Below are 50,203 nucleotides of genomic sequence, written 5' to 3'. Positions count from 1 at the left end.
AATTTCCAGCTATCATCTGTTAACATTAGTCTTGGCATTTGGGGTAATTGTTTTGATTTTTGGCGAAACCATTATAACAGCCCCATTTGCTGCTTGCTTTTTATACCAAAAAGATCAACACGCTCTAGTTTACTCGCAAATTTACAGGATAAATGATGGAAATGTTAAGCGAGATCGTGCATGCACTCTGGCATCATGATTTTAACCAACTTGCCAACCCCGATATTATTTGGGTGATTTATGGTGTCCTCTTTGTCACACTGGTACTGGAAAACGGGTTGTTACCCGCCGCCTTTTTACCTGGTGATACTCTGCTGGTTCTTTCTGGTGCCTTGATAGCTAAAGGCGTCATGAGCTTTATTCCCACACTTGTCCTACTCACCATCGCTGCCAGTCTGGGTTCTTGGTTGGGATATTTGCAGGGTCGCTGGCTCGGGCATACTCATCTTGTCAAGAACTGGCTGGCTCAACTTCCGCTACAATATCGCCAACGAGCCAATCAACTCTTCGCCAAACACGGCCTGTCCGCTTTGCTCATAGGACGTTTTTTAGCTTTTATTCGCACTCTCCTGCCAACCTTTGCCGGTATTTCTGGTCTAAATAATAAACGCTTTCAATTTTTTAACTGGTTAAGTGGTTTTTTATGGGTCATTATTGTTGTCGGCTTTGGCTATATCTTGAATCAGATTCCTTTCGTCAAAGCACATCAAGATCTGGTCATGAATATTTTGATGATTTTACCTGTTATTCTGCTGCTCAGTGGGCTGTCCGCTTCCTTATTGATGTACTGGCATCACAAGAAAACATCATCAAAAAAAGGTCAGTAAATATACTTGCCGTGTTAACTTTCTTATAAGAAGCATACTTCTATTTATTAACCAAAAATAATCAATATTAACCAAAAAGATCAAACAATCCGGATCCATTCCAACAAGCACTATTGCAGTCAATAGTTTGAATAATGACAAAATTTATATACTGTGTAACTTTTGCCGGCGGAATGGACTACTCCAAAAATGAAGCATTATAAATAAAATAATGGTATATTTACTATTATAGTCAAAGAGTTACATGATTACTGTTAGTGAGGGCGTTATCATTATGCAAAACTTTACACTACACCCACCCACCGAATGATGTTTTAGAGACCGGGGTTGCGCAGGGTTCTGAAGAAGAACGAATTAACAAAACTATCCATGCCACTCGTCAGTTTTTTGAAAGTATGGGTGTTAAAACCCACCTTTCTGATTATCAACTTGATGGCAATTCTATTCCAGCCATGATCAAAAAATTAGAACAGTAAGGTTTGGTTTCTCTCGGTGGATACCAAAACATTACGATTGATGTCAGTCAGCGTATTTATGAGGTGCCCATCTGAAATTCCAAATCTGAAGGAGGTTAGAATGGGTCAGCAAACAATTATTAAACTCGTTGATGATAACCATATGCCACAATTGGGGCTTGGGGTTTGGCAAGCGAGTAATGAACAAGTTGTTAAGGCTATCCACACCGCGTTAGAAGTGGGTTATCGTTCCATTGATACAGCGGCAATTTATCATAACGAAACAGGCGTAGGAAAAGCCTTAAAAGAAAGTGATATCCCTCGAGACGAAATTTTTGTTACCACGAAACTTTGGAATAATCGTCATCTGGATGTCAGCACTGCACTACAGGAAAGCCTGGATAAACTCCAACTGGATTACGTTGATCTTTATCTCATTCAATGGCCTGTTCCCGAACAGGATCATTACGTCGATGCTTGGAAACAGCTCATTGAGCTGAAAAAGGAAGGACTGATCCGCAGCATTGGTGTTTGTAATTTCCATATTGAGCATTTGCAAAAAGTGATGTTAGAAACCGGCGTGATTCCTGTTATCAACCAAATTGAATTGCATCCCCTGATGCAGCAACGGCAGCTCCATTCATGGAACGCAACCCATCACATTACAACTGAATCCTGGAGTCCGCTATCTCGTGGTGGAAAAGGCGTCTTTGACTCATCGCTAGTTGAATTGTTAGCAATTAAATATGGTAAAACACCAGCGCAGATTGTGATTCGCTGGCATCTTGAGTGCGGCATGATTGTTATTCCTAAATCTGTTACGCCTTCTCGCATTAAAGAAAATTTTGATGTGTTTGATTTTAGACTGGAGAAAGAAGATCTCACTGCCATGGCTGAATTGGATATAGGTAAGCGAATAGGGCCAAATCCTGATACTTACAATCAATTTTGAAAAATAATTAACCAATTTAAAAAATACTCAACGTAAAATAAGTCTATCTGAAAAACTCAAATTTATATCCACTCACCCCGTTCAAACCATTCCAACTGGCCTGAATCCTGTTTTTCAGCAGGATTCAGGTACATATGTCAAGGCAATAGACGCTGCTAAATCATCATAATTCATTGGTTAAATCTATATTACTAATAGTAACTATATTTATTATTTATGTATATTTAATGATATAAGCTTACTTTACGATGATAAATAAGAGGCCCATTAAATTAATGTCCAGTAATTACAAAGGTTAATTTAAAAAATTGAATCCCCTTTTTTATTGAAACCTCAAACAAACTTAAGGAAATAACAATGATTTATGTAGTTATCTCTTTTCTTATGCTTATTCCTTTTTTCTTCGTATTAAAATGGTTCCTATTATCAAGCTATATCTACCACAACGCATCGGGAATTATGCTTGCAATAACGGCAATTGCTTTTCATATGTATGTCTTTCGCTTTGATAAAATCCCAGTTGTGAATATTGTAATATCACATAACCCTATAGTGCTTTACGGTGCGATTGTGATTGCATTGATACACGCTATGATCTACTCCATTTGCTTCAAGCGGTACTATGGAAAGTTTGACTCATGAGAATTATTAATTTCTCTTCCTCCGATAAAGGGACTATCTTCACCCAACGATAACCCTGTCTTACCGTTGAGAATTTTCGCTTTTCGTTTCTTCTTCATTAGAAGATTTGGTATTAGCGGTCAAAAGATAGGGCGATTGTTGCCAGCGGCTGGGAGTCAATTGCAGTAGGTTATGGGCCAGAATAAAGCCAATTGCCAGAGATAACAAAATCATGATCCTGAGTAAGTTAGTGGTGTTATCAACCTGCTTGGCTTCCGTTGCCAATCTGTGAGTATCTAGTGTCAGGCGAAGAAAACCTTTTGGATGGCTTTCTCCGGGTATCGGTACAACAATCTGTTGGTTAAAGTAACCACTGGATTTTTTACCCTCCAATGATAATCGTTCACGGACCGAAATCGGTTCTCCACTCCGTGCTATCTGCGTTCCATTCTCCAAATAAACACTGGCATCTAAAATACGGCTTTTGCTCGTCAGATAGTCCAAGTTAGCTACAATTTTTTTATTATTAAGATCTTTACTGCCATTCTTCATATAATCAGACAAGCTGAATGCAACCTGTTTTGCCAATGTTTTCGCCAGTTCTTCAAACTGATCCATATGTGCCTGTTGCTGAGAACGGCTAAAATAGGAAACCCCCTGCATCAGCAGTACCAGCAATGCTATGCATATTAAAATAATAGCCGTTTTGTGCAGTCGAAACTTTAGTTTTGCTTTTATCATAGTTATCCCATCCCGTGATCAAAAAGCACATGTTGCCAGATGCAGTATTGATAGGATAGTTTGAAAAGCGCTTTTTGCCTGCCAAAATTACATGGAATTACAGGAGTCAATGTACATGTCTAATAATCTGGCTTATCGCTACTTACCGGATGAGATCCATAAATGGCCTGGGTTACCATTATCTCTCAGTGGCGATGAAGTCATGCCACTGGATTACCGAGCAGGAGATAGCGGTTGGTTGCTGTATGGGCGTGGTTTGGATAAACAACGCATCAGCAATTTTCAGCACCGTCTTGGCGTAGCCATTGTAGTCGTATCTTCATGGCGTATTGATGATTATCAAGTTGTCCGTATTGCCGGCAGTCTCTCTCCTCGCATTAAACGACTGGCAGATGAATGCTACCTAGATGTTGTTCCATTGGGACAAATCCCGCGTCTGCGTTCACCCGGCCTGTTAGTAATGGATATGGATTCAACAGCTATTCAGATCGAGTGTATTGATGAAATTGCTCGTTTGGCAGGAGTTGGCGATAAAGTGGCTGAAATCACCGAGCGTGCGATGCAAGGCGAACTGGATTTTTCAGAAAGCCTGCATGAACGAGTAGCCCAACTTGCAGGCGCTGATGCCTCAATCTTACAGCAAGTAATGGAAACACTCCCTCTTATGCCGGGGCTAACCAGCCTTGTTCGCAAGTTGCAATCGCTGGATTGGCATGTCGCAATTGCATCTGGCGGCTTCACATACTTCGCCGATAATCTTCGCCAGAAGCTACGTCTTTTTGCTGCTGTCGCTAACCAGCTTGAGGTAAAAGATGGCAAACTGACCGGCAAAGTCAAAGGACCTATTGTCGATGCAAAATATAAAGCAACCACGTTGATAAGACTGACAAAAGAATTGGGTATTCCATTGAGCCAAACCGTTGCCATTGGGGATGGTGCCAATGATCTGAAAATGATCCGTAAAGCCGGGTTGGGCATTGCTTATCATGCAAAACCTAAGGTATATGCTCAGGCTAAGGTTTCTATTCGGCATGGTGATTTGATGGGAGTTTTGTGTGTTTTGAGTGGTGGTTTGAAACACGAAGAGCGTTAATGGCATACCCAATAGCTGTTGAATTTCAGTTTGAGCCAAAAAGTAATCATATGAAGGGAGGAGAAAGTGGCAAAAGCAGCAAAACGGGCATTTGTCTGTAACGAATGTGGCGCGGATTATCCCCGCTGGCAAGGGCAATGCACCGCATGCCACGCATGGAATACCATTACGGAAGTACGTTTGGCCGCCGCCTCATCCTCTCGCAATGAACGTTTCAGCGGTTATGCCGGTGATACGGGAATCAGTAAGGTCCAAAAACTTTCAGAGATTAGTCTGGAAGAGTTACCGCGCTTTTCAACCGGGTTTAAAGAATTTGACCGCGTTCTCGGTGGGGGAGTGGTTCCCGGTAGTGCCATTTTGATTGGTGGTAATCCCGGGGCGGGGAAAAGTACCCTACTTTTACAAACCATGTGCCAGTTATCGGCTCAGATGAAAACCCTGTATGTGACGGGTGAAGAATCATTGCAGCAGGTGGCAATGCGGGCACATAGGTTAGGGTTGCCGACCGATAAACTGAACATGTTGTCAGAAACCAGCATTGAACAAATTTGCTTGATTGCAGAGCAAGAGCAACCAAAGCTCATGGTAATTGACTCAATTCAGGTCATGCACATGGCAGATATTCAATCCTCGCCGGGCAGTGTAGCGCAGGTCAGGGAAACAGCAGCATACCTGACCCGATTTGCCAAAACCCGTGGCGTTGCCATTATCATGGTTGGTCATGTGACAAAGGATGGTTCCTTGGCCGGCCCTAAAGTGCTCGAGCATTGTATAGACTGTTCTGTCATGCTGGACGGCGAGGCAGATTCCCGCTTCCGTACTCTCCGCAGCCATAAAAACCGCTTCGGTGCTGTAAATGAGTTGGGTGTTTTCGCCATGACTGAACAGGGATTACGGGAAGTGAATAACCCTTCTGCCATTTTCCTGAGCCGTGGTGATGAAATTACAGCAGGCAGTTCCGTCATGATTGTGTGGGAAGGTACTCGTCCCTTGCTAGTTGAAATTCAGGCACTCGTAGACCATTCCATGATGTCAAACCCACGTCGTGTAGCAGTGGGGCTTGAACAAAATAGGCTGGCTATTCTGCTGGCGGTTTTGCATCGACACGGCGGTTTACAAATGGCTGACCAAGATGTTTTTGTTAATGTCGTAGGTGGTGTGAAGGTAACGGAAACAAGTGCTGATCTCGCGTTATTGCTCTCTTTGGTTTCCAGTTTCCGCAATCGTCCTTTACCCCGTGATTTGGTGGTATTCGGTGAAGTGGGGCTGGCAGGAGAAATTCGTCCCGTCCCCAGCGGTCAGGACCGTATTTCAGAAGCCGCCAAGCACGGTTTTAAACGAGCTATTGTGCCTCACGCTAATATGCCGAAAAAAGCATTACCAGATATGAAAGTATTTGGAGTCAAGAAACTAGCTGATGCTTTATCCATTTTGGATGAGCTGGATGATTAATTTGTTGATTATTACATGAAGACCTAAGTTTTTTTCTTAATTACTGAACATATTATTTGCCTGACCTCATCATACTAAATGAGGCAGGCAATAAAAAATCAGTGAGTTACTCACCATATATTTCGTTTATTCAAACCGACAATGGTTATATTTACTGTTACATAGCGATAGGAAAAAACTTATAAATATGCAGAAGACATATTACAATTAAGCTGCTAATTTAGTATTTGTCTTTCTTATTTTATACATATCCTTGATTATCTGATTTTAAATTTCTACAATCGCCAAAATGACAGTATTTCATCCCAAAACATCAATAAACAACCACTTTTATTTTTACTTTCATGATAAGCATGTTATTTTGTTTAATATATTAAACATCAAGGGGGTTATATGGGACAGTTTAACTACTTGAAAGAAGCCATCAAACAGGCAGGTTACACGTTACAGCAAGTTGCTGATGCCAGTGGCATGACAAAAGGTTACTTAAGTCAGCTTATTAACGATAAAATAAAAAGCCCGAGCGCACAGAAACTTGCTTCACTCCATCAATATCTAGGGTTGGCGTATCCCATGGAAAAGAAAACAGTCGGTGTTTTGTTTGGTAAATTTTACCCGTTGCATACCGGACACATTTATTTGATTCAACGCGCATGCAGTCAAGTTGACGAATTACACGTCGTTCTTTGTTTTGATGAAGTGCGTGATCGTGAGTTATTTATCAATAGTTCGATGTCTCAGCAACCCACTGTAAGTGACCGTTTAAGGTGGTTATTGCAAACGTTCAAGTATCAAAAAAACATTCGTATCCATGCATTTGATGAACACGGGATGGAACCTTACCCAAATGGCTGGAAGACGTGGAGTCAAGGTGTAAAAACATTTATGGCAGGAAAAGGGATCAATCCTAACTACATCTATTCCAGTGAAGAGCAGGATGCTGCCCGCTACAAGGAGTATTTCGGCATTGAAACCGTGCTCATTGACCCACAGCGCTCATTTATGAACATCAGTGGCAGCCAAATTCGTCAGGCTCCTTTCCGCTATTGGGAGTATATTCCAACAGAAGTAAAGCCATTCTTCGTGCGTACTGTTGCCATTCTGGGCGGAGAATCGAGTGGAAAATCAACATTGGTGAATAAGCTGGCCAATATATTTAACACTACCAGCGCATGGGAATATGGGCGTGAATACGTGTTCTCCCATTTAGGGGGAGATGAAATGGCCTTGCAATATTCAGATTATGATAAAATTGCATTAGGTCAGGCTCAATATATTGATTTTTCAGTTAAATATGCCAACAAAGTTACATTTATTGACACTGATTTTGTTACAACACAAGCCTTTTGCAAACGCTATGAAGGAAAAGAACACCCATTTGTTCAGGCAATGATTGATGAATATCGGTTTGATTTAGTTATCCTTTTAGAAAACAACACCCCTTGGGTGGCTGATGGTTTAAGGAGTTTAGGCACTCAACGGGATCGCAAGGAATTTCAACATTTACTTGAGAGCTTGTTGAAGACAAATAACATCGATTATGTTTGTGTCAATTCACCAGACTATGACCAACGTTTTTTACGTTGTGTTGAACTGGTTCAACGCATGTTAATGGAGTAACTAACATTTATCTATAAAATAGATCTGCCTTATATTATTACCACTATTAATTGATAATGATTTATTTTCCATAGTAACTTTTATCATTATGTGTTTATTTCGTTTTAATGGTTAATTAAATGTTCATTGTGGTTATTTTTTACATGCGGTAATAAAATAAATTGTGATAATAATATTTTTTGATGCTAAAAATTTACTGTTTTAACTTGAATTGTAGAGAAATAAGTCATTTAATGAATAGACCTATTGACTTATTTATATAAAATTTATTAGTTATTAATAAACCCATAAATAATATAGGTGTATTTAATCAGTGATGGAGGCAATGTAAAAATAACATTAAAATATTAATGAAATATATAATGACTTTTTTCCTTATTACTAAATTGGAATAAATACATAAGAATTTATACTATTTTTATTTAACGCAGTTTTTGTTGTAGTCATAATTAATTAATATTCTTGATTTTTTATTCTAAGATTAAGAAACATCTCATGTATTATATAGTCATTGTAAATAATAATTGACATAAAATGAGTGTATTTTTAGCTAAGATGTTTCGAATATAAACTATTTTTATTCGCACAATGCTATAAGGATATTAGTGTTAATGTGAATGAATTTAGACAGCATATGTTAAGGAAAAAGCTTTAATCTTTTAACCTAATTGTGTTGAGAATATGAACTTAAATCAATTTAAATCGATTGAAGTTATCAATATTTCATATGGTTTAACTGATACTACAGTTAATCATGAAATGATTTCAGATATCACATTTTCTATTATACCAGGTGAAATTACTTTGATAACAGGGCCGAAGGCATCGACTAACAGCACCGTACTGTCGATTACATCGGGTATGTTACAACCAGATCAAGGAGATGTATTAATTAATAATAACAAGTTGAAACTAATGAATGATGTAGAATTAGGGCAGTTTCACGCCCAAAATAGTGGGTTTATTTTTCAGGGTTTTAATTTATTTAGTGAACTCACACTATTAGATAACTTGTTATTATCAACTTCTTATGGATTATCACTTTCTAGTGAACAAGCAGAAAAGATCGCGCAGAAATCGTTAGATATAGTGAAATTAGGCGATAAAAGCCGCTATTACCCAGGGGAACTGTCTGAGAACGAAAAGCAATTGGCTGCGATAGCAAAAGCCATTGTGAGAAGACCTGAATATTTATTTACAGATGATCCTACGCGTAACCTAGATCATCAGGCATTTCAGACATTCATTAATATCTTTAAATTTATAGCACATGAACAGAAAGGTACGGTTGTCATTGCCTCCCAAGATAACCGCCTGTTGAAGCATGCAAATAGTGTTATCACTTTAGCGAGTGGAAAGGCTGTTAAGACTTATGAATCTTTCCAAGAACGACGCGTTTTGTGTAGTAACTAGCTGTAAATTTGGAAAAACGGCCTGATATCAGGCCGTTTTTTTCTATCTGGATTATTTACTGATCTTTTTATATTTAATACGGTGAGGCTCCAGTGCTTCAGCTCCCATTGTCCGCTTTTTATAATCTTCGTATTCGCTGAAGTTCCCTTCAAAAAAGGATACTTTACCTTCATCTTGATAATCGATGATATGTGTCGCTATACGGTCAAGGAACCAACGGTCATGGGAAATAACCATTGCGCAGCCCGGGAATTCCAGCAGGGCGTTTTCCAATGCGCGCAGAGTTTCAATATCCAAATCGTTGGTTGGTTCATCAAGCAACAGCATGTTGCCGCCCACTTGCAACAGTTTGGATAAATGTAGACGGCCACGCTCACCACCGGACAATTCACCAACGCGCTTACCTTGATCTACGCCTTTGAAGTTAAAACGTCCAACGTAGGCACGGCTTGGGATTTCAAAGTTGCCGATACGCATGATATCTTGACCGCCAGAAACTTCTTCCCAAACGGTTTTGCTGTCATCCATATTGTCGCGGAACTGCTCAACAGAAGCCAGTTTCACGGTTTCACCCAGTGTAATGGAACCAGAATCCGGCTGTTCTTGAGCCGACAACATACGGAACAAAGTCGATTTACCCGCACCGTTCGGTCCGATGATCCCGACAATCGCGCCTTTTGGCAGAGAGAAGCTCAAATCATCGATCAGAACACGATCACCATAAGATTTGGTTAGGTTGGTCACTTCCAGCACCTTATCACCTAAGCGTGGGCCAGGTGGAATAAACAACTCACTGGTTTCGTTGCGCTTCTGGTACTCAACGTTATTAAGTTCCTCAAAGCGGGCCAGACGCGCCTTACCTTTTGCCTGACGTCCTTTCGGATTTTGGCGTACCCACTCAAGTTCTTTCTCAATGGATTTACGGCGAGCAGCTTCTGACGAAGCTTCCTGTGCCAAACGGGCATCTTTTTGTTCCAGCCACGAGGAGTAATTACCTTCCCATGGAATCCCTTCACCACGGTCAAGTTCCAAGATCCAGCCAGCCACGTTATCAAGGAAGTAACGGTCATGGGTAATCGCAACCACAGTGCCTTCGTAATCGTGCAGGAAGCGTTCCAGCCATGCAACAGATTCAGCATCAAGGTGGTTGGTTGGTTCGTCGAGCAGCAGCATGTCTGGTTTTTCCAGCAACAAGCGGCAGATTGCTACACGGCGGCGCTCACCACCAGACAAATGTTCGATTTTGGCATCCCAGGCTGGTAAGCGCAGGGCATCAGCCGCTCGCTCAAGCTGGTTATCCAGATTATGCCCATCATGGGATTGGATAATCGCTTCCAGTTCGCCTTGTTCTTTAGCCAGTTTATCGAAATTTGCATCAGGATCAGCATAAGCTGCATAAACTTCATCAAGACGCGTCAGGGCATTTTTGACTTCGCTGACCGCTTCTTCTACTGCTTCACGAACAGTATTTTCAGGATTGAGTTTTGGCTCCTGTGGCAGATAGCCAATTTTAATGCCTGGTTGTGGGCGAGCTTCTCCCTCAATATCTTTATCAATACCCGCCATGATGCGCAGTAAGGTTGATTTACCTGCACCATTGAGACCAAGAACACCAATTTTTGCTCCGGGGAAAAAACTTAGAGAAATATTTTTCAGAATATGCCTTTTCGGGGGAACTATTTTACCAACCCGATGCATACTATAAACATATTGAGCCAATGTAGTTTACCTTTTAGTTAATCAGGAAATTTTTGAAATTTATTTGCGCTTATGGGGCTTGGATGGCGTATTTTACCCTAAATTTTACGTATCGTGTTGTTACCCGATTAGGATTAAATACAAACCTTCTATGGACGCAAACGGTAAAAAATTATCTGTGCGGAACGTCTATGTATGAATGCTATTGCCGTTCCAAATCGTTGATTGTATTCACTACTGAATGGAATACCAATAGGGTTATCTATGGCTTTATAAAATAAACATTTTCCGAATTTGTATCTTTTATACCCCATAAGTTGTAATAAATCACATCAATAATATGATTATAATTACATAGCATTTTAGCTATGTGGTTGGCATTGTTCATTTGGGCACTGTTCATCTGATCGTTGATAGTCGTCTTCTGAAGGGGTAGTGGCAATGAGTAAGTGGCAGTATTTTGCAATGGCTGTGGGTATGTTTTCTGTTGTTGCGGGAGCGGCATATGCTGATTCTCTGAGCGTTCAACGTCAGCGATATCAAGAGATAAAACAAGCGTGGGATGCAAAGAATATGGTGAAAGTCGCACATCTGATGCCCACGTTGAAAAATTATCCCCTCTATCCCTATCTTGAATATCGTCAATTAACTCAAGATCTGGTGCTTGCCACTCCACAGCAAATTCAACATTTTATTCATACTTACCCTACTCTGCCGCCAGCACGTTCTCTGAACTCCCGATTTATTGATGTACTGGCAAGTAATGGCGATTGGCCCGGTATTCTGGCATTCAGTCCCAATCCCCCAAGTACAGTAGTAGAAAGCTGTAACTATTACTTTGCCCAATGGGCCACAGGCCACCAGCAGGTTGCATGGAAAGGAGCTGAATCGATTTGGCTAAGTGGCAACTCATTGCCAGATAATTGCAATAAACTGTTTGATGTCTGGGAACAAGATGGATATTTATCTGCGCATTTAATTTTGCAGCGTATCGAATTGGCGCTGAAAGAGAATAACGTCACTCTCGTTACCTATCTGGTCAAACGCTTGCCGTTAGATTATCGAGGTTTAGGATCAAGTTTGATCAAGCTGCAACAAAATCCGGCGCTGATTGAGCGATTTGCCACAACTACAGCACCAACGGATTTTACCCGTTCGGTTATCATGACAATCTTTTCTCGTTTTGCCCGTGAAAATGCTGAACTGGCCAGAGTAAGTATTCCCGTATTTGCTCGGGCGCAAAAAATGAATGACACCGAGAGGCAGCAACTAAAAGATATCGTTGCATGGCAATTGATGGGGGATATTACGCCGGAACAGGCAAAATGGCGGGACGAGAGTATTCGTAATTCACAATCTATCAAGTTGCTTGAACGCCGTGCCCGCTTAGCATTGAGGGATGACGATTATGTAGATCTTGGAAAATGGTTAACCTTGTTGCCAAAAACGACTTTACAGCAAGATGAGTGGCGATATTGGAGTGCGGTTCTCTTGTTCAAACAAGGAAAAACAGCTGAAGGCAATGCTATATTACGTAAGCTGACAGAACACCGCGGTTTTTATCCCATGGTAGCAGCCCAAAAACTGCATATACCCTATCCTCTGATCATTAATAAGGCAGAAAAACCTGATTCTTCTATTTCGAATATGCCAGAAATTCGGCGCATCCGTGAGTTACTGCACTGGAATATGCATGATCTGGCTCTCTCAGAATGGGTTAGTTTGGTTTCCTCGCAAGGTCAGCTGAAGCAGGAACAATTGGCACGCTATGCGTTTGAGCAGCACTGGCCTGCGTTCAGTGTTCAAGCGACTATCACGGGAAAAATGTGGGATCATCTTGAAGAACGTTTCCCATTGGCATGGCGCAACGAATTTGCAAACTTTACATCAGACAAAGATATTTCACCAAGTTATGCGATGGCGATCGCCCGTCAGGAAAGTGCATGGAATCCACAGGCTCGTTCCTCTAAAGGTGCCAGTGGGTTAATGCAAATCATGCCAAAAACCGCAGAACATACAGTGAAGAGTAAAAAGATTCAAGGCTATGTCAGCAGTAGCCAATTAATGAACCCGGCCATGAATATTAAGATTGGCACTGCCTATCTGGATTCGGTTTACCAACGTTTTGACAATAACCGCATTCTCGCAAGCGCCGCCTATAACGCAGGCCCTACAAATGTTGTTCGTTGGTTGGCCAATACCTCCGGGCACCTTGATCCGATCGCTTTTATTGAGAGCATTCCTTTCACTGAAACACGCTCTTATGTCAAAAACGTCCTTGCTTATGATATGTTCTACCACAATTTTATGGGGAAAATGTCGAACATACTGACTAAGGCTGAATGGCAGAGACGTTATTAATTTGACAAATAAATATGATATGCTGCCGTACTAGTTCAATAGTATGGCAATTAATATATGACACAAAATCATTTAATTGATCCGGCACTATCGCCGGAAGATAGTGATGACTGGCTCGCTTTTGTTGCGTTGTTACAAACCGCATTTGAACAAAATTTGCAACATTCTATTTTACAGCTATTATTGACTCCCGATGAACGAACCGCCTTGTCTACCCGGGTTCGGATTATTCAGGAATTGATGCGTGGGCAAATGAGTCAGAGAGAGCTGAAAAACGAGCTGAGTGTCGGTATTGCAACCATCACTCGTGGCTCCAATAGCTTAAAATCAGCCCCGACTCATGTGAAAAACTGGCTAGAGGCACAGTTATTAAAATAGCGGTTATGATACCCAGTGGATTTCGGGTTGCGGTCAACAGAACTGTGGCTAGAAAAACTAAAGGGATAAATGATGAGTTATAGTCATTGAAAAATAACAGCTGAATTAACTATTGGGGTCATACAATCGTGACCCCAATTATTCCCAAGCTACGATGTTATTGAGTATGCTGCTAAAATGGGTTATTCAACTCTTTGTAAATTTCATGATGGATAGGTACAAGAGCCAATATCAGAGCTTGATGATAAACGCTGGTGCGGGTCAGAATACCGTTGGTAAAAAAGCCGATTGCACCACCTTGCTGCTTAATATTGTCGATGCCCGCCACGTCAGCCATTTCGTGACCAAGCTCGCGTCCCTCACGAATACCTTCCAATACTTTGTCAGGCAGCATCAGACTGGCAGAACGAGATTCTCCCCGAATTTGTTTATGCTCAATGACCATCCAAGCAAACGTCATGTCATCTTCAATTCCAGCTTCAACGCCAACCCAAAAATCAGCTTCAGGTCTGACTTGGCGGGCAGCCATGACTCGATGACGGGCACCTGTGCGGGTTTCAGTATTACCAATAGGTTGTTGAGGTACGCTGCTGTCTACGTTGACATCTTCTATACGGTAAGTGCCTGGGCCAAATACATCATCGAATGCAAGGCTAATCGCTTTTATTTTCGCAGGGTTAGTTGTTGCTGCAATAACGTGGTACATAATAAATAAATTATCCTTTGAATTATTTCATGATGCAGTATAACGGAAATTAAATATGTTACAGGTCTATCTTGTTCGTCATGGCGAAACCGAATGGAACGTGGCTCGTCGTATTCAGGGGCAATCTGACAGTCCTTTGACTGAAATTGGCCGCAGCCAGGCTCACTTAGTCGCTCAAAGAATAAAATCAGAGAACATTACCCATATTATCACCAGTGACCTCGGTCGAACACGTCAAACAGCAGAAATCATCGCTGAAGCCTGTGGATGTGAGGTAATACTGGAGCCGCGTTTGCGGGAGTTACATATGGGGGTACTGGAGAATCGCGAACTGTATTCCCTCACATCAGAAGAGGAATCCTGGCGTAAAAGTCTGGTCGATGGTACACCGAATGGGCGGATACCAGAAGGTGAATCGATGAGCGAATTGGCAATCCGCATGCGGGCCGCACTGGAAAATTGCCTCAACCTGCCGACAGGCAGCCGCCCGCTGCTAGTCAGTCATGGCATGGCTCTTGTGAGTCTGCTCTGCTCGGTTCTGGGTCTTCCTGCCAATTCAGAACGTCGCCTGAGGCTGAGAAACTGCTCTATTTCACGGGTAGATTACCAGAATAGCCCATGGCTGGCTCCGGGTTGGATCATTGAAACAGCGGGCGATATCACACATCTTGATCTGCCCGCCTTGGACAAATTACAGAATTAATGTTCGATTGGGATGAGATACTCAAATTCCGTAACATGGCTTTGAGTCTCATCCTCCATATTCTTCCAGTCAAGATTGGTGAGATAGTATCGCTCGACATCATATCCCTTCCTGCGAGTGATATTCAATTTAGGCAGACAAACGCTGTAAACTGTAAAAAGGAAATCCTGTACTTGTTCTTTGTCACCGAAATAACTGAATGAAATATAATCCCCGCCCGGCAAAGGAACCGGACGACTATCCCTGGTATTAAAGGTCGCGTATTCTGGCTCTATCGCTGTGGTATAGAGCACGGTGTGTTCATCTTCATTCTCTGCACTGAGCGTAGTATGGTGCAATCCGTAAAGTCTGGGTGGCAATACCTCAGCATCCTGTAGATAGTTAATCCAAAAGTCATGGCGCAAACTCTGACAAGCTGTTGACCATTCTTCCAGCCCAAAGCTGCAAGTATGCTCTGTGCCGATAAGCAGTTTATCTTCTAATGTAACGAATTTGTGCGCAGGCAACGGTTTATTGTCCAACAAAATCGGGGGGCATATCCCCGTTGCGCACCACTCTTCACTCCGGCGATAGGATGCCGGAGTTCGATCAAATTGTTTTTTGAAAGCCCTCGTGAAAGTTTGTTGTGAATCAAAACGATATTGCAGAGCAATGTCTAGAATTGGGCGGCTGGTTAAACGTAATGCAATGGCGGCTCGGGATAATCTTCTTGCGCGGATATAAGAGCCAATTGCCTGACCCGTCACGTCCTTGAACATGCGTTGTAAGTGCCATTTGGAGTAACCAGCTTTTGCTGCAACGTTATCGAGGGATAGTGGACGATCTAAATTATTATCCAACCAATGCAGCAGATCCCGAATAATGTTGGTTTGGTCCATACATCTCCCTAAGTCATCAAGACAGAAAGAAAACAAATATTAATATGAAACAATTTATTAAATTGAAAACAAAAATATTTTTCTAAAAATAGATATGTTGTGTAATTTGATTGATAATCAACACCTATCTTTCTCCAAAGATAAAAAACATGAATTTTAGACCACTGACTCTCGTTTGGCACATAGAGGGTTACTTTCAAATACTGTCTTCACCTCTTACCACGATAACCTTGTTTTCACTGTAGTTAATGATTAATCAATCCTTATTATCACCCTGTATATTATTAACATGCAAATAGTATCTAAAAGGCAGTCCTATGCAAATAGGCTTATTGTTGAATTTATGTTGTAAATCAAACAACAATAACCAAATTAAACAAGTTTAATCTTGGAATAAATTAATAGCAGATTCAACAATATGTCAAGCATTGTCTTGGTTAATTAGATAATTAATTGAATTAAAATAAAATTATCGACGTACGTGATGAATATTGCTCTAGTTCCAGTGACCTTGACAACTTTCTAAAAACGGTGTTTATGCTAATAACAATTGCTTGCGAAAGTAAAATCAGCGGCAGCGATAGATTTCAAGACCACCACTTACTCGTCTTGGACGTCTATTCAGCTATAATGCCGTAATTTTTCATTATAGATATATTTACAGTGGAAATGTTCTAATTAAAACCATTTACTTAGATTATATGTGAATGACAGATATTTTCACTGTATTTATTTAATTAAAGTGGATTAAATATGGTAATAATCAAGAAAATAGTGATAGCAGCTACCTTGCTCTTTTCCCCTGTAATTCTGCATGCTGAAGAGATCGGTTCTGTTGACACCGTATTCAAGCTTTTTGGCCCTGATAACAAAATTGTGATCGAAGCCTTTGATGATCCAGATGTTAAAAATGTCACTTGTTATTTGAGTCGGTCAAAAACGGGGGGCATCAAGGGAGGTTTAGGATTAGCGGAAGATACATCTGATGCTGCCATATCCTGCCAGCAAGTTGGCTCAATAGAATTGGCAGACAAAATCAAGAATTCGTCCAAAAAAGGACAAGTTGTTTTCCAGAAACGCACTTCTTTGGTATTTAAAAAGCTTCAAGTTGTCCGTTTCTACGACTCTAAACGTAACTCACTTATCTATTTAACTTACTCTGATAAAGTGATTGACGGTTCTCCGAAGAATGCGATCAGTGCCGTGCCAATTATGCCGTGGAAAGAGTAAATATTCCGCTGAAAATTGACCGTTAAGCATAAGAAAAGCCCTGATGTTGTAAAACATCCGGGGCTTTTTGACAGAAACGGTATTTACCTGTAACGGTGTGAATTAGTCTTCTAAGTCACCACAGAAACGGTAACCTTCGCCGTGGATGGTCGCAATGATTTCTGGAGTATCGGGTGTCGATTCAAAATGTTTACGGATACGACGAATAGTAACGTCCACAGTACGATCGTGAGGTTTCAGTTCACGGCCTGTCATCTTTTTCAGCAATTCTGCACGAGTCTGGATTTTTCCTGGATTCTCACAGAAGTGCAGCATCGCACGGAACTCACTGCGTGGCAGTTTATACTGATCACCCATAGGGCTAACCAGAGAACGGCTGTTGATATCCAGCCCCCATCCATTGAATTTATAGCTTTCAACCTGACGACGTTCTTCGCCAGAATGACTCAGATTCATTGTCCGTGAAAGCAAATTCCGTGCACGAATGGTTAACTCACGCGGATTAAATGGCTTGGTTATATAGTCATCAGCACCGATTTCTAGACCAAGGATTTTATCCACCTCATTGTCACGGCCAGTCAAGAACATCAGTGCGACATTCGCCTGCTCACGTAATTCACGGGCAAGGAGTAACCCATTTTTACCTGGCAGATTAATATCCATAATCACTAAATTGATATCGTTATCTGACAGAATGTTGTGCATTTCTGAACCGTCAGTGGCTTCATAAACGACATACCCTTCAGCTTCAAAAATGCTTTTAAGGGTATTGCGTGTGACAATTTCGTCTTCAACAATCAAAATGTGCGGGGTTTGCATGGTTGCTACCTAAAATCGCTAAAAAACAGAATCCGTATGACATAAGCTGTTGTTATAAATAGAAAAAATTATGATCTTGTTCTGAATAACAGAAAACCAACCTATGCCCAAGTAAACTTTTGATATGTTTTACGCTAAAAGCCAGCGTCGCTTTTTTTGGAGGGTACATACCCGAAAAAACCCGATTTAAACAAGGCCCTATATTAGTCTATTAACAGCAATATAACAGCTAGTAATGCATTTGCCTTCTAAAAAAAACTAACTTTTGTTGATACATATCAAAATCAATTGTAGCACGTTAACATTGATTGTAATTGTTAATTTTACTTTGGTGCATTTGTTATTAAATTGAATAAAATATGTTAACTAACATAAGGCTATTTGAATGGTTGGGAGGATTAATTCAACACTCAAACGTCCAAACGCGCATGTTTTTATCATAAAGACAAAATAATTACAAAATATGTTTTTTGTAAAATTAAATGCTGGGGAATAACGCATAAAACCAGATAATGAGTTGCCTTTTTTGTCATATTTTGAATCATTACAATACAGGAAATGACGTTTTTTTCTTCTTTCTCCATAAAAAATATTTGACATTGACCACACTTTAATTTAACCAATATAGGGTCAAACGAATACAAAAAGACAGACAGGAAAATTATGCGTCACTACAGCCCGAAAAAAATGGTTACTACAAAAACCATTACTACGATTACCACCGGAACGACAAGTTGCGGTGCGGGCTAACGCGTATACACAAAATAGAAAGCCCGTATCCCACAAGATACGGGCTTTTTTTTGGACAAAAATCAGGCCGGAGAGATAAAGTTAATGCGAGTATTGAAATTTGGGGGCACTTCAGTTGCCAATTACCAGCGTGTACTGAGTGTTGCAGACATCGCCGAAAATGAGCTATCCCTTGGGCAAGTTGCCCTGGTACTCTCTGCACCAGCAAAAATCACCAACCATCTTGTGGCAATGATTGAGAAAACGGTTTCAGGGCAGGATGTTGTTTCCAATATCAGCGATGCTGCCCAAATCTTCAATGATTTGTTGTCAGGGTTGAAAAAGCATCAAGCGGGATTCGATTATGAACGCCTGAAAAGCATGGTGGAACGCGAATTTGCTAATCTGAAACAGACTTTGCATGGCATTTCCCTGTTAAAACAATGTCCAGATAGCATCAATGCAGCACTGATCTGTTGTGGTGAAAAGCTGTCCATCGCTATTATGGAAGCGCTGTTACAGGCCCGTGATTACAAAGTAACTGTCATTGATCCCGTCAAAAGCTTATTGGCGCACGGTTATACTCTCGAATCGACTGTTGATATTCATGAATCTTCCAAGCGCATTGCTGAACTTAATATTCCTTCTGACCATATTATCCTCATGGCCGGTTTTACCGCTGGTAATGAAAATGGAGAATTAGTGGTACTGGGGCGCAACGGTTCTGATTATTCAGCCGCCGTGCTGGCAGCTTGTTTACAGGCAGATTGTTGTGAGATCTGGACTGATGTTGATGGCGTTTATACTTGTGATCCGAGGGTTGTTGCCGATGCACGCTTACTGAAAAGCATGTCGTATCAAGAAGCAATGGAATTATCTTATTTCGGTGCGAAAGTTCTCCATCCACGCACCATTTCCCCCATCGCCCAATTTCAAATTCCTTGCCTCATTAAGAACACTGCCAATCGCTACGCACCGGGTACTTTCATTGGTAATGGCCAACACGATGACAGCATGCCTATCAAGGGCATTACCAACCTGAATCACATGGCGATGATCAATGTCTCCGGCCCCGGAATGAAAGGCATGGTTGGGATGGCCGCACGGGTATTTTCCGTTATGTCCCGCAAAGGCATTTCTGTTGTGTTAATCACACAGTCGTCCTCAGAGTACAGCATCAGTTTCTGCGTACCACAAAACGAGCTGATAAAAGCGCAGAAGGCCCTGACAGAAGAGTTTTATCTGGAACTGAAAGATGGTGTGCTTGATCCCATTGATGTGATGGATAACCTTGCCATAATTTCTGTCGTTGGGGATGGTATGCGTACTCAACGCGGAATTTCTGCCCACTTTTTCTCTGCATTAACACGAGCCAACATTAATATTATTGCCATTGCACAGGGTTCTTCTGAGCGTTCCATTTCTGCCGTAATTGAAAATAATGCGGCAACCACAGCAGTTAGGCTCTGCCACCAGATGTTGTTCAACACCGGGCAAGTTGTTGAAGTCTTTGTTATCGGTGTGGGTGGTGTGGGTAGTGCGTTGATAGAACAGATCCGCCGTCAGCAGGCATGGCTCAAACAAAAACATATTGATTTACGTGTCTGTGGGATCGCCAACTCCCGCGCTCTGTTGACCGATATGCAGGGTATCTGTCTGGATAACTGGCAGCAGGCGCTCTCAGAAGCCACTGAGCCGTTTAGCCTGAGTCGTCTTATCCGCCTCGAAAAAGAGTATCACCTTCTGAATCCAGTTATTGTCGACTGCACTTCTAATCAGGCGATCGCGGAACAATATGTCAGCTTCCTCAATGATGGTTTTAACATTGTCACACCGAATAAAAAAGCCAACACCCTGACTATGGATTATTACCACCAAATCCGTCAGGCAGCAGGGAAATCGAAGCGCAAATTTTTGTATGACACTAACGTAGGAGCCGGTCTGCCTGTTATTGAAAACTTGCAGAACCTCCTCAATGCGGGAGATGAATTAGTGCAATTCAGCGGAATTCTGTCTGGTTCACTCTCTTATATCTTCGGAATGCTGGATGAAGGTATGACACTTTCACAGGCCACTTTGCTGGCAAAAGAGAAAGGTTTCACGGAACCCGATCCACGGGACGATCTCTCTGGCATGGATGTCGCCCGCAAGCTGCTGATTTTGGCACGTGAGGCGGGTTATGAACTGGAATTGGAAGATATCCATGTTGAGCCAGTATTGCCGGCTTCATTCGATGCCAATGGTACTGTTGACAATTTCTTGCAACGTTTGCCTCAACTGGATCAAGCATTCAGTCAACGTGCTGCTGATGCCGCAGAACAAGGGAAAGTTTTGCGCTATGTTGGCCTCATTGAACAAGGCCGTTGTACGGTGAAAATTGTTGCTGTTGATGGTAATGATCCACTTTACAAAGTCAAAAATGGCGAAAATGCGTTGGCTTTCTACACCCGTTATTATCAACCTATCCCACTCGTACTGCGTGGTTATGGTGCGGGGAATGATGTAACGGCAGCCGGCGTTTTTGCTGATATATTACGCACTCTGTCATGGAAATTGGGGGTTTAATGGTAGTCAGGATTTATGCACCTGCCTCTATAGGGAACGTTGGCGTCGGATTTGATGTGCTCGGCGCCGCAGTTTCTCCTGTTGATGGCTCGTTGCTTGGGGATTGTGTTTCCGTCAGTGGATCTGAAAGTTTCAGACTGAATAATAAAGGACGATTTGTCGGTAAATTACCTACCAATCCCGAACACAATATTGTCTACCAATGCTGGCAACTTTTTTGTCAGCGGCTGGGAAAAGAACTGCCTGTTGCTATGACATTGGAAAAAAACATGCCAATTGGTTCTGGGCTGGGTTCCAGTGCCTGTTCTGTGGTTGCGGGTTTGGTGGCATTGAACGAGTACGCTGACCGTCCGTTTAACTGTGACCAATTGCTGGATATGATGGGAGAGTTAGAAGGGCGACTTTCCGGCGGCGTTCACTATGATAACGTTGCCCCCTGCTATTTAGGCGGATTGCAGTTGCTCTTGTCACAGGAAGCGCCATTCTGCCAGCCAATCCCTGCATTTGATGATTGGTTGTGGGTAATGGCTTACCCCGGCATCAAAGTATCAACATCAGAAGCCCGTGCTATCCTGCCACAGCACTATTCCCGTCAGGATATTATTGAGCACGGACGTCATTTTGCAGGATTCATTCATGCCTGCCATACCCAGCAATCAGAACTGGCTGCCGAATTAATGAAAGATGTTGTTGCGGAACCTTATCGTGCGCAGCTCTTACCCGGATTTGCCAGCGCACGTGATACGGTCAAAAAACTGGGGGCGCTGACATGCGGTATTTCCGGTTCAGGCCCAACACTCTTTGCAATTTGTAATGAAATGACGGTAGCCGAAGAAGTCGCACAATGGCTGCAACAGCATTACGTACAGAATGATGAAGGCTTTGTACATATTTGCCGTCTGGATCTCGCAGGCGCACGACAGGTAGGGTAATCATGAAATTATATAACTTAAAAGACAGCAGCGAGCAGGTCAGTTTTTCTCAGGCGGTAAAACAGGGATTAGGCAAACAGCAGGGACTCTTTTTTCCACAAGATTTACCGGAATTCAGTCGTGACAAAATTGATGAATTATTAAAATTAGATTTTGTCAGTCGCAGTCAGCAAATTCTTTCTGCCTTTATTGGTGATGAAATTTCCGCGGAGCAATTAGCCGATAGAGTTAAAAGCGCATTTGCTTTCCCTGCCCCCGTAACAAATGTCGAAAACGATATCGCCTCACTGGAGCTTTATCACGGCCCTACTTTGGCCTTCAAAGATTTCGGTGGTCGTTTCATGGCACAAGTCCTTGCACAAATCGCCGGAAAACAGCCCGTCACTATTTTGACTGCGACATCCGGTGATACTGGTGCCGCTGTTGCCCATGCTTTCTATGGCCTGGATAATGTACAAGTCGTGATTCTGTATCCCGAAGGGAAAATCAGCCCATTGCAGGAAAAACTCTTCTGCACGCTGGGTGGCAATATCCATACTGTTGCTATCAACGGTGATTTCGATGCTTGTCAGGCATTGGTCAAACAAGCGTTTGATGATGAAGAGCTGAAAAGCGCCTTGCATCTCAATTCAGCCAACTCAATTAATATCAGCCGGCTGCTGGCTCAAATCTGTTATTACTTTGAAGCTGTTGCACAAATCCCTGCTGAGAAACGTGAACAATTAGTCATTTCAGTGCCAAGCGGCAACTTTGGTAATCTGACTGCGGGGCTGCTGGCAAAATCAATGGGACTGCCGATGAAACGTTTCATCGCGGCAACCAATGTCAATGACACGGTTCCCCGTTATTTGGCAAAAGGTGAATGGCAGCCAAATAAGACTGTCGCAACGCTGTCCAATGCAATGGATGTCAGCCAGCCCAATAACTGGCCGCGCATTGAAGAGCTGTTCAAACGCAAAGGCTGGGCATTGAGTGATCTGGCAAACGGGGTTGTCGATGATGAAATCACGCAAAGCACCATGCAAGATCTGGCGGCAAAAGGCTATATTTCTGAACCACATGCCGCTATTGCTTATCGTATTTTACGTGATCAATTACAGGAAGGAGAATACGGCTTATTCCTGAGCACTGCTCATCCAGCCAAATTCAAGGACAGCGTTGAAGCGATCCTCGGTCAACCTCTGCCGTTGCCAGCAGAATTGGCAGAACGGGCAGATTTGGCCTTGTTATCTCACTTCTTACCTGCTGATTTCTCAACCTTGCGTGAATTCCTGATGGAAAGGGCACCGGAATAACACTGTATTTATCACTCCATCCACGTGTGGTGGAGTGATGCCTCTATTTGGTTGCTTAATGCTGCTCAGGACGTTTAAATACCAACTCATTTCCTTTGGAAAGAGACTCATCAAAAGCATAACCTTCCAAATTAAACTCCACCAGCCGCACAGGATCAGCCAATTGGTTCTGAATAATGAAACGGCTCATTAGCCCGCGGGCTTTTTTAGCATAAAAACTAATAACTTTATACTTGCCATTTTTTTCATCCAGAAAAACAGGCTTGATAATCTTAGCTGCCAGCTTTTTGCTATTTACTGATTTGAAATACTCATCCGATGCCAGATTCACCAGAACATCATCACCTTGCTGTTTCAATGCTGCATTCAGATTTTCAGTGATGCGATCACCCCAAAACTTATACAGATCTTTGCCACGCGGATTTTCCAGCTTAATGCCCATTTCCAAACGGTAAGGCTGCATCAGATCGAGAGGACGCAAAACACCATACAGGCCGGATAAAATTCTCAAATGCGTCTGGGCAAAATCAAAATCCTCAGCGGAGAAAGTTTCTGCCTGCATACCGGTATAAACATCGCCTTTAAACGCCAAAATCGCCTGACGGGCATTTTCCGGTGAGAAATTTGGCTGCCATTCACCAAAACGGGCAGCATTCAAACCCGCCAATTTATCACTAATACTCATTAAGCTACTGATTTGCGAAGGTGTTAAAGTTTGGCAGACATCAATCAATTGCTGAGATTCCTCCAGCAATTCAGGCTGACTATATTTCTCTGTCGGGAGCGTGCTTTCATAATCGAGTGTTTTTGCAGGTGAAATAGTAATAAGCATTATTTTTTCCTAACCAGATACTTTCGTGAGAGTTTATTATCTGCTTTATCGCAATGGTTTCAACGAATTCGTTTTATTGCCTCGTTGGAATTGGTACAGCCGCGCTTGGGCATGTTATTATCATGAGATGGCGAGGCAACATTACCAAATATTTTACGTATGTATAACGATGAGATATTAAACATGACCGATAAACTGACTTCCCTGCGTAAACTGACAACAGTAGTCGCAGATACCGGGGATATTGCAGCTATGAAACTGTATCAGCCGCAAGATGCGACCACCAACCCTTCTCTGATTTTGAATGCAGCTCAAATCCCAGAATATCGCCAATTGATCGACGAAGCCGTTACATGGGCGCGTGGTCAAAACGATTCTCGTGAGCAACAAATTATTGATGCTGGCGATAAATTGGCAGTCAACATTGGTCTGGAAATTCTGAAACTGATCCCTGGCCGCATTTCCACAGAAGTTGATGCCCGTCTGTCTTATGACACCGAAGCCAGCGTAGCGAAAGCAAAACGCCTGATCAAACTGTACAACGAAGCGGGTATCAGCAATGATCGCATCCTGATCAAACTGGCCTCCACATGGCAGGGAATCCGTGCTGCGGAACAACTGGAAAAAGAAGGCATCAATTGTAACCTGACCCTGCTGTTCTCCTTCGCACAAGCGCGTGCTTGCGCGGAAGCTGGCGTTTACCTGATTTCTCCATTCGTTGGCCGTATTCTTGACTGGTACAAAGCAAATGGTGACAAGAAAGAGTTCGCACCACACGAAGATCCAGGTGTGATTTCTGTTGCTGAAATTTATCAGTACTACAAAGAGCACGGCTACAACACTGTCGTAATGGGCGCAAGTTTCCGTAACTCTGGCGAAATTCTGGAACTGGCTGGTTGTGACCGCCTGACCATTTCTCCTGCTCTGCTGAAAGAATTGTCTGAAGCAGAAGGCGAAGTTGAATGCAAGCTGGGTTATGAAGGCGAAATCAAGGCACGCCCAGAACCAATGACTGAAGCTGAGTTTTATTGGGATCACCACCAAGATGCAATGGCAACTGAAAAACTGGCGGAAGGCATCCGTAAGTTTGCAATAGATCAGGGCAAACTTGAAAACATGATCGCCGATCTGCTGTAATTTCAAGCGATACGCTGTTTTTCTTTGTACAAAGGCGACTTGTTATGTCGCCTTTTGTTTAACTGAGGTTCGTATGAATATATTGCGCATTGGTCTCGTATCTGTTTCTGATCGGGCTTCAACTGGTATCTATCAGGACAAGGGCTTACCTGCACTGGAAACGTGGCTGAGTGAAGCAATTAGCACACCTTTTAGCGTAGAAACCCGTCTCATTCCTGATGAACAACTGCTTATTGAGCAAACCCTGTGTGAATTGGTCGATGAATTGGGATGTCATCTGGTGCTGACCACAGGCGGAACAGGGCCGGCACGCCGCGATGTCACACCAGATGCAACGCTTGCGATTGCCGATCGTGAAATGCCCGGCTTCGGTGAACAGATGCGGCAAATCAGCCTTCAATTTGTACCAACAGCGATTCTGTCCCGTCAGGTAGGCGTAATCCGCAATCAGGCGTTGATTTTGAATCTTCCCGGCCAACCAAAAGCCATCGCAGAGACACTCGAAGGCTTGAAAGACGAGAATGGCAAGGTGCTTGTATCAGGAGTTTTTGCCAGTGTTCCTTACTGCATCCAGCTTCTGGACGGCCCTTACGTGGAAACTGATGAATCCGTTGTGGCTGCATTCAGGCCAAAAAATGCCCGTCGTTAATATCTGTTGATTTTAATTTTTGCCAGCAAAAGGCGATCTCCTGAAAGGTTCTGAACCTGCTCAGAACCTTTGCGGACAAATCAAAATTGGGTATAAACCCGCTTACTCGCTCAAGCTGTGACCATTAGTTTCAATCACCTGTTTATACCAATGGAAGCTTTTCTTGCGGCGACGTTCCAACGAACCTGTTCCCTGCTCATTCTGATCAACGTAGATATAACCGTAGCGTTTGGTTATCTCACCTTTCGAAGCACTCACTAAATCAATCGCCCCCCAGCTGGTATATCCCATCACATCCACACCATCTTCAATGGCTTCCCTGACCTGAATAAGATGATCGTTAAGGTATTGAATACGATAGTCATCCTGAATACTACCGTCTGCTTCTGGCGTATCTTTAGCCCCCAATCCATTCTCAACAATGAATAAGGGCTTCTGGTAACGATCCCACAATAGATTCAATACAGTGCGCAAACCGAGGGGATCTATCTGCCATCCCCACTCTGAGCTGGGCAAATGAGGATTGGTTATCATATGCAGGATATTGCCCTGCTCTTTCAGGTCTTCCGATTCATCCGCTGTTGTACAGCCACTCATGTAATAACTGAACGAAATAAAATCGACTGTATTTTTCAAATCCAGTCGATCTTGCTCAGTAATATTCAACTCAATGCCATTTTCGCGGAAATAACGCAACATATAACCCGGATAGCGCCCTCGACTTTGAACATCACCAAAAAATAACCATTTTTGGTTTTGCTGAAGAGTCTCCAGAACATCCTCCGGTTTACACGTTAATGGATACATTAAACCACCAAGCAACATATTACCAATTTGGGCATCAGGAATGATTCTCCGGCACTGCTTCACCACGCGGGCACTGGCAACTAACTGATGGTGGATAGCCTGATAGATTTCAGACTGGCTGCTGTCTCTCGGTAACCCGACGCCTGTCAGTGGCTCATGCAGAGACATATTGATCTCATTGAATGTCAGCCATAATTTCACTTTCTTCTGGTAGCGGGTAAATACAGTACGAGCGTAATGCTCAAAGAAATCGATCAGCTTACGATTGCCCCATCCGCCATATTTTTTCACCAACATCCAAGGCATTTCATAATGAGATAGCGTGATCAAAGGCTGAATACCGTACTTTGCCATTTCATCAAATAACCTGTCATAAAACGCCAGCCCTGCTTCGTTGGGCTGTACCTCATCACCATTTGGAAAAATGCGGCTCCATGCGATAGATGTCCGCAGGCATTTAAAACCCATTTCTGCAAATAAGGCGACATCTTCGGGATAACGGTGATAAAAATCGATGGAAATATCTTTCAGGTATGGGGTTTCATTTGACGCGCCACGTTCAATAACAGGGCCAATAATGCCCTTAGGCATAACATCTGATACAGACAGACCTTTTCCATCCGTCAAATAAGCACCTTCAACTTGATTGGCGGCAAGGGCGCCTCCCCACAAAAAATGCATTGGGAATCGTTTCATTCAAATTTCCTCTTATGAATACTTAACGAATAACAATGGTGAACCTTTTTCCATTTTTGATGCAGTAATACACTCAATAGATGAATAATTCTCACTGTTACTGACAATAATCAGGGTTATAAGATCAAATCCGGCATCCAGAATTGCCTGTCTGTCAAATTGGATTAATGCCTTCCCTGCTTTTCTGTGGGTAGATTGGTGATGGCAGGCAGGCCAAACATCCAGGTCAAAAGGGTAGAAATGATAAACGCCAGCAACGTACCAATAATTGCCCCCCATAATGTGTCATCAATGCCTGATGGAGGGATCATTTGAGTGAAGGTGAAAATATTAATCAGCCCCATTGAGTAGATGGCGCTTTGATAATAACCAATAACAGAGCCACCAATAGCACCAGCGATACAACCAAAAATAAACGGCCGTCGGTAAGGGAGAGTTACCCCATAAACCGCAGGTTCAGTGATACCAAAAATACCTGCGGTAACAGCAGAACCAGATAATACTTTCAATTTGGCATCTCGGGTGCGCAAGAAAACCCCCAAGGCCGCCCCCGTTTGCCCTATTATGGCAGGCAATAGCAAAGGAGCTAATGTATCGTGTCCCAAAACTGTCAGGTTATTGATCATGATTGGCACGAGTCCCCAATGCAGACCAAACATGACACAAACTTGCCAGATAGCGCCCATAATTGCCCCTGCCAGAGCTGGTGCAAATCCATATATGGCCTGATAACCATACGCCAATAATTGACTTAACCATGTCGCAGCAGGCCCGATGACAATAAATACAAGGGGAACAATCAACATTAGACAAACAAGGGGGGTAACAAAAGTTTTGATTGCAGCCGGAAGACAGGCATCTAGTTTTTTCTCTACTTTGCAGCTTAACCAAGAAGCAAGAATAATTGGGATCACTGACGAGCTGTAATTCAACAATGAGAGTGGAACTCCCATAAAGTATTCAGTTGTACTGCCGACAACAGTCGATGTTTCAAAAGCAGAAATGATTAAGGGATGCACTAATGCGCCACCAATTCCCATTGTAATAAAGGGATTACCGCCAAATTTTTTACCTGCCGTATAACCGAGCAATAGAGGAAAAAAGTAAAACAGCGAATCGCTGGCTGCATACCAGATATGATAAGTGCCGCTATCAGGTGATAACCAATTCAATGTAACAGCAACTGCAAGCAGACCTTTTAAGATACCGGAAGCAGCCATGACACCTAAAAAAGGAGTAAAAATACCGGAAATGATATCTATAAAATGGTTGAATAAATTGTCTTTCTTTCCCGTTGATTTTGTTGCCAGTTTTTCTTCATTGGTGGGACTCATTATTTGCTGGACAGCCTGATAGACATCTTTGACTTCATTGCCAATCACAACCTGAAATTGCCCTCCACTTTCAATAACCGTAATAATATCAGGGTGGGCTTTTAGTTTGTTGATATCAGCACGTTCATGATCCTGTAGTTTAAAACGTAGCCGGGTCGCACAATGGACAAGACTGACGATATTCTCTTTACCGCCAACGCCAGCAACTATTTCTTGGGCCAGTATCTGGTAATTCATGCCACTTCCCTCGTTTTCCGCATTGCATCTGCACCAAAATCCAGATAAAAAAACCTGACAACGCTATCTCCCACACTATAGAGAGAGTCGCTGTCAGGTTTTGCCTGCATACGCAGTAACAATCTATTTTCAATTTTATCTGCTTTTGGATACACCTCAATTTTCAGACGATAAAATGTGATTGTGATCGCTAGATGACATATTAACCGCTATTATTTTGATAATTGCGATTAAGTAAAAATTTGTCCTACGGTTTTACCTCAATGCGCATTCCCGCCTCTTTCCATCCCGAAAATCCCTTTTTAAATCTACGCGCTTTAATACCTTTGGCACGGAGCAATGCAAGAGCGTTGGCAGAAAGCACGCAATAAGGACCACGGCAATAGGCGATCAAATCCTGATAAGACGTTAATTCACCCAGCCGGTTTTCCAGTTCATCAACCGGAATATTGATAGCATTGGGCAAATGGCCCTGTTCAAACTCATCTTTTGGCCTGACATCCAATAAGGTCATGCTCTTCTGTTTGATCCTATCCAACAACTCTTCCCAGGAAATCGCCTCCTGATTGTTCGTATCATCGATCAACCTGCGCATTTCTGTGCGATTAAATTCAGCATATTGCTGGAGCACAGAGATAATTTCCATGACAGGCCCTTCACCCCAGCGATAAAGCACGTGTTTGCCCGATTTGCGGGATTGAAGTAGCCCCGATCGTTTGAGATGCTGAAGATGCTGGGAAGTATTGGCAATCGACAGACCGGAAAGCTCCGACAGGCTTTCCACGGATTGCTCAGTATCAATCAGACACTCAAGCAGTGTGAGACGATGAGTATTTCCCAGCACTTTGGCTATTTCCGCAATCTCAACAAGGAGTTGCTTATCAAACATTGACATCAGACTTCCAACACTATTACATTCAATGAATTTATTGAGTATGATAATATCAGAGTTTTTCAGGCATTTCGAGTGCCAACATATATCCAGTGAGTTTCAAAAGGCAATGCGATAGCAGAAGTGAGTAAGCGTAGCCGACAATGCAGCAGAATGAGTTCTGCGGCAACATGGGCTTGAAAGATAAAGGGTATAACTGACTAACGGTGAGTGATTATTGTATTCGGAGGATAGTAACACATGAATGAAGGACTGGAGTTTATTGTTTATTCTGTATTGATTGGTGCCGGAGCGACGGTTGTCATGGATCTCTGGGCTGTTTTTGTGAAACGCTTTTTCGGCATTTCCTCGCTGAACTATGGAATGGTGGGGCGCTGGCTTGGACACATTCCAAAAGGGCAATTTACCCATACAAACATTATGCAAGCTGAACCCGTGAAAAATGAAAGTGGAATCGGCTGGTTCGCCCACTATTTGATTGGCATCATTTTCGCTGGGTTACTGTTATTTATTTGGGGATTGGATTGGGCAAAAAATCCAACATTTTTGCCTGCCTTAATTACAGGTATCGTGACTTTAGTGGCTCCTTTTTTCATTCTGCAACCCGGTATGGGAATAGGGATTGCTGCCTCCAAAACCCCGGCACCTAATACAGCCAGGTTCAGGAGCCTAATGGCACATACTTCTTATGGTGTTGGGTTGTATTTAGCTGCGATCTTATTAACATTATTTTCTTAATCTTATTTCTGAATCACCGTCGATAAACTTTTTCCCGTTTATCGACGGCATTATCTATTTTAATCTCCATTTGTTTATTTTCATTCCTCATTATTATTTCAATCATTTATTTCTTACCAAGAATATTAAAATAATAAGCAAATTAATATAAATCCTGCTTGGTAAATAAATAATGATAATCTGAAAATTCATTATTATCATGAAGTTAAACTATAACTTAGTAATAAAACTTATGTAATAATAATTATTCATTCGATATCGTTATTAGATATAACACATGGTTATAAATGTGTTGAATTTATGTAACCGTACAAATACCATCAAACAAAAATTTGAATAATTAATAGGTAAGTATTGAGAAAAAACAATAGCACTTTGGAATTTTTTCATCCAAAACTATTCATATTTTTAATATCTAACCAATCACTCTGGCTATATTTTCGGGACTGTTTAATTTTGATCCTAAAAAATCAGGGCAAACAATTACACCCAATAAATTTCGAATTGTGGTGCGATGGCTGTAGTGCAGATTTCCAAAAGCATAGATAAGTAATATTTATAACTATGCAACGATACAACGGAAATAAGCCCATGCAGCCAACAAAACTGCAATCTGCAAGATAAAGGGTAAATACAACACCACATAGAGAAACTTTACTTTCTCGGTTACATGTAGGAGATAATGTATGCAACATTTTCTCAAGGCATTGCAAGGTTCTGGATTACAAGTTTTTATTTCTCCTGAATTATCTGAACTAGAAAATAAAAATGCGGACATAGAAACGTCCCAACTGATACAACAGATTCATGGGATGCTGCGCAATGCCTTACCGTTGAACACTGCCATGCCGATAGCAACAGAAGAAAATATTGCTGAGGCAGAAGACTTTCCATTAACGGATATTCAATATGCTTATTTGATAGGCCGTAACCCCGGATTGGAATTGGGTGGACTAACCAGTTGCCTGTATACCGAATGGGATATGACTTCTTTAGATATCACGGCACTCAATGATGCTCTGAATAAAATCATTGAATATCATCCCATGTTACGAGCCACTTTATCTTTGGACGGGCAGCAACGAATTTTACCTTCCCCGTTGACCTATACCATTTCTACTCAAGATGGCAGGACATGGACTGCATCAGAAAAAGACGAACAACTGGCAATGATCCGCCACGAAATGGAGACGCAATTACTGCCAGTGGATAAAGCACCGACATTCAATATACGGGCAACAAGACTGAGTGATGATATTACCCGCCTGCATATCTATTTTGATTTGATGTTTGTGGATCTACATAGTGTCCGTGTGATACTGCGTGATTGGTGGCAAGTTTATCAGGGGCATGGCCTACACACTTTACCTGACAGCATGGATTTTCGCAGTTACATCAAATCGGAACGTTATTTACAGGGGCAACCCCAAGGGCTGCGTGATAAAGCCTATTGGGAACAGAAAATTGAGAGTCTGCCTCCGTCGCCTGAACTGCCTCTGAAAAATGTCCCTGAGTTGATTTCTCCGCCTTCTTTCAAGCGTTACAGTCGAAAAATCAATGCTGAAACACTACTGGCGCTCAAGAAAAAAGCGGAATTGCGCAAACTGACGCTGGAATCTGTATTCCTCGGCATATATGCAGAAGTGCTGCGTCAATGGTCGAAGCGTCAGGCTTTCACACTGACTATCACTCAGTTTGGGCGCCGTTCCTATTTTGCCGGCATTGAGAATGTGGTCGGTAATTTCCTGCAACCCATGTTGCTGGGAATACATGGCACTGAGACAGAAAGCCTTAGCGAACGTGTAATACAGATCCAGACTGATTTGATGATGAATCGCTGGCATTCTTCCTACAATGGCGTTCAGGTTTTAAGGGAACTGACCCGACGCAACCACGGCAGCCGTGCAGCGGCAGCGCCTGTCGTATTCAGCAATACCCTCAACTCTGATTTAGACGAGGTTGTAACAAATGTGGGCTGGGCGGAAGCCACGCAAGTCTATAGCAGCAATCAAACCCCACAGGTATGGCTGGAAAACCAAATTGTCCGCGTTGATGGGCTTGTCCAAATTAACTGGAACACAGTCAACGAACTCTTCCCTGACGGTATGGTGGAAGCTATGCTGGACGCTTATCTGACGCTGATTACAGCTTGCGCGGAAGATGATTCATCATGGGATAAGACTTCATCATTGGTGCAGTTACCTAAATCCGATCTGGCAGAACGGGTGGCAGCCAATGCAACGGATACCGATTTTGACATGAAGCTTCTGCATGAAATGATTTTGCATGCTGCGGAAAAATTCCCCGATGCAATTGCACTTGTGCAGGGAGAAAATCAAATCACCTACTCGGAAATGGTGAACAAAGCCGGAGCAATCGCACAGCAAATTTGCACTTCTGTCCAGATTAATCCCAATGATATTGTCGCGGTATCCATGCCACAAAGCCCGGATTTAGTGATCGGATTATTGGGTGTCCTTATGTCAGGCGCGGCTTACGTGGCAATCGATCCTCAACTTCCCGCTGAACGCCGCATGAGCCTGCTTAACCGGTGTACAGCAAAATGTATCATTACTGCCAGCACAGTGTTTAAACAGGATGAATTTGCCGATGTATTCCGGATCAATCTGGATGAATGCCCCATGCATAGTACTATGGATATAGGGCAAATGACCTCAAAGCAGGGGCTGGATGATCTGGCTTATGTCCTCTTTACCTCCGGTTCAACCGGAGAGCCTAAAGGGGTTATGGCTTCCCATCGTAATTCTGTAAATACGGTGCTTGATATTAATCACAAATTCCAAGTGACAGAACAAGACTCGGTATTATCTGTCGCACCGGCAGGTTTCGATTTGTCTGTCTATGACTATTTCGGGCTATTGGGCGTGGGAGGAAAAGTTATCTTAGCAATGCCTGAAACTGCCAATGACCCGAAAATCTGGCTGGAGCTGCTGGTCGAACATCAAATCACTATCTGGGATAGCGTTCCCGCTCCCGTCAAAGTGCTGGTAGACAGAAATGAATCTGCATTGGCCGAAACAAAACTCAGGCTGATTCTTATGAGCGGCGATTGGATACCTGTCGATCTGCCAGAACGCATTCGGGAAAATCTGCCGAATACGGCGATCATCAGTCTTGGCGGAGCCACCGAAGGCTCTATCTGGTCGATATATTATCCCATTGAAAAAATAGATAAAAACTGGAAAAGCATTCCCTATGGCAAACCGCTGGCAAACCAGACCTTCCATGTTTTGAACAATTGGTTCCTCCCCTGTCCCAAATGGGTCACAGGAGAACTCTATATCGGCGGAGACGGCGTGACTCAGGGTTATTTGGGAGATGCCGAAAAAACCGCACTGCGCTTTATTACTCATCCCATTACGGGCGAGCGATTGTACAGAACGGGAGACTTGGGGCGCTATATTGCGAATGGATTGATAGAAATTCTGGGACGTGAAGATAATCAGGTGAAAATCAATGGATATCGCATTGAATTGGGTGAAATTGAAGCTTGTCTTCTGGCTCACCAAAATACCAGCCATGTCGTTATTGACGCCCCTGTCCATGCCAAAACCGGCCAACGGCATATCGTCTCCTATATTGTTCCGGTCAATGCAGAGACTTTGCACGAGCCTAGTCATTTTCAGGATCAACTAAGGGAACTGGCGCGGAAAACATTACCCTCTTATATGGTACCCAGTTATTACATCCTGCTGTCCCACATGCCATTAACCAGTAATGGAAAAATTGACCGTAAGTCACTGCCTCACCCTTGGTCTGATACCGAAGAGAACACCGATTCTATGGTTGAGCCGGTTAATGAGATAGAAGCAAAGATCCTTAAACTCTGGCAGGCACAACTTCAGCATGATGATTTTGATGTCACTGATGGCTTTTTTGATATTGGTGGTGATTCACTTCATGCCGTAGGCTTGCTCAGTGCATTGAGGCAGGAGTTTAAGATCACGCCGGTAGGCGAACAAGACATTATTGAAGGACTGTTCATGAACTCCAATATTCAGTCTTTTTCTCGCATTATCGAGACAATCATTCAATCTCAAGCGGTGAATGACCTATGACCAAGACACACGATTATTACGATTACATTATCGTGGGCGGAGGTTCGGCGGGATGCGTAGCTGCATCACGCCTGTCTGAAAATGGCATGAAGTCCGTACTGCTGATTGAAGCAGGCCACACTTCTGATATTCACAACCCTGCCAGCCCGCTCAGAGACGCTTCACGCCTGGTACTGGAGGGATATAACTGGGATTATGAGGCTAATGTACGCAATGAAGATCGGTTCACTGATCTCATTCCATCTTCTGTGCCTACGCAGAAAGACAAGCAGACGACCCGCAAACATAAAGGACGCAGGCCATTCAATTATCGGGTAGGAAAAGTACTCGGCGGCTCTTCTGCGGTTAACGGTGCCATCGCCCTGAGAGGCTTTCCGAGCGATTTCGAACAATGGGTAAAAATGGGTTGTCCCAACTGGTCTTGGGAGCAAGTTCTGCCGTGGTTCAAGCATCTGGAGCATGATGTCGATTATATCAATGATGACAACCATGGCTCACAAGGGCCAATGTGTCTGCGCAGACCGCCAAATGGTGAGATCCATCCCCTTGATATGGCTTTTGCCCATGCCTGCGAACAGTCTGGCGTCCCTTATGCCGATGACCTTAATGTCGGTGAAGAACCCGCCGTAGGCCCTGTTCCTGCCAATGTCATCAATGGTGCCGAAAGGGTGGATGTCTATCGTTCATACCTTGAGCCGGTTTTGCAGAGAGAAAATCTGCACATTATGACTGATGCGCTGGCTGCACAGATCACCTTTAACGGTACTGTCGCTTCTGGTGTAAAAGTTATTCAGGCGGGAAAAGAGCTGATTTATCGAGCAGAACATATTGTTCTCTGCGCCGGTGCCATTGGCTCAGCTGCGTTGTTACAACGATCAGGCGTGGGTGATCCCGACCATCTGAATTCATTGGATATTCCGATTATTGCGGAAGTACCCGCCGTTGGCAGAAATTTAACGGATCATGCGTCAGTCGTATTATGGGCCCTTCCCAAAGCGGGAGTCTGTACAACAGGTCTGCCGTGGCGTCAAATTGCGGCCCGCATCAGCAGTGGTTATGACGCAAAAGTCGATGTACAAATTGGTCTGCTGAATAATGTTGCCAGCGATACCGTGCCGGGTTTCAGAGATCGAGTTGCTTATCCCATGTTGGTTGGAGCGTCCGTGATGCTGATGCGCCCGCAGGCACTGGGGCGCGTTTTTATCAGTAGTGCCGATTTGACAGCACTGCCCGAAATTGATCTGCCCCTCACTCGCAGTACGGCAGATATCGCCCGTCTTGTGGGCGGCGTACGCAAAATTTGGGAAGTTTTACAGCATCCAGAAGTCGATTCCTTCCTTGACGGCATTCAATTTTGGTCTCACTCCATGATTTATAACGACGAAATCATGAACAGTGCGATTAAGAATCTGGTCAATCCGGGCTGGCATGCTTCCGGCACGCTCAGAATGGGTGCCGACGGTGATCCGGATAGTGCAACCCAAGAAAATGGGCGGGTACGTGGCATCAAAGGTGTAACAGTTGCCGATGCGTCTCTGTTTCCCACTATTCCTTCTATGCCGACTAACCTGACAACCATCATGGTCGCTGAACGTATTGTCAGTTTCTTGCTTGAGAAGGAAACCACCAGCGAACGGAGGGCAAATGGATATTAAGCACAGACGGGTCATTTATGCCTTTCCACACGCGGGAGCTACAACAGCAATTTATCGCCCTTGGTTGAATGATCTGATGGCGACTAATGCCGCAATCTTGCAACCAGTCGCGATCCCGGGTCGCGGTTATCTGGCTAAAGAGCCGGAAATAGACGATCTCGATTTACTGGCTGAACGGCTGGCGTCTGATATCTGGAACGATCTCCGGCAGAAACAGGCTCAGGGGATTACTGAATGGATCACCTTTGGCCACAGCTTTGGTGGGGTGCTGAGTATCGCGGTTGGTCACGTATTAGTGAAAAACTATGGTATTTCTCCTCTATTTGGCGTGATTTCCAGTTCCGTACCTCCACATCTTCAACAGCAAGATGAGCGCCATCAATGGACGGATGAACAGTTAATCCAAAAAATCAAAGAAGACCAAGGGACACCCGAAGCCATCTTGAACGAACCTGCGCTGATAAAACCAATCATCAAGCAATTGCGCAGTGATTACCTGATACGCAGCCAATTTCCCCAGATTGACAATATACGAGTGAATTATCCGCTGGCACTTGTTTCAGCCACCAATGACATCTATGTCACGTTGGCAGATATGGAAGACTGGAAAAATTACACTTCTCACGATACTTCGCTCATCCGTATCGAAGGGGATCACTTCGCTGTGTACCAACACTGGGACGCCATTAAGCAAATACTGCTGACAAAGAATCTGGAGTGAATATGCGTATTGAGACTGATAATTTCGAGAATTACCGGAAGTCTTGCCGTGAGTTTCTTGAACGTGAAATCGTACCTGGGCATCAGGTATGGGAAGAAAACGGACTGGTTGAGCGCTCTTTCTGGGAAAAACTGGGGAGGTCAGGATTACTGGGTATCAGTGTCAGCCCCGAATTCGGAGGACTGGGAAAACACGATTATCGATTCGCAGTGATTCTGACAGAAGAGCTCATCAAAGCCGGTGTCACCGTACCGGGTATCGTGGCCCACAATGATGTTACCACCAGCTACATTTTTGCTCTCGGTAACACCGATCAGAAAAAGAGATGGTTGCCGGATCTATGTAGCGGAAAACAGGTCGCAGCTATTGCCATGACAGAGCCAAATGGGGGTTCCAATACCGCAGATCTCCAAACCGTGGCTACGCGGCAAGGGGATTATTATCTGGTTAATGGCAGCAAGACCTACATTACCAATGGTATTAATGCGGATTTAATCGTCGTTGCTGTCAAAACTGAAGAAGGACAGCAAGGTCAGGGTATCAGTTTGTTGGCAATAGAGCGGGGCATGCCGGGTTTTTCCAGAGGAGAACCTTTGAAAAAAATTGGCTGGAACGGCAGTGATACCGCTGAACTCTTTTTCCATGACTGCAAAGTACCTGCGACCAATCTGATTGGCCGTGAAAACCTCGGCAACTATTACTTCATGTCAGCAATGCCTCGTGAACGTCTCAGCATTTCAACGGTGGCGGTTGCCAGTGCCGAAAATATTTTGCAAGCCACACTGGAATATGTGAAAGAAAGAAAAGCCTTTAATCAGTCCATTGGTTCCTTTCAGTACAACCGTTTTGTCCTCGCTCAACTGGATACCGAAGTAAAAATTGCCCGCGTTTATCTTGATCACGCCACTGATCTTTTTAACCAAGGCCTTTTCAGCTTAGTGGATGCAGCCCGCATCAAGTTATGGACAACTGAACTTCAGATGAAAGTGGCAGATCGTTGTCTGCAATTACATGGCGGAATGGGATATATGCGCGATTCCGTTGCCGGCAAGAATTGGCTGAATAGCCGCGCTCAAACTATTTACGGTGGAACCAGCGAGGTATTGCAAGAAATTATCAGTAAATCCATGGGACTTTAGTATTCAATTTAGTGCTTAGTCATGCCGCAAACGCAAAGATAGGCCGATGAATTGCTACAAATAGCTCTGAAGTTCCCAACACTGAGAGCCTATTCCGGTAGGCTCTTACATCCTACCCTATTCGAGAGGATATATTGGTTATGAATGAGAAGAGCAGCAAAACATGTCTCATCCGATCGGTAAATGCCAGACAATGGAACTCCATTGTTCTTGGCTGGGCAGAGGCCGAAAATTGGGATATGTGCATAGGCGATACATTTAATTTCTTTAATGTAGACCCGAATGCCTTTTTTATTGCCTATCGTGATGAACAACCAATTGCATCAATATCGATGGTCAAGTATTCAGATAATTATTCGTTTGGCGGCAATTTCATCATTGCACCAGAATTTCGTCATCATGTTTGCGCTGCAAGAATATGGAAACCAACCATTGCCTATGCAGAACATCGCACGATTGGGTGTGATGGTAATTGGGATAAAATTCAGATCTATGAAAAAAGAGGGTTTGTCATCCATTATCGCAATGTCCGGCTTTCTGGCACCATTACGCAAAAAATTATCCCGCCGGCAGGTGCGATCCCGATTACACCAGCCAATATTGCTGATGTCATTCAATACGATGCCGAATGCACCGGCGTCTATCGGGATACATTGCTTTCTAATTGGTTTTGGGGAGAGCAGCGCCATGGGTTTTGTACCTATTCCAAAACAGGAATTTCCGGCGTCATCGGTATCCGTAAGTCTCATAACGGCTATCGGATTGGGCCTTTTTACGCTGACAATCCAGAAGCTGTCGAAACTCTCGCTCTTACTGCATTTGCGCTGGTTCCTGCCGGAGAACACATATCAGTTGATGTTCCTGAATCTGATAACAACGACTTTCTCCTGCTGGCTCACGAATATGGGCTACGGGGACTCTTTAATACATACAGGATGTACAAAGGCAATGCTGTACCCAAGGGACGGCAGGATAAAGTCAAGGCAATTAGTTCGTTGGAATTGGGATGATAAGTATTCAGACACTGTCCTTGTCTGAATCACAGCATCATTAATATCGTTAACGTACTCATATATAGAGGTTATGTTATGGCAAATGAAACACCAACCTTATTTGAATGGATGGGAGGCCGTGAGGTGCTCATGAAACTGATGGACACCTTTTATGCCAAGGTTGAACAAGATGAACTGCTGGCCCCGCTGTTCGAGAACATGAAATCAGACCACCCGGGCCATGTCGCTATGTGGCTGGAAGAAGTGCTCGGCGGAGAAGAACGCTATACTAATGAACGTGGTGGATTCAAAGTCATGCTGAGCCGTCACCGGGGCAGGAGTATTCAACCTGAACAGCGGAAAAGATGGGTCGATTTACTTATGCTGGCTGCCGATGAAGTCGGTTTACCGTCCGATCCTGAATTTCGCGCAGCATTCGCAGGCTATATCGAATGGGGTTCCCGCAGGGCTGAGGCTAATTCCCAGCCGGATGCAAAGCCATCACGCCGCGAAACTGTACCCAAATGGGGTTGGGGAGACGCCCCTCCGGGAACGCCCTAATTTTTTGCTCTAATCCTTAAAGGTCATTTAGCGATAGTGAGGTGAAAGCATGCTGTTGGCTATCAGTGATTTACATGTATCCCATGCTGCAAATCGTTTGCTGGTTGAATCATTAAGGCCAACCACGCCCAATGATTGGCTCTTGCTTGCCGGAGATATTGCAGAGCAGGAATCAGACTTTACATGGGTTATCAGTACACTGTCCCAACGGTTTGCCCAAGTTGTTTGGACACCGGGTAATCATGAACTTTGGTGTACCCCCAAAGATCCATTAAAGTTACCCGGTGTCCTGCGTTATGAACATTTGGTCAATATCTGCCGAAAATATAACGTTCTCACCCCTGAAGATGAGTTCTGTCGTTACCGCATGGGGGATGGTTCAACTGTTACCATTGCCCCTATCTTTACGTTGTACGACTATTCATTCAGAAACACCTTTGACTATACAGCTGATCAGGCTATCGAACGCGCCCGTCGGTGTGGTGTCATTAGTTCTGACGAGTTCTTCCTGAAAACCTATCCCCACAAAAGTATTATCGATTGGTGCCGAGAGCGTATTCAATATACCGAAAAACGTTTGAATATCATTCCAGATGATGAAGACATCATCCTGATGAGCCACTTTCCTATCATCCGAAAACCCCTCGAATCTTTACGCAATACCGAATTTTCCATTTGGTGCGGTAGTGAAAAAACTCATCAGTGGGCATCGAGAAAAGGAATACGCATGGTGGTATACGGTCATCTACACATTCCAAATATCGAATATATTCAAAATATTATCCATATTGAAGTTTCGTTGGGGTATCCACGGGATTGGCAAGAACATCGTAAATGCTCTTACTTAGTGGAACTGGATGGATTACTGGAACATGCAAACGAGTATCGCTGACTATTTATTTTAACTAAACCGTTATTTTAGCTAACCAGCCATTCTGATAATAAAAGGCTAATTTACCCATGAAAAATGATGAAATGATTCAACAGATAAAACCGCGGATTCTGATTGGGACAACCGGTTCCGTCGATATCACCCTTCTTCCCAGATACCTTTTAGCTATTAAGGCTACGATCGACTGTACTCTAACGGTAATGATGACAAACAGCGCCACTACCTTTTTGCCAGCTGAAACGGTTGCCCTCTATGCCGATCGAGTTATCAGCGGAGAAAAACCACAAGACTGGCCAACAGATAAGCCTTCACGCATTGTTGCGGATCATGACCTCATGGCAGTTCTACCTGCAACTGCAAACACACTGGCAACTGTTGCCCATGGCGGTGCGACCAACCGATTAACGACAGTCGTTCTGGCCTCCACATTTCCTGTTTTGTTTTTTCCTGTCATGGGTAGTGTCATGTGGGAAAAAGATGCAACACGCCGAAATATTAACCAGTTACGTAATGATAGCTACCACGTTATTGAACCTGTATGGCATGAAAACTTTGATGCGTCCTTACAACGGATGGTCGGGCATCCTTCACTGCCGGACACTGAAACGGTTATTTCTCTGCTAAAACAATATCTACCGAAATAACTTTTATCTGTGGAAGAGTGTTCAGTAATCCTTACCCAGCAGAATAGTTAATCAACAAATAGGATTCTTACTCTTCCCTCGCCAAATCCTCTGGTAGCTCGCCATTAAAACCATTTTGAGAAAATTTAAACTACATATCACCATAATGGTTTCATTTAAAAAATTGTAGAATAAACATCTTTTAATATAGCATAAGTTATATTTTCACCTAGCCAAATCGCAACAAGGTGATTGAAAATAGCTATGATAATCTTATTTTATAACTATAAATCGGTAACTTATGTCACAATATCAAAATCGTTCATTAAACAACCAAGACTATAAAACTCTGTTTCTGGCTGCCCTGGGTGGTGCTTTGGAGTTTTATGATTTTATTATCTTCGTCTTTTTTGCCGTTACGCTTGGTACGCTGTTTTTCCCTGCGGATATACCTGAATGGCTTAGGCAACTGCAAACCTTTGGCATTTTTGCTGCGGGTTATTTAGCCCGGCCCTTAGGTGGAATCATCATGGCTCATTTTGGTGATTTGGTCGGACGTAAGAAAATGTTTTCACTCAGTATTTTCCTGATGGCTGTACCAACACTGGCCATCGGGATGCTGCCTACCTATGATTCTATTGGCATCGCCGCTCCCCTGCTGCTTTTATTCATGCGTGTGATGCAGGGTGCTGCCATTGGCGGGGAAGTTCCCGGTGCATGGGTTTTTGTAGCAGAACATGTTCCCCATAAGCGCATTGGATTTGCGTGTGGTGTTCTTACAGCAGGCCTGACCATGGGAATTTTATTCGGTTCTCTTGTGGCAACCATCATTACGTCTATTTATATCAAACAAGAAGTCTTGGACTGGGCCTGGCGTCTGCCATTCTTTCTGGGCGGGATTTTCGGCCTGTGTGCTGTGTACCTGCGCCGTTGGTTACATGAAACACCTATCTTCAAAGAAATGCAGGAATGCAAGATATTGGCAGAAGAAATGCCGCTGAAGTCCGTGGTTTTTAATCACAAACGCGCCGTTATAATTTCTATGCTGCTGACTTGGTTACTCTCCGCTGGCATCGTTGTCATCATCTTAATGACACCAACTTATATGCAGACGGTATTTCATCTGGAACAGTCACTTACCCTGAAAGCAAATAGTCTGGCCATCATTTCATTGGCGATTGGCTGTGTATCTGTCGGATATTTATGTGATAAGTGGGGAGCTGGTATCGTTTTAATTGTCGGTTGTCTTCTTTTGGCCGCCACAAGTTGGACTTTCTACCATAATATCAGCGATGAACCACTCACATTATTTAGCGCTTATGCTATCGTCGGGCTGTCTGTTGGCGTGATCGGAGCCGCGCCGTTCGTCATGGTCAAGAGCTATCCGCCAGAAGTGCGCTTCAGCGGCATTTCATTTTCATATAATCTGGCTTATGCCATTTTTGGCGGATTGACACCGATCCTTGTGACCTTACTGCTGAAATATACTTCACAGGCACCCGCCTACTATATGATGTCCTTATCGGCTATCGGTATCTTATTGGGGGTTTATTTGAGGAAAAAAGGCATGTGAGAAAGTGCAAGCCGATAATGAAGAATAAGATGAACTAACTATTTCTAAAGAAAAATAATTATTTCTAAAGAACAGGATGAGTATTTATGCTCATCCTGTCTCAAAATGGCTAAGCGTGCTTCACTTCACCAATTGGCAAAATAGTACGGCCGTATTGTTCATTCAGAACTTCCGCCATTGCCAGATAGAAAGCACTTGCACCACAGATAACACCCTCAAAACCAGCAAAGGTCAAGATGACCGCATTACCCGTGATATTACCAATCGCCAACAATGCGAACAGCAGCGTCAGGCTGGCAAACACAAATTGCAGGGCACGGTTTGCTTTCAACGTGCCAAAGAACATGAACAGGGTGAAAATTCCCCACAGGGCCAGATAAACGCCGAGGAATTCATGGCTGGTTGTTTCAGCCAATCCCATTGTTGGCAGGAAAAGCAAGCCAATCAAACTCAACCAGAACATACCGTATGAAGTAAATGCGGTTGCAGCAAAAGTATTCCCTTTTTTGTACTCAAAAATGCCAGCCAGCACTTGAGCCAAACCACCATAAAAAATTCCCATGCTCAGGATAACTGAGGTCAATGGGAAAAAACCTGCGTTGTGCAAATTCAACAAAATGGTGGTCATACCAAAACCCATTAAACCCAATGGGCCTGGGTTAGCCAACTTAGTAGAATGCATACTTCCCCTAGAAAATACAAATAAAACAAAATATTAAAAAATTTCTGACGGCGGTTTCCGGTGCCAAGAAATCATAAAAGGCGGCGAATCATAATGTGATGGCATCAACTACACAATGGTCTGAGAAAAAAAATTTTATCAAACCTCAAATTTTTTTCAGTCTCCCCCTTGATGATGGGATGAATGACCCCATCTAAGTCTCAACTACAGTTACTACCGATATTCCGGCATTAGCTGAAAATATAAAATGAGGAATTTCTGGCCATCAGTGCCATTGAAAAGAAAACATTCGTCCTCATATAGCTTAGTAACTTGACCGAATATATGAATTCTTTGTGGAGGCGTTTAGATGGGTAAAATCATTGGTATCGACTTGGGAACTACCAACTCTTGTGTAGCAATTATGGACGGCACAACCACTCGTGTGCTTGAAAACAGCGAGGGTGACCGCACCACACCTTCTATCATCGCGTATACTCAGGATGGTGAAACTCTGGTTGGTCAACCAGCTAAACGTCAGGCTGTTACTAACCCGCAAAATACGCTGTTCGCCATCAAGCGTTTGATCGGTCGTCGTTTTCCAGACGAAGAAGTTCAGCGTGACGTATCTATTATGCCATATAAAATCATAGCTGCGGATAACGGCGATGCATGGCTGGAAGTGAAAAACCAGAAAATGGCACCACCTCAGGTTTCAGCTGAAGTTCTGAAGAAAATGAAGAAAACAGCAGAAGATTATCTGGGTGAGCCAATAACCGAAGCTGTTATCACCGTTCCGGCATACTTCAACGATGCACAGCGTCAGGCAACTAAAGATGCTGGCCGTATTGCAGGTCTGGAAGTGAAGCGTATCATCAACGAACCAACCGCTGCTGCTCTGGCTTATGGTCTGGACAAAGAAATCGGCAACCGTACCATCGCAGTTTATGACTTGGGTGGCGGTACTTTCGATATCTCTATCATCGAAATCGACGAAGTTGATGGCGAAAAAACGTATGAAGTTCTGGCAACCAATGGTGATACTCACTTGGGTGGTGAAGACTTCGACAGCCGTATGATCAACTACCTGGTTGACGAATTCAAGAAAGAACAAGGTATTGATCTGCGTAACGACCCACTGGCAATGCAACGCCTGAAAGAAGCAGCTGAAAAAGCGAAAATCGAACTTTCTTCCGCACAGCAAACTGACGTGAATCTGCCATATATCACCGCAGACGCGACTGGTCCTAAGCACATGAACGTTAAAGTAACTCGTGCAAAACTGGAATCTCTGGTTGAAGATCTGGTTAAACGTTCTATCGAGCCACTGAAAGTTGCTCTGAATGACGCTGGCCTGTCTGTATCTGACGTTCAGGACGTGATTCTGGTTGGTGGTCAGACTCGTATGCCAATGGTACAGAAAGCAGTTGCAGATTTCTTCGGTAAAGAGCCACGTAAAGATGTTAACCCAGATGAAGCAGTTGCGATGGGCGCAGCCGTTCAGGGTGGCGTACTGGCAGGTGACGTGAAAGACGTTCTGCTACTGGACGTAACTCCACTGTCCTTGGGTATCGAAACCATGGGTGGCGTGATGACGTCCCTGATTACTAAGAACACCACTATCCCAACCAAGCATAGCCAAGTGTTCTCTACAGCAGAAGACAATCAGTCCGCAGTAACCATCCATGTACTGCAAGGTGAGCGTAAACGTGCCAACGATAACAAATCACTGGGTCAGTTCAACCTTGACGGCATTCAGCCAGCAATGCGCGGTACTCCGCAGATCGAAGTCACTTTCGACATTGATGCTGACGGTATCCTGCACGTTTCTGCGAAAGACAAAAACTCTGGTCGTGAGCAGAACATCACCATCAAGGCATCTTCTGGTCTGAACGAAGAAGAAATCCAACAGATGGTACGCGATGCAGAAGCAAACGCAGAAGCTGACCGTAAGTTTGAAGAGCTGGTTCAGATTCGCAACCAAGCAGACCAACTGATCCACGGTACCCGTAAACAAGTTGAAGAAGCTGGTGACAAACTGACTGCTGACGAAAAAGCAGCAATCGAGAAAGCATCTTCTGAGCTGGAAACTGCGGCGAAAGGCGAAGATAAAGCTGAAATCGAAGCGAAGATTCAGGCTCTGGTTGAAGCATCCCAGAAACTTCTGGAAATCGCACAGCAACAAGCTCAGGCTGGTGCTGCTGACGCAGGTGCAGGCAATGCGAAGAAAGAAGACGACGTTGTAGACGCTGAATTCGAAGAAGTTAAAGACAAAAAATAATAGCCCTTAGCGGGCAAGGTAACAGGGCGCCTGTTACTTGTTAACTGGCACGGGCGTTGAGGTAACTCTACGCCCGTGCGTACGTGTTAAGGGTAAATAATATAATGGCAAAAAAAGATTATTACGAAGTTTTGGGCGTTTCCAAAACCACAGACGAAAAAGAGATAAAAAAAGCCTATAAACGGCTGGCAATGAAATATCACCCCGATCGTAATCAGGGCGATAAAGAAGCAGAAAGCAAATTCAAAGAAATTAAAGAAGCGTATGAAATCCTGACAGATTCTCAAAAACGCGCTGCTTATGACCAATATGGTCATGCTGCCTTTGAACAGGGAGGCATGGGCGGTGGTGCTGGCGGTTTCGGTGGTGGAGCTGACTTTAGTGATGTTTTTGGTGACGTTTTCGGAGATATTTTCGGTGGAGGTCGTCGTCAACAGCGCGCCAGCCGTGGTTCAGACCTGCGTTACAACATGGAACTGACACTGGAAGAAGCTGTCCGTGGTGTGACCAAAGAGATCCGCATTCCAACATTAGAATCCTGTGATATCTGCCATGGTAGCGGCGCAAAAACAGGCACCAGTCCAGAAACCTGCCGAACCTGTCATGGTGCGGGCCAGGTACAGATGCGTCAGGGATTCTTCGCGGTCCAGCAACCTTGTCCTCAGTGCCACGGGCGCGGAAAAATCATCAAAGAACCTTGCGGTAAATGTCATGGCCATGGTCGCGTTGAAAAATACAAAACCCTGTCTGTTAAGATCCCTGCCGGTGTAGATACAGATGATCGCATTCGTTTGAGCGGTGAAGGTGAAGCCGGTGAAAATGGTGCACCATCAGGTGATTTATACGTACAGGTTCAAGTCAAAGCGCACCATATTTTTGAACGCGAAGGCAGCAACCTTTATTGTGAAGTACCAATCAACTTCGCAACTGCGGCATTGGGTGGTGAAATTGAAGTTCCGACCCTAGATGGTCGTGTCAGCCTGAAAATTCCTGCGGAAACTCAGACCAGTAAACTGTTCCGCATGAAAGGTAAAGGTGTTAAATCTGTCCGCGGTGGTGTGCAAGGTGACCTGCTGTGTCGTGTTGTCGTGGAAACTCCGGTTAAGCTGAATGAAGAGCAGAAAGAATTAATGCGCAAACTGGGTGAATCTTTTGGCGGGAAAGGCGGTGAAACCAACAGCCCTCGCTCCAAGAGCTTCCTTGATGGCGTGAAAAAGTTTTTTGATGATTTGACTAAGTAATTTAATACTTTAGTGAAATTTTTTTTAATAATCCCTACTTATTATCAATTAATTAGAAGGATAATAAGGAGGGATTTATTAATAAACTAATTTATTAATAAATCCCTCAACCTTGTGTTCTTTCAGGTAACACTAACATCCCCAATTCTCTGATTGAAGTCTTGCTAAAAATGGAGCAGACTGTCTTGCATAGTAATAATGACATTATGACTCCTTTCCCACCCCATACTAACATTACATAAATTTCACAGTCCTAATTATAAACTATTATGAGGTTAGAATTATGATTGAAAGTATTTTACAAGATGCAATTAAACATTCTCGGACTATTTTTCGGGGAAAATCATCAAATAAAATGTATCGTGATATTACGAAATTGCATCAACATAAAAAGGAAAGGTATACACCAGAAAGTATCAGAAACAGGGAGGATAGGCAGGATGAATTTTCAGAGGAATTATCAAACATAGAACCTATTACTGATAGATACCAATATGCCTTATCTAGATTTAATTCTGGTGAAGAATTAGTGGGAAATTGTGGTGAATTAACAATAGCAGTATTCAATTACTTAGCTAACACTCGATCCCATGATATTTTAAGATGGTTTAATCAGAATGGTAAACGGGATGAAAGTAATATAACGAGACCCGTTTATATACTTTTTCTTATGTTCGATGATCCTTATGATCATTGTATTGCTGTTATCACTCAACCTGAACAAATGCATCATATTCCCGATATAAATAAGGTATATAATACATTACCCGATAATTCTTGGGTATGTGACTCATGGGCCAACATAGCTTGCGCATCTGAAGAGTATATTACCCGATGGAAAATTAAGATGTTGAGATGGGATTTAGTAGAAAAAACAACTTCCATATATCAACCGGAACAGACTCTTGATTATCCATCTCCATTAAGACCACGTAACCTTCACGCTATAACCCGCAGCAAAAAAAGAGTGAATTATATGGCTGTGATACAACCTAATGGAATAATGCAGATAATACAGTAATATTGAAGTATCATACATTATTTATCCAACAGAATATTACCCTAATTTCGTACCAATAACCCCTGCTACAATCACAACACAAGCCAATAACCGCATCTTGCTAAACGGTTCCCGCAAGATAACGACAGACAATAATATCGCAAACAACACGCTGGTTTCACGTAAGGCGGCAACCAAAACAATAGGAGTCTGACTCATCGCTCAAATCACGATGCCATAACTCAGTAATTGCATCAGCCCGCCAAATAACCCTTGTTGCCAATATTGGCGAAGCTCCCTGCCAGCACGATGCCAATATTTGGTTATGTATTCAAGGCGTTGTTCATTAGGTATACTAGCCATTCTTTATGGGGAGAACTTTAGTGGCAACAGTTGAAGTAAAATGCCGATTTTGTGACCAGACAAAAGCGGTGAAAAAGCATGGTAAAGGGAAAGGGGGTCATCAGCGTTATCGTTGTTTGTCCTGTAATCGCACTTTCCAACTGGATTATTCTTATCGCGCCTGTCACACCGGGATAAAAGAACAAGTCGTTGATCTTGCCATGAATAATTCAGGTATTCGTGATACCGCACGGGCATTACATATCAGCATTAATGCGGTTGTTCGCACCCTAAAAAACTCCGCCCAAGAGCGGTAACAACACTGCCACTGGATAATTTGGAAATTCAGCTTATCTGTGAAGTTGACGAGATGTGGTCTTTTGTCGGCAATAAAAAACAACAACGTTGGTTATGGTATGTTTGGGAACCCCGCCTGAAGCGTATCATTGCTTATACCTTCGGAAGACGGAGTCAGAAAACGCTAAAGAAGCTATTGAAAAAGCTCACTCGATTCAATGTGGCTTTCTGGTGTACAGATAATTTCAACGCTTACAATATGTTACCAACGAATAAACACCTCATCGGAAAAAGTTTCACGCAACGGATAGAACGTGAAAATTTCACCCTTCGTAATCGAATTAAGCGATTAAACCGTAAAACATTGGGCTATTCAAAATCGCCGGAAATGCATGATAAAGTCATCGGTACTTTTATTGAAAGAGAATATTATATTTAGAGTAAATCAACGCATTGGATATATGACCTAACGTATATATTACCTCCCCCCAGATTAGCCACACCAATCTGGGGACTTTTTAAATCTCTTAAATTAATACCAACCCCCTCTTCACTACAACAAATGACTTATAAAAATTAACTTTCTATTTTTATTCCTTTTCTAATATGGTTATGATAATTTCTCTGAATTGTTCTACCTATAACGGTTTAACCAATTCTAATAACTTTTCCAACCTCAGCATTTCATCATTAGAAGTATTCGAAATAAGTTTATACCAGAATAATTTCAAGTCCATTCTAAATAACCATTAGCATATACCCAAACAGCTACTGCCGGACACTCTTCGCTTACAAACCAGAAATACATTTCTGCTGTATCTTGTCTAGTTAATTGCGACCATACTTCGTCTGTTATTTCAACAGGTGACTCTTCTATTGGATAGTGATATTTAGGAGTTGGTAAAGTTTTTCTGAATAAATTTATTTGTTCTTCAATAGTACCGTCTAAAAATTTTCCATTTTTACCAAGTTTAAGATGACCTTCCTTCATTAATTTTTTCAGCATCCAAAAGAAAATCTCTTTTCTATCTTCAAAATTGAAATTAATAGGTTTTGGATCAGGGCACGAATTTGCGAATAATACTTCAAGGAAATATCCTTCTGATACTTCCCAAATTTCTTTATATCTATTTTCAGATAACATAGTTAATCCTTTAAAAGTTAAACTATTATCAGATAATTAAGCTATCTAATTAGATAGCTTTTGTAAGATACAGTTAACTATGGAACAGGGCACGAGCATACTTTGATTAACATTCAGCCAAAGAAAACTTGGGCGCGGTAATCATCACACCAGCTGGCTTTTTTAAGCTTATTTCTTTGGCTTGGTGCCCCGCAATCACATTGCTTGACCAT

Annotated in this window: 41 protein-coding genes, 3 pseudogenes and 1 other annotated feature; of the genes and pseudogenes, 31 read left to right on the top strand and 13 right to left on the bottom strand. The window is 43.1% G+C overall.

What is annotated here, in order from left to right:
• The 4 genes and pseudogenes from AACQ81_RS07510 to dkgA form a co-directional block, all read left to right on the top strand.
• Positions 1–199: hypothetical protein (locus AACQ81_RS07510; protein ID WP_237386845.1), on the top strand; the 199-nt coding region annotated here is incomplete at its 5' end.
• The gene (locus AACQ81_RS07505; RefSeq protein ID WP_237386844.1) at positions 156–827 is read left to right on the top strand and encodes a DedA family protein; all 672 of its coding nucleotides are present in this window, start codon (positions 156–158) and stop codon (positions 825–827) included. The genes AACQ81_RS07510 and AACQ81_RS07505, both read left to right, overlap by 44 nt.
• A 326-nt stretch (positions 828–1,153) precedes the next feature.
• A pseudogene (locus AACQ81_RS07500) lies at positions 1,154–1,378 on the top strand (NADH-dependent alcohol dehydrogenase); the annotation flags it as partial.
• A gap of 25 nt (positions 1,379–1,403) precedes the next feature.
• Positions 1,404–2,234, top strand: coding sequence for a 2,5-didehydrogluconate reductase DkgA (dkgA, locus tag AACQ81_RS07495; protein ID WP_237386843.1), 831 nt, complete (start codon positions 1,404–1,406; stop codon positions 2,232–2,234).
• A gap of 702 nt (positions 2,235–2,936) precedes the next feature.
• On the opposite strand, the gene AACQ81_RS07490 is transcribed toward dkgA, so the two are convergent.
• Complete coding sequence (locus AACQ81_RS07490; protein WP_237386842.1) at positions 2,937–3,596, bottom strand: YtjB family periplasmic protein; 660 nt, start codon at positions 3,594–3,596, stop codon at positions 2,937–2,939.
• A 115-nt stretch (positions 3,597–3,711) separates the two neighbouring features.
• Here AACQ81_RS07490 and serB point away from each other — a divergent pair, with 115 nt between their 5' ends.
• The 4 genes from serB (at position 3,712) to AACQ81_RS07470 (ending at position 9,174) form a co-directional block, all read left to right on the top strand.
• Positions 3,712–4,689 (top strand): phosphoserine phosphatase, encoded by a 978-nt coding sequence (gene serB, locus AACQ81_RS07485; protein WP_237386841.1) that lies wholly within the window; start codon positions 3,712–3,714, stop codon positions 4,687–4,689.
• A 66-nt stretch (positions 4,690–4,755) separates the two neighbouring features.
• Positions 4,756–6,141: a DNA repair protein RadA gene (gene radA, locus AACQ81_RS07480; RefSeq protein ID WP_237386840.1), complete on the top strand. Its 1,386-nt coding sequence runs from the start codon at positions 4,756–4,758 to the stop codon at positions 6,139–6,141.
• Between the two features lie 393 nt (positions 6,142–6,534).
• Complete coding sequence (gene nadR / locus AACQ81_RS07475) at positions 6,535–7,761, top strand: multifunctional transcriptional regulator/nicotinamide-nucleotide adenylyltransferase/ribosylnicotinamide kinase NadR (RefSeq protein ID WP_237386839.1); 1,227 nt, start codon at positions 6,535–6,537, stop codon at positions 7,759–7,761.
• Between the two features lie 681 nt (positions 7,762–8,442).
• Entirely contained in the window at positions 8,443–9,174 is a 732-nt protein-coding gene (locus AACQ81_RS07470) for an ATP-binding cassette domain-containing protein (protein ID WP_237386838.1), read from the top strand.
• 51 nt (positions 9,175–9,225) lie between these two features.
• Here the strand turns inward: AACQ81_RS07470 and ettA are convergent, their stop codons facing one another.
• A complete protein-coding gene (ettA, locus tag AACQ81_RS07465; protein WP_237386837.1) occupies positions 9,226–10,893 on the bottom strand; it encodes an energy-dependent translational throttle protein EttA in 1,668 nt (555 codons plus the stop codon).
• A gap of 420 nt (positions 10,894–11,313) precedes the next feature.
• On the opposite strand from ettA, the gene sltY reads away from it, so the two are divergent.
• The gene (gene sltY / locus AACQ81_RS07460; RefSeq protein WP_237386836.1) at positions 11,314–13,233 is read left to right on the top strand and encodes a murein transglycosylase; all 1,920 of its coding nucleotides are present in this window, start codon (positions 11,314–11,316) and stop codon (positions 13,231–13,233) included.
• Between the two features lie 57 nt (positions 13,234–13,290).
• Complete coding sequence (gene trpR, locus AACQ81_RS07455; RefSeq protein ID WP_237386835.1) at positions 13,291–13,611, top strand: trp operon repressor; 321 nt, start codon at positions 13,291–13,293, stop codon at positions 13,609–13,611.
• Positions 13,612–13,783: 172 nt separating this feature from the next.
• On the opposite strand, the gene yjjX is transcribed toward trpR, so the two are convergent.
• The gene (gene yjjX, locus AACQ81_RS07450) at positions 13,784–14,317 is read right to left on the bottom strand and encodes an inosine/xanthosine triphosphatase (RefSeq protein WP_237386834.1); all 534 of its coding nucleotides are present in this window, start codon (positions 14,315–14,317) and stop codon (positions 13,784–13,786) included.
• Positions 14,318–14,372: 55 nt separating this feature from the next.
• Here yjjX and gpmB point away from each other — a divergent pair, with 55 nt between their 5' ends.
• Positions 14,373–15,020: a 2,3-diphosphoglycerate-dependent phosphoglycerate mutase GpmB gene (gene gpmB / locus AACQ81_RS07445; protein ID WP_237386833.1), complete on the top strand. Its 648-nt coding sequence runs from the start codon at positions 14,373–14,375 to the stop codon at positions 15,018–15,020.
• On the opposite strand, the gene robA is transcribed toward gpmB, so the two are convergent.
• Complete coding sequence (robA, locus tag AACQ81_RS07440; RefSeq protein ID WP_237386832.1) at positions 15,017–15,898, bottom strand: MDR efflux pump AcrAB transcriptional activator RobA; 882 nt, start codon at positions 15,896–15,898, stop codon at positions 15,017–15,019. The two genes, gpmB and robA, sit on opposite strands and share 4 nt — an antisense overlap.
• 753 nt (positions 15,899–16,651) lie before the next feature.
• Here robA and creA point away from each other — a divergent pair.
• The gene (gene creA / locus AACQ81_RS07435; RefSeq protein ID WP_237386831.1) at positions 16,652–17,128 is read left to right on the top strand and encodes a protein CreA; all 477 of its coding nucleotides are present in this window, start codon (positions 16,652–16,654) and stop codon (positions 17,126–17,128) included.
• Positions 17,129–17,230: 102 nt separating this feature from the next.
• On the opposite strand, the gene arcA is transcribed toward creA, so the two are convergent.
• The gene (gene arcA, locus AACQ81_RS07430) at positions 17,231–17,947 is read right to left on the bottom strand and encodes a two-component system response regulator ArcA (protein ID WP_092553118.1); all 717 of its coding nucleotides are present in this window, start codon (positions 17,945–17,947) and stop codon (positions 17,231–17,233) included.
• A gap of 688 nt (positions 17,948–18,635) precedes the next feature.
• Positions 18,636–18,751 (top strand) — a sequence feature (Thr leader region).
• Between the two features lie 30 nt (positions 18,752–18,781).
• On the opposite strand from arcA, the gene thrA reads away from it, so the two are divergent.
• Genes thrA through thrC form a run of 3 tightly spaced genes read left to right on the top strand, consistent with a single transcriptional unit; the run spans position 18,782 to position 23,468 of the window.
• The gene (gene thrA, locus AACQ81_RS07425) at positions 18,782–21,241 is read left to right on the top strand and encodes a bifunctional aspartate kinase/homoserine dehydrogenase I (protein ID WP_237386830.1); all 2,460 of its coding nucleotides are present in this window, start codon (positions 18,782–18,784) and stop codon (positions 21,239–21,241) included.
• Positions 21,223–22,173, top strand: coding sequence for a homoserine kinase (gene thrB / locus AACQ81_RS07420; protein WP_237386829.1), 951 nt, complete (start codon positions 21,223–21,225; stop codon positions 22,171–22,173). The genes thrA and thrB overlap by 19 nt, the downstream gene beginning before the upstream one ends.
• A gap of 2 nt (positions 22,174–22,175) precedes the next feature.
• On the top strand, positions 22,176–23,468 hold the full coding sequence (gene thrC / locus AACQ81_RS07415; RefSeq protein WP_237386828.1) for a threonine synthase: 1,293 nt from the start codon (positions 22,176–22,178) through the stop codon (positions 23,466–23,468).
• 55 nt (positions 23,469–23,523) lie between these two features.
• Here thrC and yaaA read toward each other — a convergent pair whose 3' ends face one another.
• The gene (gene yaaA, locus AACQ81_RS07410; protein WP_237386827.1) at positions 23,524–24,300 is read right to left on the bottom strand and encodes a peroxide stress protein YaaA; all 777 of its coding nucleotides are present in this window, start codon (positions 24,298–24,300) and stop codon (positions 23,524–23,526) included.
• 183 nt (positions 24,301–24,483) lie between these two features.
• Here yaaA and tal point away from each other — a divergent pair, with 183 nt between their 5' ends.
• Both tal and mog read left to right on the top strand, forming a co-directional pair.
• Entirely contained in the window at positions 24,484–25,437 is a 954-nt protein-coding gene (gene tal / locus AACQ81_RS07405) for a transaldolase (protein ID WP_237386826.1), read from the top strand.
• A gap of 73 nt (positions 25,438–25,510) precedes the next feature.
• On the top strand, positions 25,511–26,086 hold the full coding sequence (gene mog / locus AACQ81_RS07400) for a molybdopterin adenylyltransferase (RefSeq protein ID WP_237386825.1): 576 nt from the start codon (positions 25,511–25,513) through the stop codon (positions 26,084–26,086).
• A gap of 102 nt (positions 26,087–26,188) precedes the next feature.
• Here mog and AACQ81_RS07395 read toward each other — a convergent pair whose 3' ends face one another.
• The 4 genes and pseudogenes from AACQ81_RS07395 to AACQ81_RS07380 all read right to left on the bottom strand — a co-directional run bounded on the left by AACQ81_RS07395 (position 26,189) and on the right by AACQ81_RS07380 (position 30,055).
• The gene (locus AACQ81_RS07395; RefSeq protein ID WP_237386824.1) at positions 26,189–27,589 is read right to left on the bottom strand and encodes a glycoside hydrolase family 1 protein; all 1,401 of its coding nucleotides are present in this window, start codon (positions 27,587–27,589) and stop codon (positions 26,189–26,191) included.
• 206 nt (positions 27,590–27,795) lie between these two features.
• Positions 27,796–29,160, bottom strand: a pseudogene (locus tag AACQ81_RS07390) (PTS transporter subunit EIIC); the annotation flags it as partial.
• The gene (locus tag AACQ81_RS07385; protein ID WP_237386823.1) at positions 29,157–29,315 is read right to left on the bottom strand and encodes a hypothetical protein; all 159 of its coding nucleotides are present in this window, start codon (positions 29,313–29,315) and stop codon (positions 29,157–29,159) included. The gene AACQ81_RS07385 and the pseudogene AACQ81_RS07390, both read right to left, overlap by 4 nt.
• Positions 29,316–29,407: 92 nt before the next feature.
• On the bottom strand, positions 29,408–30,055 hold the full coding sequence (locus AACQ81_RS07380; RefSeq protein ID WP_237386822.1) for an ArsR/SmtB family transcription factor: 648 nt from the start codon (positions 30,053–30,055) through the stop codon (positions 29,408–29,410).
• Positions 30,056–30,292: 237 nt separating this feature from the next.
• On the opposite strand from AACQ81_RS07380, the gene AACQ81_RS07375 reads away from it, so the two are divergent.
• From AACQ81_RS07375 to AACQ81_RS07330, 10 genes are all read left to right on the top strand, one after another.
• The gene (locus AACQ81_RS07375; RefSeq protein ID WP_237386821.1) at positions 30,293–30,790 is read left to right on the top strand and encodes a DUF2938 domain-containing protein; all 498 of its coding nucleotides are present in this window, start codon (positions 30,293–30,295) and stop codon (positions 30,788–30,790) included.
• Positions 30,791–31,476: 686 nt separating this feature from the next.
• Positions 31,477–34,869, top strand: a complete 3,393-nt coding sequence (locus AACQ81_RS07370) for a non-ribosomal peptide synthetase (RefSeq protein WP_237386820.1) — start codon at positions 31,477–31,479, stop codon at positions 34,867–34,869.
• The gene (locus AACQ81_RS07365; RefSeq protein ID WP_237386819.1) at positions 34,866–36,524 is read left to right on the top strand and encodes a GMC family oxidoreductase; all 1,659 of its coding nucleotides are present in this window, start codon (positions 34,866–34,868) and stop codon (positions 36,522–36,524) included. The genes AACQ81_RS07370 and AACQ81_RS07365 overlap by 4 nt, the downstream gene beginning before the upstream one ends.
• Positions 36,514–37,245 (top strand): thioesterase II family protein, encoded by a 732-nt coding sequence (locus tag AACQ81_RS07360; RefSeq protein ID WP_237386818.1) that lies wholly within the window; start codon positions 36,514–36,516, stop codon positions 37,243–37,245. The genes AACQ81_RS07365 and AACQ81_RS07360 overlap by 11 nt, the downstream gene beginning before the upstream one ends.
• Positions 37,246–37,247: 2 nt before the next feature.
• Positions 37,248–38,384: an acyl-CoA dehydrogenase family protein gene (locus AACQ81_RS07355; protein ID WP_237386817.1), complete on the top strand. Its 1,137-nt coding sequence runs from the start codon at positions 37,248–37,250 to the stop codon at positions 38,382–38,384.
• A 140-nt stretch (positions 38,385–38,524) separates the two neighbouring features.
• Positions 38,525–39,394: a GNAT family N-acetyltransferase gene (locus AACQ81_RS07350; RefSeq protein ID WP_237386816.1), complete on the top strand. Its 870-nt coding sequence runs from the start codon at positions 38,525–38,527 to the stop codon at positions 39,392–39,394.
• 78 nt (positions 39,395–39,472) lie between these two features.
• Positions 39,473–39,937: a group II truncated hemoglobin gene (locus tag AACQ81_RS07345; protein WP_092548403.1), complete on the top strand. Its 465-nt coding sequence runs from the start codon at positions 39,473–39,475 to the stop codon at positions 39,935–39,937.
• A 49-nt stretch (positions 39,938–39,986) separates the two neighbouring features.
• Positions 39,987–40,829 (top strand): metallophosphoesterase family protein, encoded by an 843-nt coding sequence (locus AACQ81_RS07340; protein ID WP_237386815.1) that lies wholly within the window; start codon positions 39,987–39,989, stop codon positions 40,827–40,829.
• Between the two features lie 68 nt (positions 40,830–40,897).
• Positions 40,898–41,473: a flavoprotein gene (locus AACQ81_RS07335; protein ID WP_237386814.1), complete on the top strand. Its 576-nt coding sequence runs from the start codon at positions 40,898–40,900 to the stop codon at positions 41,471–41,473.
• A 280-nt stretch (positions 41,474–41,753) separates the two neighbouring features.
• On the top strand, positions 41,754–43,025 hold the full coding sequence (locus AACQ81_RS07330) for an MFS transporter (RefSeq protein WP_237386813.1): 1,272 nt from the start codon (positions 41,754–41,756) through the stop codon (positions 43,023–43,025).
• 109 nt (positions 43,026–43,134) lie between these two features.
• On the opposite strand, the gene satP is transcribed toward AACQ81_RS07330, so the two are convergent.
• Entirely contained in the window at positions 43,135–43,707 is a 573-nt protein-coding gene (gene satP, locus AACQ81_RS07325; RefSeq protein WP_237386812.1) for an acetate uptake transporter, read from the bottom strand.
• Positions 43,708–44,056: 349 nt separating this feature from the next.
• Between satP and dnaK the strand changes: the two genes are divergently transcribed.
• From dnaK to AACQ81_RS07310, 3 genes are all read left to right on the top strand, one after another.
• Positions 44,057–45,967, top strand: a complete 1,911-nt coding sequence (gene dnaK, locus AACQ81_RS07320) for a molecular chaperone DnaK (protein WP_237386811.1) — start codon at positions 44,057–44,059, stop codon at positions 45,965–45,967.
• Between the two features lie 104 nt (positions 45,968–46,071).
• On the top strand, positions 46,072–47,208 hold the full coding sequence (gene dnaJ / locus AACQ81_RS07315) for a molecular chaperone DnaJ (RefSeq protein ID WP_237386810.1): 1,137 nt from the start codon (positions 46,072–46,074) through the stop codon (positions 47,206–47,208).
• Between the two features lie 283 nt (positions 47,209–47,491).
• A complete protein-coding gene (locus tag AACQ81_RS07310; RefSeq protein ID WP_237386809.1) occupies positions 47,492–48,229 on the top strand; it encodes a hypothetical protein in 738 nt (245 codons plus the stop codon).
• Between the two features lie 36 nt (positions 48,230–48,265).
• On the opposite strand, the pseudogene AACQ81_RS07305 reads toward AACQ81_RS07310, so the two are convergent.
• A pseudogene (locus AACQ81_RS07305) lies at positions 48,266–48,508 on the bottom strand (EamA family transporter); the annotation flags it as partial.
• Between the two features lie 83 nt (positions 48,509–48,591).
• Here AACQ81_RS07305 and AACQ81_RS07300 point away from each other — a divergent pair.
• A protein-coding gene (locus AACQ81_RS07300; RefSeq protein ID WP_237386808.1) for an IS1 family transposase occupies positions 48,592–49,286 on the top strand; the annotation gives its coding sequence in 2 pieces (ribosomal slippage) (positions 48,592–48,841 and positions 48,841–49,286; 696 coding nt in all).
• A 288-nt stretch (positions 49,287–49,574) separates the two neighbouring features.
• On the opposite strand, the gene AACQ81_RS07295 is transcribed toward AACQ81_RS07300, so the two are convergent.
• The gene (locus AACQ81_RS07295) at positions 49,575–49,991 is read right to left on the bottom strand and encodes a DUF596 domain-containing protein (RefSeq protein WP_237386807.1); all 417 of its coding nucleotides are present in this window, start codon (positions 49,989–49,991) and stop codon (positions 49,575–49,577) included.
• Positions 49,992–50,203: the final 212 nt, after the last annotated feature.

Source organism: Xenorhabdus sp. Sc-CR9 (assembly GCF_963897815.1).
Lineage (GTDB): Bacteria > Pseudomonadota > Gammaproteobacteria > Enterobacterales > Enterobacteriaceae > Xenorhabdus.
This window is presented reverse-complemented; position numbering and strand designations above follow the sequence as displayed.

Excerpts from the sequence above, each read along its gene's own strand:
- AACQ81_RS07505 (WP_237386844.1), top strand. The coding sequence starts at position 156 with ATGGAAATGTTAAGCGAGATCGTGCATGCACTCTGGCATCATGATTTT.
- dkgA (WP_237386843.1), top strand. The coding sequence starts at position 1,404 with ATGGGTCAGCAAACAATTATTAAACTCGTTGATGATAACCATATGCCA.
- AACQ81_RS07490 (WP_237386842.1), bottom strand. The coding sequence starts at position 3,596 with ATGATAAAAGCAAAACTAAAGTTTCGACTGCACAAAACGGCTATTATT.
- serB (WP_237386841.1), top strand. The coding sequence starts at position 3,712 with ATGTCTAATAATCTGGCTTATCGCTACTTACCGGATGAGATCCATAAA.
- nadR (WP_237386839.1), top strand. The coding sequence starts at position 6,535 with ATGGGACAGTTTAACTACTTGAAAGAAGCCATCAAACAGGCAGGTTAC.
- AACQ81_RS07470 (WP_237386838.1), top strand. The coding sequence starts at position 8,443 with ATGAACTTAAATCAATTTAAATCGATTGAAGTTATCAATATTTCATAT.
- sltY (WP_237386836.1), top strand. The coding sequence starts at position 11,314 with ATGAGTAAGTGGCAGTATTTTGCAATGGCTGTGGGTATGTTTTCTGTT.
- trpR (WP_237386835.1), top strand. The coding sequence starts at position 13,291 with ATGACACAAAATCATTTAATTGATCCGGCACTATCGCCGGAAGATAGT.
- yjjX (WP_237386834.1), bottom strand. The coding sequence starts at position 14,317 with ATGTACCACGTTATTGCAGCAACAACTAACCCTGCGAAAATAAAAGCG.
- gpmB (WP_237386833.1), top strand. The coding sequence starts at position 14,373 with ATGTTACAGGTCTATCTTGTTCGTCATGGCGAAACCGAATGGAACGTG.
- robA (WP_237386832.1), bottom strand. The coding sequence starts at position 15,898 with ATGGACCAAACCAACATTATTCGGGATCTGCTGCATTGGTTGGATAAT.
- creA (WP_237386831.1), top strand. The coding sequence starts at position 16,652 with ATGGTAATAATCAAGAAAATAGTGATAGCAGCTACCTTGCTCTTTTCC.
- arcA (WP_092553118.1), bottom strand. The coding sequence starts at position 17,947 with ATGCAAACCCCGCACATTTTGATTGTTGAAGACGAAATTGTCACACGC.
- thrA (WP_237386830.1), top strand. The coding sequence starts at position 18,782 with ATGCGAGTATTGAAATTTGGGGGCACTTCAGTTGCCAATTACCAGCGT.
- thrB (WP_237386829.1), top strand. The coding sequence starts at position 21,223 with ATGGAAATTGGGGGTTTAATGGTAGTCAGGATTTATGCACCTGCCTCT.
- thrC (WP_237386828.1), top strand. The coding sequence starts at position 22,176 with ATGAAATTATATAACTTAAAAGACAGCAGCGAGCAGGTCAGTTTTTCT.
- yaaA (WP_237386827.1), bottom strand. The coding sequence starts at position 24,300 with ATGCTTATTACTATTTCACCTGCAAAAACACTCGATTATGAAAGCACG.
- tal (WP_237386826.1), top strand. The coding sequence starts at position 24,484 with ATGACCGATAAACTGACTTCCCTGCGTAAACTGACAACAGTAGTCGCA.
- mog (WP_237386825.1), top strand. The coding sequence starts at position 25,511 with ATGAATATATTGCGCATTGGTCTCGTATCTGTTTCTGATCGGGCTTCA.
- AACQ81_RS07395 (WP_237386824.1), bottom strand. The coding sequence starts at position 27,589 with ATGAAACGATTCCCAATGCATTTTTTGTGGGGAGGCGCCCTTGCCGCC.
- AACQ81_RS07380 (WP_237386822.1), bottom strand. The coding sequence starts at position 30,055 with ATGTCAATGTTTGATAAGCAACTCCTTGTTGAGATTGCGGAAATAGCC.
- AACQ81_RS07375 (WP_237386821.1), top strand. The coding sequence starts at position 30,293 with ATGAATGAAGGACTGGAGTTTATTGTTTATTCTGTATTGATTGGTGCC.
- AACQ81_RS07370 (WP_237386820.1), top strand. The coding sequence starts at position 31,477 with ATGCAACATTTTCTCAAGGCATTGCAAGGTTCTGGATTACAAGTTTTT.
- AACQ81_RS07365 (WP_237386819.1), top strand. The coding sequence starts at position 34,866 with ATGACCAAGACACACGATTATTACGATTACATTATCGTGGGCGGAGGT.
- AACQ81_RS07360 (WP_237386818.1), top strand. The coding sequence starts at position 36,514 with ATGGATATTAAGCACAGACGGGTCATTTATGCCTTTCCACACGCGGGA.
- AACQ81_RS07355 (WP_237386817.1), top strand. The coding sequence starts at position 37,248 with ATGCGTATTGAGACTGATAATTTCGAGAATTACCGGAAGTCTTGCCGT.
- AACQ81_RS07350 (WP_237386816.1), top strand. The coding sequence starts at position 38,525 with ATGAATGAGAAGAGCAGCAAAACATGTCTCATCCGATCGGTAAATGCC.
- AACQ81_RS07345 (WP_092548403.1), top strand. The coding sequence starts at position 39,473 with ATGGCAAATGAAACACCAACCTTATTTGAATGGATGGGAGGCCGTGAG.
- AACQ81_RS07340 (WP_237386815.1), top strand. The coding sequence starts at position 39,987 with ATGCTGTTGGCTATCAGTGATTTACATGTATCCCATGCTGCAAATCGT.
- AACQ81_RS07335 (WP_237386814.1), top strand. The coding sequence starts at position 40,898 with ATGAAAAATGATGAAATGATTCAACAGATAAAACCGCGGATTCTGATT.
- AACQ81_RS07330 (WP_237386813.1), top strand. The coding sequence starts at position 41,754 with ATGTCACAATATCAAAATCGTTCATTAAACAACCAAGACTATAAAACT.
- satP (WP_237386812.1), bottom strand. The coding sequence starts at position 43,707 with ATGCATTCTACTAAGTTGGCTAACCCAGGCCCATTGGGTTTAATGGGT.
- dnaK (WP_237386811.1), top strand. The coding sequence starts at position 44,057 with ATGGGTAAAATCATTGGTATCGACTTGGGAACTACCAACTCTTGTGTA.
- dnaJ (WP_237386810.1), top strand. The coding sequence starts at position 46,072 with ATGGCAAAAAAAGATTATTACGAAGTTTTGGGCGTTTCCAAAACCACA.
- AACQ81_RS07310 (WP_237386809.1), top strand. The coding sequence starts at position 47,492 with ATGATTGAAAGTATTTTACAAGATGCAATTAAACATTCTCGGACTATT.
- AACQ81_RS07295 (WP_237386807.1), bottom strand. The coding sequence starts at position 49,991 with ATGTTATCTGAAAATAGATATAAAGAAATTTGGGAAGTATCAGAAGGA.